The sequence below is a fragment of the Streptomyces sp. NPDC005761 genome (genome assembly GCF_040630635.1).
Taxonomy (GTDB): Bacteria; Actinomycetota; Actinomycetes; order Streptomycetales; family Streptomycetaceae; genus Streptomyces.
The window spans coordinates 1-57,671 of record NZ_JBEXXX010000049.1; the positions used below are offsets into that span (position 1 = coordinate 1).

The 57,671-nt window shown below is 71.8% G+C and carries 42 protein-coding genes and 1 riboswitch; of the genes, 17 read left to right on the plus strand and 25 right to left on the minus strand.

Going from position 1 to position 57,671, the window contains the following annotated elements:
• Positions 1-227 precede the first annotated feature (227 nt).
• Complete coding sequence (locus ABZ434_RS31075; RefSeq protein ID WP_359143715.1) at positions 228-2,819, minus strand: SpoIIE family protein phosphatase; 2,592 nt, start codon at positions 2,817-2,819, stop codon at positions 228-230.
• Between the two features lie 612 nt (positions 2,820-3,431).
• Here ABZ434_RS31075 and ABZ434_RS31080 point away from each other — a divergent pair.
• Positions 3,432-4,757 (plus strand): geranylgeranyl reductase family protein, encoded by a 1,326-nt coding sequence (locus ABZ434_RS31080; protein WP_359143604.1) that lies wholly within the window; start codon positions 3,432-3,434, stop codon positions 4,755-4,757.
• Positions 4,758-4,787: 30 nt separating this feature from the next.
• Here ABZ434_RS31080 and ABZ434_RS31085 read toward each other — a convergent pair whose 3' ends face one another.
• Positions 4,788-7,238: a SpoIIE family protein phosphatase gene (locus ABZ434_RS31085; RefSeq protein WP_359143718.1), complete on the minus strand. Its 2,451-nt coding sequence runs from the start codon at positions 7,236-7,238 to the stop codon at positions 4,788-4,790.
• A gap of 200 nt (positions 7,239-7,438) precedes the next feature.
• On the opposite strand from ABZ434_RS31085, the gene ABZ434_RS31090 reads away from it, so the two are divergent.
• Entirely contained in the window at positions 7,439-7,609 is a 171-nt protein-coding gene (locus ABZ434_RS31090) for a hypothetical protein (RefSeq protein WP_359143607.1), read from the plus strand.
• Between the two features lie 253 nt (positions 7,610-7,862).
• On the opposite strand, the gene ABZ434_RS31095 is transcribed toward ABZ434_RS31090, so the two are convergent.
• Positions 7,863-8,051 carry an antitoxin gene (locus ABZ434_RS31095; RefSeq protein WP_359143610.1) on the minus strand — a complete coding sequence of 63 codons (189 nt, stop codon included), beginning with the start codon at positions 8,049-8,051 and terminating at the stop codon, positions 7,863-7,865.
• Between the two features lie 194 nt (positions 8,052-8,245).
• On the opposite strand from ABZ434_RS31095, the gene ABZ434_RS31100 reads away from it, so the two are divergent.
• On the plus strand, positions 8,246-9,889 hold the full coding sequence (locus tag ABZ434_RS31100; protein WP_359143612.1) for a GMC oxidoreductase: 1,644 nt from the start codon (positions 8,246-8,248) through the stop codon (positions 9,887-9,889).
• A 100-nt stretch (positions 9,890-9,989) separates the two neighbouring features.
• Here ABZ434_RS31100 and ABZ434_RS31105 read toward each other — a convergent pair whose 3' ends face one another.
• The 7 genes from ABZ434_RS31105 to ABZ434_RS31135 form a co-directional block, all read right to left on the minus strand.
• On the minus strand, positions 9,990-10,469 hold the full coding sequence (locus tag ABZ434_RS31105; RefSeq protein WP_359143615.1) for a carboxymuconolactone decarboxylase family protein: 480 nt from the start codon (positions 10,467-10,469) through the stop codon (positions 9,990-9,992).
• The gene (locus tag ABZ434_RS31110) at positions 10,466-11,545 is read right to left on the minus strand and encodes a dihydrodipicolinate reductase (protein ID WP_359143618.1); all 1,080 of its coding nucleotides are present in this window, start codon (positions 11,543-11,545) and stop codon (positions 10,466-10,468) included. The genes ABZ434_RS31105 and ABZ434_RS31110 overlap by 4 nt, the downstream gene beginning before the upstream one ends.
• A gap of 113 nt (positions 11,546-11,658) precedes the next feature.
• A complete protein-coding gene (locus ABZ434_RS31115) occupies positions 11,659-13,137 on the minus strand; it encodes an esterase (RefSeq protein ID WP_359143620.1) in 1,479 nt (492 codons plus the stop codon).
• A gap of 193 nt (positions 13,138-13,330) precedes the next feature.
• Positions 13,331-14,209, minus strand: a complete 879-nt coding sequence (locus ABZ434_RS31120) for a transglycosylase SLT domain-containing protein (protein WP_359143622.1) — start codon at positions 14,207-14,209, stop codon at positions 13,331-13,333.
• Between the two features lie 5 nt (positions 14,210-14,214).
• Positions 14,215-14,399, minus strand: a riboswitch (cyclic di-AMP (ydaO/yuaA leader).
• A 297-nt stretch (positions 14,400-14,696) separates the two neighbouring features.
• Positions 14,697-15,530, minus strand: coding sequence for an ABC transporter ATP-binding protein (locus tag ABZ434_RS31125; RefSeq protein WP_359143625.1), 834 nt, complete (start codon positions 15,528-15,530; stop codon positions 14,697-14,699).
• A 7-nt stretch (positions 15,531-15,537) separates the two neighbouring features.
• Positions 15,538-16,587, minus strand: coding sequence for an iron ABC transporter permease (locus tag ABZ434_RS31130; RefSeq protein WP_359143721.1), 1,050 nt, complete (start codon positions 16,585-16,587; stop codon positions 15,538-15,540).
• Between the two features lie 140 nt (positions 16,588-16,727).
• Positions 16,728-17,732 (minus strand): iron ABC transporter permease, encoded by a 1,005-nt coding sequence (locus tag ABZ434_RS31135; RefSeq protein ID WP_359143724.1) that lies wholly within the window; start codon positions 17,730-17,732, stop codon positions 16,728-16,730.
• Between the two features lie 239 nt (positions 17,733-17,971).
• Here ABZ434_RS31135 and ABZ434_RS31140 point away from each other — a divergent pair, with 239 nt between their 5' ends.
• Genes ABZ434_RS31140 through ABZ434_RS31170 form a run of 7 tightly spaced genes read left to right on the plus strand, consistent with a single transcriptional unit; the run spans position 17,972 to position 27,498 of the window.
• Positions 17,972-18,967, plus strand: coding sequence for an iron-siderophore ABC transporter substrate-binding protein (locus ABZ434_RS31140; protein WP_359143628.1), 996 nt, complete (start codon positions 17,972-17,974; stop codon positions 18,965-18,967).
• Positions 18,964-19,752, plus strand: coding sequence for a 2,3-dihydro-2,3-dihydroxybenzoate dehydrogenase (locus ABZ434_RS31145; RefSeq protein ID WP_359143631.1), 789 nt, complete (start codon positions 18,964-18,966; stop codon positions 19,750-19,752). Before ABZ434_RS31140 ends, ABZ434_RS31145 begins: the two co-directional genes overlap by 4 nt.
• A 57-nt stretch (positions 19,753-19,809) precedes the next feature.
• The gene (locus ABZ434_RS31150; protein WP_359143634.1) at positions 19,810-21,033 is read left to right on the plus strand and encodes an isochorismate synthase; all 1,224 of its coding nucleotides are present in this window, start codon (positions 19,810-19,812) and stop codon (positions 21,031-21,033) included.
• Positions 21,030-22,700, plus strand: coding sequence for a (2,3-dihydroxybenzoyl)adenylate synthase (locus ABZ434_RS31155; protein WP_359143637.1), 1,671 nt, complete (start codon positions 21,030-21,032; stop codon positions 22,698-22,700). The genes ABZ434_RS31150 and ABZ434_RS31155 overlap by 4 nt, the downstream gene beginning before the upstream one ends.
• Before the next feature lie 12 nt (positions 22,701-22,712).
• Positions 22,713-23,345 carry an isochorismatase family protein gene (locus tag ABZ434_RS31160; RefSeq protein ID WP_359143640.1) on the plus strand — a complete coding sequence of 211 codons (633 nt, stop codon included), beginning with the start codon at positions 22,713-22,715 and terminating at the stop codon, positions 23,343-23,345.
• A 5-nt stretch (positions 23,346-23,350) separates the two neighbouring features.
• Positions 23,351-23,578 (plus strand): phosphopantetheine-binding protein, encoded by a 228-nt coding sequence (locus ABZ434_RS31165; protein ID WP_359143643.1) that lies wholly within the window; start codon positions 23,351-23,353, stop codon positions 23,576-23,578.
• Complete coding sequence (locus tag ABZ434_RS31170; protein ID WP_359143646.1) at positions 23,575-27,498, plus strand: amino acid adenylation domain-containing protein; 3,924 nt, start codon at positions 23,575-23,577, stop codon at positions 27,496-27,498. The genes ABZ434_RS31165 and ABZ434_RS31170 overlap by 4 nt, the downstream gene beginning before the upstream one ends.
• A 39-nt stretch (positions 27,499-27,537) precedes the next feature.
• Here ABZ434_RS31170 and fes read toward each other — a convergent pair whose 3' ends face one another.
• The gene (fes, locus tag ABZ434_RS31175; protein WP_359143649.1) at positions 27,538-28,806 is read right to left on the minus strand and encodes an enterochelin esterase; all 1,269 of its coding nucleotides are present in this window, start codon (positions 28,804-28,806) and stop codon (positions 27,538-27,540) included.
• A gap of 243 nt (positions 28,807-29,049) precedes the next feature.
• Between fes and ABZ434_RS31180 the strand changes: the two genes are divergently transcribed.
• Together ABZ434_RS31180 and ABZ434_RS31185 are read left to right on the plus strand one after the other, a co-directional pair.
• The gene (locus tag ABZ434_RS31180) at positions 29,050-30,843 is read left to right on the plus strand and encodes a hypothetical protein (RefSeq protein WP_359143652.1); all 1,794 of its coding nucleotides are present in this window, start codon (positions 29,050-29,052) and stop codon (positions 30,841-30,843) included.
• Between the two features lie 136 nt (positions 30,844-30,979).
• Positions 30,980-32,041 carry a YncE family protein gene (locus ABZ434_RS31185; RefSeq protein WP_359143655.1) on the plus strand — a complete coding sequence of 354 codons (1,062 nt, stop codon included), beginning with the start codon at positions 30,980-30,982 and terminating at the stop codon, positions 32,039-32,041.
• A gap of 87 nt (positions 32,042-32,128) precedes the next feature.
• On the opposite strand, the gene ABZ434_RS31190 is transcribed toward ABZ434_RS31185, so the two are convergent.
• From ABZ434_RS31190 to ABZ434_RS31225, 8 genes are all read right to left on the minus strand, one after another.
• Positions 32,129-34,927, minus strand: a complete 2,799-nt coding sequence (locus ABZ434_RS31190; protein WP_359143658.1) for a hypothetical protein — start codon at positions 34,925-34,927, stop codon at positions 32,129-32,131.
• A complete protein-coding gene (locus ABZ434_RS31195) occupies positions 34,924-36,036 on the minus strand; it encodes an AAA family ATPase (RefSeq protein ID WP_359143661.1) in 1,113 nt (370 codons plus the stop codon). The genes ABZ434_RS31190 and ABZ434_RS31195 overlap by 4 nt, the downstream gene beginning before the upstream one ends.
• A gap of 12 nt (positions 36,037-36,048) precedes the next feature.
• Positions 36,049-37,479: a VWA domain-containing protein gene (locus tag ABZ434_RS31200; protein WP_359143664.1), complete on the minus strand. Its 1,431-nt coding sequence runs from the start codon at positions 37,477-37,479 to the stop codon at positions 36,049-36,051.
• Complete coding sequence (locus ABZ434_RS31205; RefSeq protein ID WP_359143667.1) at positions 37,476-38,894, minus strand: hypothetical protein; 1,419 nt, start codon at positions 38,892-38,894, stop codon at positions 37,476-37,478. Before ABZ434_RS31205 ends, ABZ434_RS31200 begins: the two co-directional genes overlap by 4 nt.
• On the minus strand, positions 38,864-39,367 hold the full coding sequence (locus ABZ434_RS31210; RefSeq protein ID WP_359143670.1) for a hypothetical protein: 504 nt from the start codon (positions 39,365-39,367) through the stop codon (positions 38,864-38,866). Before ABZ434_RS31210 ends, ABZ434_RS31205 begins: the two co-directional genes overlap by 31 nt.
• 216 nt (positions 39,368-39,583) lie before the next feature.
• Entirely contained in the window at positions 39,584-40,366 is a 783-nt protein-coding gene (locus ABZ434_RS31215; RefSeq protein WP_359143673.1) for an SGNH/GDSL hydrolase family protein, read from the minus strand.
• Positions 40,353-40,922 (minus strand): PadR family transcriptional regulator, encoded by a 570-nt coding sequence (locus tag ABZ434_RS31220; RefSeq protein ID WP_359143676.1) that lies wholly within the window; start codon positions 40,920-40,922, stop codon positions 40,353-40,355. The genes ABZ434_RS31215 and ABZ434_RS31220 overlap by 14 nt, the downstream gene beginning before the upstream one ends.
• A gap of 164 nt (positions 40,923-41,086) precedes the next feature.
• The gene (locus ABZ434_RS31225) at positions 41,087-41,491 is read right to left on the minus strand and encodes a VOC family protein (protein ID WP_359143679.1); all 405 of its coding nucleotides are present in this window, start codon (positions 41,489-41,491) and stop codon (positions 41,087-41,089) included.
• A 580-nt stretch (positions 41,492-42,071) separates the two neighbouring features.
• Here ABZ434_RS31225 and ABZ434_RS31230 point away from each other — a divergent pair.
• Positions 42,072-44,282: an AAA family ATPase gene (locus ABZ434_RS31230; protein WP_359143727.1), complete on the plus strand. Its 2,211-nt coding sequence runs from the start codon at positions 42,072-42,074 to the stop codon at positions 44,280-44,282.
• A 52-nt stretch (positions 44,283-44,334) separates the two neighbouring features.
• Here ABZ434_RS31230 and ABZ434_RS31235 read toward each other — a convergent pair whose 3' ends face one another.
• A complete protein-coding gene (locus ABZ434_RS31235; protein WP_359143682.1) occupies positions 44,335-44,889 on the minus strand; it encodes an FABP family protein in 555 nt (184 codons plus the stop codon).
• A gap of 203 nt (positions 44,890-45,092) precedes the next feature.
• Positions 45,093-47,324: a catalase/peroxidase HPI gene (gene katG / locus ABZ434_RS31240; protein ID WP_359143685.1), complete on the minus strand. Its 2,232-nt coding sequence runs from the start codon at positions 47,322-47,324 to the stop codon at positions 45,093-45,095.
• Positions 47,325-47,562: 238 nt separating this feature from the next.
• On the opposite strand from katG, the gene ABZ434_RS31245 reads away from it, so the two are divergent.
• The 3 genes from ABZ434_RS31245 to ABZ434_RS31255 all read left to right on the plus strand — a co-directional run bounded on the left by ABZ434_RS31245 (position 47,563) and on the right by ABZ434_RS31255 (position 51,684).
• Complete coding sequence (locus tag ABZ434_RS31245; protein WP_359143688.1) at positions 47,563-47,979, plus strand: Fur family transcriptional regulator; 417 nt, start codon at positions 47,563-47,565, stop codon at positions 47,977-47,979.
• A gap of 67 nt (positions 47,980-48,046) precedes the next feature.
• A complete protein-coding gene (locus ABZ434_RS31250) occupies positions 48,047-50,113 on the plus strand; it encodes a DUF4139 domain-containing protein (RefSeq protein WP_359143691.1) in 2,067 nt (688 codons plus the stop codon).
• Between the two features lie 8 nt (positions 50,114-50,121).
• Positions 50,122-51,684, plus strand: coding sequence for a mucoidy inhibitor MuiA family protein (locus ABZ434_RS31255; RefSeq protein WP_359143694.1), 1,563 nt, complete (start codon positions 50,122-50,124; stop codon positions 51,682-51,684).
• 166 nt (positions 51,685-51,850) lie between these two features.
• Here the strand turns inward: ABZ434_RS31255 and ABZ434_RS31260 are convergent, their stop codons facing one another.
• Entirely contained in the window at positions 51,851-52,204 is a 354-nt protein-coding gene (locus ABZ434_RS31260) for a VOC family protein (RefSeq protein WP_359143697.1), read from the minus strand.
• Positions 52,205-52,460: 256 nt separating this feature from the next.
• On the opposite strand from ABZ434_RS31260, the gene ABZ434_RS31265 reads away from it, so the two are divergent.
• Entirely contained in the window at positions 52,461-52,748 is a 288-nt protein-coding gene (locus ABZ434_RS31265) for a hypothetical protein (protein ID WP_359143700.1), read from the plus strand.
• A 142-nt stretch (positions 52,749-52,890) separates the two neighbouring features.
• Here ABZ434_RS31265 and ABZ434_RS31270 read toward each other — a convergent pair whose 3' ends face one another.
• The 3 genes from ABZ434_RS31270 to ABZ434_RS31280 all read right to left on the minus strand — a co-directional run bounded on the left by ABZ434_RS31270 (position 52,891) and on the right by ABZ434_RS31280 (position 57,429).
• Positions 52,891-55,122, minus strand: a complete 2,232-nt coding sequence (locus ABZ434_RS31270) for a serine/threonine-protein kinase (protein ID WP_359143703.1) — start codon at positions 55,120-55,122, stop codon at positions 52,891-52,893.
• Between the two features lie 169 nt (positions 55,123-55,291).
• On the minus strand, positions 55,292-56,866 hold the full coding sequence (locus ABZ434_RS31275) for a hypothetical protein (protein ID WP_359143706.1): 1,575 nt from the start codon (positions 56,864-56,866) through the stop codon (positions 55,292-55,294).
• Positions 56,863-57,429: a LemA family protein gene (locus ABZ434_RS31280; protein ID WP_359143709.1), complete on the minus strand. Its 567-nt coding sequence runs from the start codon at positions 57,427-57,429 to the stop codon at positions 56,863-56,865. Before ABZ434_RS31280 ends, ABZ434_RS31275 begins: the two co-directional genes overlap by 4 nt.
• Between the last annotated feature and the right edge of the window lie 242 nt (positions 57,430-57,671).

The following is a 57,671-nucleotide window of genomic DNA, read 5'->3' on the forward strand; positions in this document are numbered from 1 at the left end:
ACGGATTCCAGGCACCGGTGAAGCCCGGCGTGAAGTTCCACGACCTGCTCGTCGTCTCCCTCGGCGGCCAGGGCCAGTACGAACACGTCATCAACAACACCGGATCACCCACCTCCGGCACCTCCACCGTTCCGTCGAACGTGGTGTCCTTCCCCTGACGCCGCATGTGAGGTGAAAGAGCTACGCGCGGGGCCCGGCAGTCGCTGCCGGGCCCCGTCGGCGTACGCCTACGCGCGCGGGGGCCCGTCGAGCGTCTGCTCGGACCAGATGACCTTCCCGCGCTCGGTGTAGCGGGTGCCCCAGCGCTCGGCGAACTGGGCGACCAGGAACAGCCCACGCCCGCCCTCGTCCGTCGTCGCGGCATAGCGCAGGTGCGGGGAAGTGCTGCTGCAGTCCGACACCTCGCAGATCAGTGCCCGGTCGTACAGCAGCCGCACGCTGATCGGCTCGGAGCCGTACCGGATCGCGTTGGTGACGAGTTCGCTCAGGATCAGTTCGGTGACGAAGCCCTCCTCGTCGAGGCCACGGTCGGCGAGCCAGCGGATGGCCTCCTTGCGGACGCCGGCGACGGCAGCGGGGTCGGGTGCCACGTCCCACTGGGCGCGGCGGGCCGGGTCCAGAGTCCGGGTGCGGGCCACCAGCAGGGCGACGTCGTCGCCCGGTCGACTGGGCAGCAGGGCCTCCAGCACGACGTCGCAGGTCTCCTCCGGTGTGCGCTCGTGGCCGGCCAGGGCGCTCCGCAGCTGTTCCATGCCGTCGTCGATGTCCTGGCCGCGGCGCTCGACCAGCCCGTCCGTGTACAGCACCAGCCGGCTCCCCTCGGGCACCTCCAGCTCGGTCGCCTCGAAGGGCATGCCACCGATGCCCAGCGGCAGGCCGGCGGGGATCTCGGGGAACTCCACGGTGCCGTCGGGCAGGACGAGGGCGGGTCCGGGGTGGCCGGCCCGGGCCACCGAGCAGCGGCCGGAGACCGCGTCGTAGATCGCGTACAGGCAGGTGGCGCCGGTGATCCCCCCGCCGCCTGCCTCCTCACCCTGGTCCATCCTGACGACGAGTTCGTCGAGGTGGCCGAGAAGTTCGTCCGGCGGCAGGTCCAGCGTGGAGAAGTTGTGCACCGTGGTGCGCAGCCGGCCCATCGTGGCCGCGGCGTGCAGGCCGTGCCCGACGACGTCGCCCACGACGAGCGCGACGCGGGCGCCGGACAGCGGGATCACGTCGAACCAGTCCCCGCCGACTCCCGCCTGCGCGGGGAGATAGCGGTAGGCGACGTCCAGGGCGTTCTGTTCGGGAAGACCGCTCGGCAGCAGGCTGCGCTGCAGGGTCACCGCCATCTCGTGCTCGCGGGTGTAGCGCCGGGCGTTGTCGACGCTGACCGCCGCCCGGGCCACCAGTTCCTCGGCGAAGGACAGGTCCTCGGCGTCGAAGGGGGCCTCGGTCTGCGCGCGCCAGAAGTTGGCCATGCCGAGGATGACCCCGCGCGCGTGCAGGGGCACGGAGAGCAGTGAGTGGAAGCCGTACTCCATGATCCGCACGGCCTGCTCGGGGTCGGGCAGGCGCCACTGCTCGGAGGCGGCCAGATCGGGCACCACCCAGGTGTGACCGCTGCTGCTGCCGATGCCTCCGGCACTGGTCGGCACGAAGCCGATCACACGGCCGAGCGGGTAGAGGGGGTGGTCGGGGCCGACGCCGCTCGCGGCGGTGCGGCGCATGTCCATCACATTCCCGGCGGGCGGCTCCGGTTCCTCCCCGCGCAGTACGGAATCGGCGAGATCGACCGTCGCGCAGTCGGCGAAGCCGGGCGCGGCGACCTCGGCCAGTTCCTGCGCGGTCGTGGTGACGTCGAGGGTCGTTCCGATGCGGGCACCCGCCCTGTACAGGAGCAGCAGCCGCTCGCGCACGGTCTGCGCCCGGCCGGTGACGGCCTGCAGTTCCGTGGTGTCACGCAGCGTGGCGACCGTGCCGGGCGGCCCGCCGCGTTCGCCCGTGGGGCGGAGGTTGACTGCCAGCAGCCTGTTCCCGGCGGGCCGCACCTCGTCCGTGGCGAGTCGTCCGGAGGCGAGCAGCCCCGCGGTCGCGGGGTCCAGCCCCAGGGCCGTCACGGCGCGGCCCTCGGCGTCGGACGGCAGTCCCAGGAGCCGACGGGCCTCGTCGTTGGCCAGGGCCAGCCGCCCGTCGGCGTCGATGATGAGGACGCCCTCGCGGACCGCGTGCAGCACCGCGTCGTGGTGTTCGTACATCCGGGTCATCTCGGCCGGGCCGAGGCCGTGCGTCTGACGGCCGAGGCGGCGGCTCACCAGGCCGGCGCCGCCCGCCGTGAGGGCGAGTGCGACCACGGCGGCACCGAGGGCGAACGGGAGGCTGGGGTAGGCGAGCTTGTTCACGGTCTCGACCCTGATGCCGACGGACACCAGTCCGGCGACCGTGCCGTCGCGGCGTTCCACGGGCACCACCGAGTTGACCGCGAGGCCGCGGCTGGCGTTGATGGTCCGGGTGAAGGCCTCGCCCTCCAGTGCCTCCTTGTACGGACCCAGGATGCGCTCGCCGATCAACGCGATGTCGGGGTGGGTGTAGCGGATGCCGTCGGGCCCGGCCACGACGACGTACTCGACACCGGTACTGCGCCGGACCTCCTCCGCGCGGGGCTGCAGGACAGCTGTCGGATCCCTGCTGTCCAGGGCGGCCGCCACTCCGGGCGCGTGGGCGAAGGTCTCCGCGACACTCAGCGACCGGGTCCGCGCCTCGTTCATGCTGTCCCGCCTGCCCTGCACCACCAGGGCGACGACGGCCGCCACGACGAGGAGCGTCACGATTCCCAGCATCAGGACAAAGACCTGGCCGGCCACGGTGTGGACGCTGAAGAGGGCGCGCAGCCGCCGGCCGGACGAGGACTGCCCGGGGGCCGGGCCGGAAGGCGCAGGCCCGTCACCGCCCGGGCGTCCGTCATCGTGATCGTGCCGATGCGGCTGCCGGGCGGAGTGGCGAAACCGCGTCCGGAACCGACCTGTACCACCCACATCTTCAGGTTTAACACGATTCGCCGTGGCCGCCCTTTCGGGCCGCGCGCCGTTGATGACCGCCGGACGTGTGAACGGTGCACCGCCAGGGCATATGACGGACTACCGACAGGAGGTGGGGTCAGTGGGCCGCATCAAGATCGTTCGACGTCCTCAGCTTCCGTCACGGCCGCCACCGCTCGATCTGCGCACGCCGTCCGGGCGCCCGTTGCCGTACTGACTCCCGCGCCTCTCATCCGTTGCCTCGGGGCCGCACACCGTGCGGCCCCGAGGCACGTTCCGCAGCAGGCCGGGGCAGAGCCGCCCGCGCGCGGGGCGGGTCGATCCCCCTGCCGCGCAGCGGTGCGAACCGGCAGGATGTCGGTGTACAGGGTCGCCGTCCGCCGGCGGCTCCGGCCGTCCCAGGAAAGGGTTCTCATGCGGGAAGCGCACGCAGACCGGTCCACCCCGGACGAACGCTCCGCCCCCGGCCCGTCCGAGGAGGCCCAGGTGATCGTGGTGGGTGCGGGACCGGCCGGTTCGTCCGCCGCCTTCCACCTCGCCCGGGCGGGCATCGATGTGCTGCTGCTGGAGAAGTCCGTGTTCCCCCGGGAGAAGGTGTGCGGGGACGGCCTCACCCCGCGCGCGGTGCACCAGCTCATCCGGATGGGCGTCGACATCAAGGCGCCCGGCTGGACCCGGTCCCGGGGGATGCGCTGGGTGACCGGCGAGCGGCAGGTGCAGATCGACTGGCCCGCGCTGGGCGGAAACCCGGACTTCGGCCTCACGCGCAGCCGGCACGACTTCGACGACATCCTGGCCCGCCACGCGGTGACCGCGGGGGCCCGGCTGCGTACCGGCATGAAGGTGACGGAGCCCGTGACCGACCGGGCCGGGCGGGTCACCGGAGTCATCGCTTTGACCGCTGCGGGGGATCGGGTGGAGCACAGGGCCCCGGTCGTCATCGCCGCGGACGGCGCCTCGGCGCGGCTCGCGCTCGCGATGGGGCTGCAGCGGGACACGAAACGGCAGATCGCCACGGCGGCCCGCCGCTACTACCGCAGTCCCGAGCGTTCCGGGGAGGAGTTCCTGGAGCTCTGGGCCGACCTCCGGTTCCCGCGGAGCGACCGCTATCTGCCGGGGTACGGCTGGATCTTCCCGATGGGCGACGGCCGCGTCAACGTCGGCCTCGGCGCGATCCCCCACCGGCGGCACGGCAAAGCCGACCTGCGAGCCACCATGGACACGTGGCTGGCCCGGACGCCCGAGGCGTGGGGGCTGCGCGAGGAGAACGCGGAGGGGCCCGTACGCAGCGCCGCGCTGCCGCTCGGCTTCAACCGCCATCCGCTGTACGCCAGAGGGCTTCTCCTGGTCGGTGACTCGGGAGGCATGATCAGCCCCTGGAACGGTGAGGGGATCGGCCAGGCGCTGGAAGCCGGGGAGGTCGCGGCGGAGACGGCCGCGCTCGCGCTGGCGCTGCCGGCCGGCCCGAGGCGGGAGAGGGCGCTCCACCACTACCCGGTCGAGATGAACCGCCGCTGGGGCAGTTATTACCGGCTCGGCAACGCGGCCGCCGACCTCGTCTTCAGCCGGTCGGGGTTCCAGCCCGTGCTCAACCGCTATGTGATGGGCTCGCCGTTCCTCCTCAACACCCTGGCCCGGCTGCTCACCAACCTCACGGACAAGCCTTCTCGCGATGTGATCGACCATGTTCTGAACACCGCGGTGCGTCTCGTCCCCGCTCCGGGCGCGCGTAGGCGCTGAAACCCCGTGCCGTGCCGGGGCGAGGGCGCCTCAGGCCCCGGCGCCGTCGGCCCATCGGGCGGCCAGGAGCAGGGCGATGTCGTCGGGGCGGTCGGCGGCCTGACGGGCGCGGCCGATCACATGGTCCGCCGTGTCGGCCAGGGAACCCGGTCCGCATCCGGCGACGATGCCGCGCAGCCGCTCGATGCCCACGTCGATGTCCGTGCCCGACTCCTCGACCATGCCGTCGGTGTACAGGGCGAGCATCGCGCCGGGGGCGAGGTGCAGCTCGGTGACGGGGTAGGACGCTTCGGCGTCGATGCCGAGCACGATGCCGCCCGCCAGGTCCATGACCTCGGCCGTGCCGTCGGCGCGGCGCAGCACGGGCTGCGGATGACCGGCACGCACGGCCTGGGTGATGCCGGTGGCCGGATCCATGGCGATGTAGCAACAGCTGGCGAACTGGCCGGGGTCGAGATCGATGAGCAGCCGGTTGGTGCCGCTCATGACCTCCTGCGGATCGTGTCCACTGAGCGCGAAGGCCCGCACCGCGCTGCGCAGCTGGCCCATGGTCGCCGCGGCCGCGACACCGTGGCCCTGCACGTCCCCGATGACCAGGGCGAGCTTCCCACCGGTCTCGATGACGTCGTACCAGTCGCCGCCGACGTCCATGCCCTGGGTACCGGGGAGGTAGCGGCCGGCGGTGTCGACGCCTTCCACGACGACGGGCAGTCCGTGGGGCAGCAGGACTTCCTGCAGGCCGCGGGCCAGGGCCGCCTCGGTGTCGTAGCGCTGGGCCCGTTCCAGAGCCTGGGCGATGAGGCCGGCGAGAGCCGTCAGGACGGTGCGCTCCTCCGGACTGAATCCTCGCGGCTGGTCGAAGCCGAGGATGCAGGAGCCGACGTGCCGTCCGGAGGCGATCAGGGGCAGGAAGGCGCGCGCGCCGACGTCCGTCTCCATGGGGATGCCGGGGTACGCGGCGGCCAGTCGCTGCATGGATTCGAAGAACATGGGGCGCCCGGAGGTCAGCGTCTCGACGCCGGGGATGCGGGCGTCCAGGCCGACGCCGTCGAACCGGTCGAGGAAGCCGTGGGGGAAGCCGGTCTCCCACTCCAGGTAGAGGTGTCGCTCCTTCTGCAGGTAGATCGCGAGCTGGCGGCCACCGAAGGCGGGGAGGAGTTCCTCGGTGACCACGGCGGACACCTGCCGGGCGGTGACCGCCTCGGTGAGGGCGATGGCCAGGGCGACCGGTCGGTAGAGCGCCGCTGACCGGTCGGCCGGGGAGCCGAGTCCCAGCCCGGGCGAAGCGACCGAACCCGGAGCGTAGACAGGCTGTTCGGTGGGGGTGAGTACGGCGGTGACGCCGTCGTGGCCGGGGTACAGGGAGACGGAGAGCCAGGGGGGAGGGGTGCGACGGGCGAGGAAGTGGACCGGGGCGTCGGAGATCATCGCGGCACGGTAGTGGTCCTCGTAGGCCGGGTTCGCGAACCACGGCAGGGCCTCCCACAGCACACGTCCGACCAGCTCCGACCGGGGGTGGCCGAGGATCTCCTCGGCCAGGTGGTTGATGTAGGTGATGCGGGCGAAGCGATCGAGGGAGAAGATTCCGCGCGGCAGCCGGTCGGCCGCCTCGGCGACGACCGGGCCGATGCCGAGGTCCACCAGGAAGCCGGTCAGATGGGTCGTGGCACCGGGCTCCGCACCCTTGTCACGGCGGCCCGAGACCTCGAGCAGGTGCGAGCGTCCGTCGGGGCCGCGCAGCCGCATCCTGCGGACCACGGGGCCGCCCGAGTCGGACGCCTGGCGGGCCAGGGCCCACAACCCGTATACGTCCTCCGGGGCCAGCCGCGCCGCAAGTGCGTCGATGGTGCCGGGAAATCGGTGCCGGCCGGTGCCGAGGATGGCGCACAGCTCGTCGTCCGCGCCGACGGCCCCGCTCTCCAGCTCCCAGTCGAAGCGGCCGATCCGCACCGGTGGGGAACTGCCGGCCGGCAGTTGGACGGGAAGCGGTTCCTCGTCCCAATTCACCGCCGTTCCCGCGGACTCGATGGCGGACAGCGCGGTGCCGAGCTCTTCGGCGACACCCCGCAGCCTGCGCCGGTCGGTGCTCCCCACAGGCTTCCCCGGGGTGGCTGGGCGCAGCACGACCAGGACGCCGACCGGCTTCCCCCCGCTGAACACCGGCGCATAGAGGGAGCCGAAGGGGAACGGCAGGCCTGCCATCAGCTGCGGGAACCGGCGCATCGCCTCCTCCGCGTCGGCGAGGTGGACGGCCTGACCTGAACGGAACGCCTCGGCGACCGGGAACGGGCGGTTCACATGCATACGCCACCAGGGGCGGAACAGGGGACCTGGCAGTCCCGCCAGTACCGCGAGCCGCAGAAGCCCAGGAGTGAGGGAGCGCAGATAGATGCCGCCCGCCTGACCGCCGGCGGATTCGATCGCGTTCACGGCAGCCTGCGCCAGCACCAGGGACAGGTGGTCCGGCGCCCGGCCGTTCATGAGCCGCCCGGACACACCGCTGCCCTCGCTCAGCGGCTTGCGCCGGACCGCGCCGTACCAGGTCACACAGTCAGCATGCTCCTCCGGCCCCGTGCCGCGCACTTCGGAGAGTCCGGCGCGGGCTACCGAAATGCACCCTCCGGACTTGTATGCAACTCTGAAGGCGGCCCATCGTCCGACATCCGCGAGGAGGCACGATCATGGGCAAGAAGCAGAGCCGGCAGAACCGCGGAGCCCGCAGCGGAGGCCATGAGCACTCCACGGCCCCGGAGGCCAAGGAGCAGACGAGCACGGCGTCCGCGCCCGATGCGGTGAAGGCGATCTCCGAGCAGGTCTCCCACAAGCGCGAGCGGAAGTTCGGCCACAACTGACTCTCCGGCGCCCAGGCGTCTCCACCGTATGACGAGCGTCATGAAGGAGCGGCCGCCACCGTCTTCACGGTGACGGCCGCTCCATCGGTACCCCTCTGCGCCCCAGCGCCGGGCTGACCCGGTCCGATGCGCTCGCCGGGCATGATCCGTCCGAGGCGTCCTTCCGCCTCCGACGTGCTGGACAGGACTTCTCGGACGCGCAGAGCAGGGCCCCGCCCCAAAGGGGTGGAGCCCTGCGGAGGGTGCGGCGCCCCTACTGTTCGCCGGTGGGCGGACGGCGTTCGCCGAACTGGTCATTGAGCTTCTGCTGGGCTGAGTCGACCTGACCGCCGTACTTGTTGTCCGTCTTCTTGTCGACGAAGTCGCCGCCCTTCTCGACTCCCTTGCGGGCCTGGTCGGGGTGCCCCTTGATCAGGTCCTTGATCTTGTCGAGCATGCTCATGACTCCTCCTCATGGAACGCTGACCCTCCCAGCATCCATGCGATACCCCGGCGCCGCACCCCGGGGCCGCCCCGCCCCGCCACCCGGCGCGGGGCGCTCACGAACCCGAGGAAATTACCCATAGGTATGTAGTGACTTCTCACGCGAGCGACAGTAGAACTCGTTCCCATTCGGTCGAGAGTGAGGAACGTCACATGACGGATTCGAGCTTACCCCACAAGAGATCGAGCGATGTCACCCGTCGCCGTTTCATGGCTAGAACAGGTTTCATTCTGGGGGCGGCAGCCCTCTCCGGTCACGCGACCGCCGCCCACGCACGCACCGCCGGCCCAGCCGCCGTGATCGGCAGCGGGGACCACGTCCCGGTCCTGGTGATCGGCACCGGGTACGGAGGCTCGGTCGCCGCCCTGCGGCTCGCCCGCGCAGGGGTCCACGTCCACCTGGTCGAGATGGGAATGGCCTGGGACACCCCCGGGGCGGACGGCAAGATCTTCGCCAACACGACGACACCCGACGGCCGTTCGTACTGGCTCCGCACGAAGAGCAAGCAGCCTCTCAGCAACTTCCTCGGTTTTCCCATCGACAAGGCGATCCCCCGCTACACCGGCATCCTGGATGCCGAGGAGTTCAGCGGCATCACGGTGTACCAGGGACGCGGCGTCGGGGGCGGGTCACTGGTCAACGGCGGCATGGCGGTGACGCCCCGGCGCGAGAACTTCGGTGCGGTGCTCCCGTCCGTGAACGCCGACGAGATGTACAGCACCTACTACCCGCGAGCCAACGCCGGGCTCGGGGTCGGCACCGTCGACCCTGCGTGGTTCGACAGCGCGGACTGCTACCAGTACGCCCGCGTCGGCCGCAAGCACGCCCAGCGCTCCGGCTTCCCGTTCGTATTCGTCCCCGACGTGTACGACTGGGACTACATGGAGCAGGAGGCGGCCGGCACGGTACCCAAGTCGGCACTGGCCGGAGAGATCCTCTACGGCAACAACTACGGCAAGAAGTCACTGCAGAAGACCTACCTCGCCCAGGCCGCGGCGACGGGAAACATCACCGTCTCGCCGCTGCACCAGGTGACTTCGGTCGCCCCCGCACCGGGCGGCGGATACAAGGTCGTCATCGACGAGCTCCGCACCGAGGGGAGCATCGCGACCACCAAGACGGTCACCGCGGACAAGGTGTTCTTCGCCGCGGGCAGCGTCGGCACCAGCAAGCTGCTGACCCGGCTGAAGGCGACGGGCGCACTGCCCGGTCTGAACGACGAGATCGGCAAGGGCTGGGGCGACAACGGCAACGTCATGTGCGGCCGGGCGAACCACCTGTGGGACCCGACCGGCGCGGTCCAGTCGAGCATCCCGTGCGGCGGCATCGACAACTGGGCCGCCGGAGGAGCGTTCGCGGAGGTCGCGCCCCTGCCGACCGGGATCGAGACCTTCGCCTCGTTCTACCTGTCGATCACGAAGAACCCGCACCGCGCCCAGTTCTCCTGGAACGCCGCCACGGGGAGGGTCGACCTGAACTGGCAGACCGCCTGGAAGCAGCCCTCCATCGACATGGCGAAAACGATCTTCGACAAGATCAACTCCAAGGAGGGGACGATCTACCGGACGGACCTCTTCGGCGTCTACAAGATCTGGGGCGACCACCTCACGTACCACCCGCTCGGCGGCGCCGTCCTGGACAGGGCCACCGACAACTACGGCCGCCTGCACGGCTACAGGGGCCTGTACGTCATCGACGGCTCCCTGATCCCCGGCAACACCAGCGTCAATCCGTTCGTCACCATCACGGCACTCGCCGAGCGGAACATCGAGAAGATCATCGCCACCGACCTGTGACAGCGGGTCCGACGAGGCGTACGTTCCGGCAGGAGGCGACGGGCAGACCTCCTGCCGGAGACCGCGGCGCGAACGGGCCGCCCGAGCCGCGCAGACCCGTTCAGTGCCCCGGCAGCACGCACACGGCGTCGAGACCCAGCACATGGTTGAGCCGGCCGAACGCCAGCCAGGAGCCGATGCTCATGCTCAGCTCCACGATCTCGTGCTGGCTGTAGTGCGCGGTCATGCGGGCCCAGAACGCGTCGTCCAGGCCGTGGTGGTCCAGGGCGTACCGTTCGGCGTACTCGGCCGCCAGCCGGGTCCGGTCGTCGAAGGCACCGGTGGTGCGCCAGTCGCTCACCGCGGCGGCGAACTCCTCCTCGACCTTCCGGCCCTCGCGTTCGGTTCGCCAGTCCAGGCAGAAGAGACAGCCGTTGATCTGCGCGATGCGCAGCCTGGCGGCCTCGAACTCACGGAGTCCGAGCGTCGTGTGCTCGTACACCGACAGCGAGAAGTTCGCGGCGGCCATGCCGATACCGGGGACCATGTCGCCCCACACGTAGCCGATCGGCTCCTGGCCCTCGGGGATGTCGATGATCATGGCTGCTTCCTTCCGAGTCGGCCGGCTGCGGGGCGCAGGGGGACGTCGAGCGCGTCGTAGAGTCCGGGTTCCGCCTCCACCAGCCAGTCGATGGCGTTCACCAGCCGGCCGACGGCGGTGGCGTTGCCGCCCGCCGAGCGGTTCTCGCCCTCGTCGGTGGCCTCGACGGTGACCTCGATACGCGGGCGTCCCTCGATGATCACCCGGTGGGCTCCGGCGCCATCGGGTGGTGACGGCCAGTCGGGAGCGCACGAGGGATGGATGCGCGTGATGTGCTCGATGACGATGCGGGGTTCGCCCTCGACGATGCCCTGGACCTCGAAGCGGACCGCCCCCTGGGTGCCGGCCTCGAAGGCGCCCATCGTCCTGGTCGTGACGGTCGATTCGAGCGGCCGCCGGGCCATGGTCTCGCGGATGTCGTCGAGTTCCACGCCCAGGGCCCGGGCCATCAGCCGTATCTGGCCGCCCCACACCATGGTCGGGACGGAGGCGGCGAGCATGAGGGGTTCGTACTCCATGGGGTGACCCATGCCGATCAGGTGGCGGACCGAGTCGGGCTGGTCGTACGTGGAGTAGTCGAAGATCTCCTGGCAGCGGATCGCGTCGACCGTGGTGCCGAGCCCGCTGATGAGCAGGGGCAGCACATCGTTGCCCCACCCGGGGTCCACCCCGGACACGAAGAGCGAGCCGCCACCGCCGGCGACGGCGGCGAGCACCGGCTCGCGCAGCTCGGGCGGCGCGCCCCGCTGGTCGTACAGCGCGTACAGCGCGGGGGTGACGACGACGGCGCCGCCGGCCACCGCCCTGGTGATGTCGGCCAGGGCGTCGTCGGGGCGGATGTCGCCGGAGGCCGCGTACACGACGGCCCGGGGAGCAGTGGCGAGCACCGCGTCGATGTCGTCGGTCGCCGCGACGCCCAGATCGCGGTCCAGGCCGGCGAGAGCGCCCGCGTCGCGGCCCACCTTGCCCGGGTCGTGGACGAGGACGTGCGCGAGTTTCAGGGCCGGATGGGCCTCGACGGCGCGGATGGCCGCGCGGCCGACATTGCCGGTACCCCAGACCACCGTGGAAATCATGCGGCGGAGGGTAGCGCGCGGGATGAAAGGTTCATAGTGGCATCGCACCCCCGGGTTGGGGAGCGGACCGGGGCAGGTCCCCGGAGCCCACCCCGGCCCGCTCCCCCGGGCTGCTACTCGTCGATCGCCGCCCCGTATCCGGCGCCCTTCTCCGGACCTCCGAACGTACCGGCGTCGAAGGTCCACGACCCGGCGGCCGTCACCCCGTCGGTGCCGGCCGGGAACGCCCAGACGATGCCGTCGCCGGCGTTCTCGCCGGGCGCGGCGGTCAGCAGACCGGAGCGCCCGTCCCTGTCGGGGTCGGTCAGCCGCGCCTGGCCGCCCCAGCGGTCACCCTTCTCGGCTGCGCCCGGAACGTCGACCGAATTCTGGTCCCACGAAGCGGCGCCGGTGGCGGTGAGCCCTTCGGCAGCGCCACGCAGCACCCATACCGCCCCCGCGTCGGCGACCGTGCCGATGTCCTCGCCGGGAGCGCCGACGGCCACGTCCGCGTACCCGTCGCCATCGGTGTCCGCCACGGAGAGGTCGGCGCCCCAGCCGTCGCCGGTCTCCGAGCCGCCCGGGACGCCGGGGGTGTCCTGCGTCCACCACACGGGCGGGGTGCCCGGGCCCTCGGCGCCGACCGGTCCGTCGCCCGCGCTGCCGTAGTAGACGCCGACCACACCGCCGGTCATCGACTCGCCGCCGTCGTCGGGGCTGTGCGGCTCCCCGGTGACGAGGTCGTCGTAGCCGTCGTCGTCGATGTCGCCCGAGGCGACGGCCGGACCGCCGCGCAGGTCGTGGTCGTAGCGCAGTCCCTGGACCTCGCCGAAGAAGAGCGCGGACCAGCCGTGGCCCGGCTCCTCGCCGGCGGTGACACCGGAGATGACCAGGTCGGCGAGGCCGCTGCCGTCGTAGTCGCCGGTCGTCATCGCGCGGGGCACGATCTCGCGCCCCGGGGTGCCGGGTACGAGGCTGCTGCGCGAGGCGGGATCCTGCCGGGTCCCGTCGTCGTACTGGAACAGGGTGAGGTCGGTGCGGCCGGTCACGGCCAGTTGGTCGCCCGGGATGTCGGGGCTGAAGTGCGCGGCGGCGAGAGCGGTGCCGAACGCGGCGCCGGCGACGGGCTCCTGGGCCTGCAGCCAGTCGCTGCCGGCGCCGGAGAGCCCCTCGGCGGAGCCCCACAGGACGACGGCGCCGCCCGCGTCGGCCACCGGCTCGATGTCCTCGCCCGGGAGGCCCACGACCGCGTCGTCGTACCCGTCCCCGTCCAGGTCGCCGGTGGTCAGGGCCCGGCCGAAGCCGTCGCCTGCCTCGGCGGCACCCGGCACCCCGGTGGTGTTCTGGCTGAGGACCGTGCCCCGGGTGGTACCGATGCCGCCCGGGCCGCCGTACTGCACGCTCACGTAGCCCGCGCCCTTGCTGCCGCCGATGGTCCCGCCGGGCGCGCCGATGAGCACGTCCTCGTAACCGTCGCCGTTGAAATCGGTGTTGCGGTCGGCCGCGCGCGTTCCACCGGGGGTGCCCGCGTAGGCGGCAGGCGCGGCGATGGCCGCCCCTGCGATCAGAAGGAATGAGGCCGCGACAACGGCGGCCGGACGGTAGGTGCGCACGAGCGGCTCCTCGGTTCAAGGACGACCGGGCGAGTCCGGGGGACGCCAGGAGGAGCCCGTTGGCCTCCTGGCGCCCTGTTTGACCGGCACCGCGGCGCAAGGGTTGTACGGCATGGCAAAAGGGGTGGAAGGGAGCAGCTCAGCTCCCCTCCACCCCTGTTCACGACTCCGCCCGGGGCGGAACCGCGGTAGGTCAGTAGGCCCCGAAGACGTTGTCGATCGAGCCGTACGTCGCCGCGGCGTAGTTGCACGCGGCGGTGATGTTGGCGACGGGGTCCAGGATGTCCAGCGAGGTGCCGGGCACGTGGTACGCGTCGAACGTGGGCTGGATCACCTGGAGCAGGCCCTTGGACGGGGTGCCGGCGACCGCGTTCGAGTCCCAGTTGTTGACGATCTGCGGGTTGCCCGAGGACTCGCGCATGATGTTGCGGTGGATGCTGTCGTAGCTGCCGGGGATGCCGTGCTCGGCCATGACTGCGAGGGACTCCTTGATCCAGCCGTCGAGGTCGTCGGTGTACGCCGTCGCGGTCTGCGCGGGGGTGGTCTCGGCGGTCTCCTCGGCGACGGGCGTCGCCGTCCGCACGGAACGGTCGGCGCGGTCGGTGCTCTCGGCACGGTCGGCCGACGGCTGCGAGGCGCTGCCGGACGCGTTCTCCGCCTTGAATTCGCTCTTGGTCGCAGCCTTGGGGGCGGCGGCCGTGGACTTGGCGCCGATGGTCAGCTTCAGGCCCGGGTGAATCAGGTCGGGGTTACCGCCGACAACGCTCCGGTTGTCCTTGTACAGCTGCTCCCAGCCGCCGTCGAGGGAATGCCCGCGGGCGATCTTGGAAAGCGAATCCCCGGACACCACGGAATAGGTGGTGGTCGCGTCCTTCTTGACGGCAATTGCCTTGCCGGCCACGGAAGTCGAGGCTGCGGCCTTTTCGGCGACGACCGACTGGACCGGCGCTGCGGAAGCCGATCCGGCAGCGATCAGGGGGAGCGCGAGAACCGCTCCGCCCGCGCTCACGGCGATGAGGCCGCGGGTCAGGGGGGTGGACTTGGAACGACGGTGCTGACCCTTGATGGGCATGGCGCTTTTCCTCTCCGCCGCCTGCGAGGTGAGCTGTCGGGTTCGGACTGGAGATGTCCGGCCGCACATGGCGACTTAACCCCTAGCCGCTCCGGTATTCCGGAACGGCGGCAAACCTGGGTCCCCCGCTCCTGCCGTACGTGAAGTGGTCGGGTTACCGGACGGCGGCAGGATTCGGCGTTCCATCCGGATTGACGGTGACCGTAAGCGAGAAAGGCCGGGCGGAACAAGCCCGGAATTCCTGATCACAATTGATTCGCAAGATCAAAGAAAGGAAATGTGCGACGCCGGTCACATGCGCGCGGGTCAACTTTCTTGGGGCGACAGGGAACCGACGCCTCCGGTTCCGCGTCAGGCACGGCAAACGTGACGCTGACCACTGCGCCCGAAACGGGTGATTTGCCGGATTCCCAGGAGGTGCGGCACGAATGAATACCGCACGGACCAGCATTCGTTACATGCCCGAATAATCGCCCAAGTTAGGACATTACGGAGCGAGCGTCGGCCGTGCCGCCGCATCGGCACGCGTGCGCGGCACGACGACCGGTGAGCCGTCGCCCGGCGCGGCGAGGATGTCCGCGTCGAGCGCGTACAGCTCCTTCACCAGGGCTTCGTCGACCGTCTCCCGGGGAGCGCCCGTGGTGACCACGCGGCCGCCCTTCATGGCGACGAGCAGATCGGCGTACCGAGCGGCGGCCGCGAGGTCGTGCTGAACCATGACGACGGTGCGGCCGGTGGCCGCGACCTCGCGGACGAGTTCCAGGACCTCGATGGCATGCCCGAGGTCGAGGGCGCTGGTCGGTTCGTCGAGCAGCACGACGGGGGTCTGCTGGGCGAGGACCATCGCGAGCCAGCAGCGCTGGCGCTGGCCGCCGGACAGCCGGTCGATGCGCTCCCCCGCCAGTGCGGTGGTACCGGTGGCGTCGAGTGCGTCGCGCACCACCTGCTCGTCCTCGCGCGACCACTGACGCAGCAGCCCCTGGTGCGGGCTGCGGCCGTAGCGCACCAGGCCGGCCACGGTGACCGCCTCGGGGGCGCGCGGCGACTGCGGCAGCAGCGCGACATGGTGGGCGGCGCGGCGGCGGCCGGTCTCCCAGATGTCCGTACCGCCGACCAGGACCGTGCCGGACTCCGGGCGGTGGAGCCGGGCGACGGTCCGCAGCAGGGTCGACTTCCCGCAGCCGTTGGGGCCGACGATTGCGACGACCTGTCCGGCGGGGACGGTGAGGTTGACGTTCTCGACGACGGGCCGGCCGGGGTATCCGGCGTGCAGGCCACGGATTTCGAGACCGGCCTTCGTACCGGTCGGATTCTCGGTCATGTGCGGCTCACGCCTTTCCGGCGGCCGGGTCGGGCCGCAGCAGTACCCACAGGAGGAAGGGGCCGCCGAGGACGCTGGTGACGACCCCGACGGGCAGTTCGACCGGCGCGGCGACGCGTCCGATCGCATCGGCCGCGGCGATCAGCGCGGCTCCGGTCAGCGCCGAGCCCGTGACCGGGACGCGGGTGGGGCCCGCCAGCCGCTGGGCGAGGATCGGTGCGGCGAGCGCCACGAAGGCGATGGGGCCGCCGACCCCGACGGCCGTGCCCGCCAGCAGCACGGCCAGGACCAGCGCCACGGTACGTACCCGCCGCAGGTCGACTCCGAGGGAGCTCGCCACCTCGTCGCCGAAGCGCAGCAGTTGGAGGCGGTGTCCCGCGGCCAGCGAGAGCGGGACGAGGAACAGCAGGGCGACGGCCAGCGGCAGGCAGGCGTCCCAGTCGCGTCCGTTGAGGCTGCCGACGGCCCAGAGGAACACGCCGCCGGCCGCGTTGTCGTTCTCGCGCGACATGATCAGATCGCTCACCGCACCGATGAAGGTGGAGATGCCGATCCCGGCCACCAGCAACCGGTATCCGGCAGTCCCCGCCCCTCCGGCGCACACGACGACCAGGACCGCGGCGGCCACGGCACCGACCGGCCCGAGCCACCAGTTGCCGACCATGCCGGTGGCGGACCCCGCGGCGGCGGCGACCACGGCAGCGGTGGCGCCCTCGTTGACCCCGACCAGGTCCGGGGTGGCCAGCCGGTTGCCGGCCAGGGTCTGCGTGAGACAGCCCGCGATTCCGAGGGCGGCGCCGACCAGCAGGCCGGTGAAGATGCGGGGCAGCCGGAACTCGCGCACGATCATGACGGTGCCGGCATCGCCGGTTCCGAGCAGTCCCGAGAGGGTCTCGGACAGGCTCATTCCCGTCGAACTCGCCATCACCGCCAGGGCGATGAGGAGGACCAGCAGCGGAAGGAGCAGCGCGGCGGCGAGCGCGCTGCGCCTCGGGAGCAACCAGGACAGCGTCCCGGTGCGCAGTACGACGCTGTCCGGCGGGGTCACGTCCTTCAGTTCGCCGGTGCGAGACGCGACACCGTCGGGCGGGGTCACGTCTGTCAGCCTTCCGGTGCGCAGTACGACGCTGTCGGGCGGGGTCACGTCCGTCAACTCCCTCGCGCGGAGTACGACACCGTCGGGCGGGGGCACGTCCGTCATGCCGCGGCCCCTGCCGTGGAGAGCCGGGAGGAACGGGCGATCCACACGAGCAGGGGGCCGCCGACGAAGGCGAGCAGCACACTGACCGGGGTCTCCCAGGGACGGATGACGATCCGCGCGAGGACGTCCGCGATGATCATGACATCGGCCGCGACCAGGGCGGACAGGACGAGTTGGGCGGCCATCCGCGCTCCGGCCAGCGCCCGGGCGGCATAGGGCGCGAACAGCCCGAGGAAGGCGATGGGCCCGGCCACGGCGACGGCGCATCCGGCAAGCAGCGAGACGGCTCCTGCGACGACGAGCCGGATCCGGCCGGGATGGTGCCCCAGGGAGCGGGCGCCGTCGTCACCGAGCCCGAGTGCCGCGAGCGGCCGGGCACAGCCGAGTGCGGTGAGCAGGCCCACCGCGATCAGGGGCAGGAGGGGAAGCAGGTCGGAGATCTCGATGCCGGCGAGCGAGCCGATCGTCCAGTAGCGGTAGGTGTCGAAGGTCGACCGAGTGCCCAGCAGCACGTACGAGGTGAGGCCGTGGAACGTGGCGCCGAGCGCCGATCCTGCCAGGACCAGTCGCAGCGGGGATCCGCCTCCGCGCCCGGACGCGGCGAACAGCAGGACGGCCGCGCTCGCGACCATGCCTCCGCCCAGGGCCCATACCAGCAACGATGCGGGAGAGTCCGCGCCGAAGAAGGTGAGCCCCAGCACCACGGCGAAGGCGGCTCCCGAGTTGACGCCGAGCAGCCCCGTCTCGGCGAGGGGGTTGCGGGTGGCGGCCTGCAGAAGGCACCCGGCCGTCCCGAGGCACACGCCGACAAGGACCGCGCCGAGCGTGCGCGGCAGGCGTACGTCCACCAAGGCCAGGCGGAGTTGGGCGTCCGCGCGGGCGGCCGGGTCACCGACGAGGTAGTCCCAGGCGCCGCCTGCCGAGCTGGATCCGGTGCCGATGAGCAGGGACAGCAGGACGAGGGCCGGCAGAAGGACCACGAGAGCGGTGACCGCCCCCATGGCCGCACGACCTTCGCGTGGCGGGACTCCGGTGGGGCGGGACCCGGTTGCGGGCTGCCCCTCTTGCACGATCAACATATGGTTAGCCTAACCTAACTAGAGCGAGCGGTCGGCGGCGGCCCCCAGGGCTCCCCCTGCCCTGAATCGGCGTCAATCGCCCTGCCCGGGCTCCTTTCCGGGCAGCCGAAACGCCCGCCCGGACCGACCCCATCACTCGAACACAACGGAGATTCCAGGCCATGGCCCCGCATTCGACCTTCTCTGCCCGCGGCCTCGTCCGCCCCTCGGTGGCGGCCTCGCTGATCGGTATCTGTGCGCTGGCGCTGACCGCCTGCGGAGCCTCCGAGGCCTCGGACGGGTCCGACAAGTCGGACACCTCCACGTCCTCGAAGACCACTCAGCTGACGGACGCGACCGGCACGTCGGTGAAGGTCCCTTCGACGCCCGAACGCGTGGTGGCGCTCAGCGAGATGGACCTGGACGCGGCTCTCGCCCTGGGCGTGAAGCCGGTGGGCCTGACCGCCGGCCGCGGCCAGAAGGGCGCCCCCGGCTACCTCGCCGACCAGGCGAAGGGCATCCCCGTGGTGGGCGCGGTCACCGGCCCCGACATCGAGAGGGTCGTCCAGGCGAAGCCGGATGTGATCCTCGCCGGTCAGCTCGCCGACGAACAGGTCCTCCAGCAGCTGCGCAGGATCGCACCCACGATCGTGACGATCGACGGCACCAAGGACTGGAAGAAGGCGCTCACCCTCACCGGCAAGGCACTCGGCCGCGGTAACGATGCCGAGGCGTTCCTCGCCGACTACGACACCCGGGTCGCCGCACTGAAGAAGGACCTGGGCACCGAAGCAGGCAAGAGCGTGTCCGTCGCCCGCTACTCCGCCAAGGGCTCCGCCGTCATGCAGCAGGGCGTGTTCATCAGCGACGTCCTGAAGGACCTGGGCTTCACGCGCCCCGGTATCCAGAACGAGAAGGGCGAGGGCCACTCGACGCCCATCAGCGACGAGAACCTCAAGGAGATCGACGGGGACTGGCTCTTCATCGGCACCCTCACCTCCACCGGAGCGGACCAGGACCTCGTGGGCGAGCTGGCCAGGAAGCCCGCCTACAAGCAGCTCAAGGCCGTGAGCAGCGGCCGGTCGACCGTGATCGACGGCACCAAGTGGACCAGCCTGGGCGGCGCGCAGGCGGCCGTCTCGGTGCTCGACGACATCCGCAAGGCCATCGTCAAGTGAGCCCCGACCAGGAGCTCACCGGCCGGCTCGCCCTCGTGACGGGGGCGGGCCGCGGGATCGGCGAGGCGGTGGTGCATGCCCTGGCCGGCCGCGGCGCCCGCGTCCTGGCCACCGATCTCGCACCCGACGGCATCACCGCGCTCGCCGGGAGGTACGCCGGGCAGGTCACGGCCCGGACGCTCGACGTCACCGACGCCGCAGCGGTCGAGGCCCTCGTCACGGAGTCCGAGGAGACGCTCGGCCCCCTGGACATCGCGGTCAACGTCGCGGGAATACTCCGGTGTTCGGCGGTCGCCGAGCTGACGGACGAGGACTGGGCGGCCACCTTCGCCGTCAACACCGACGGGGTCTTTCACGTCTCGCGGTCCGTCTCGCGCCGGATGGCCGGGCGCGGAACGGGCAGCATCGTCACCGTCGCGTCCAACGCCGCAGGCATCCCCCGCACCAACATGGCCGCCTACGCGGCGTCGAAGGCCGCGGCCGTCATGTTCACCAAATGTCTCGGCCTCGAACTGGCCCCCCTGGGCATCCGGTGCAACACCGTGTCACCGGGCTCGACCCTCACCGACATGCAGCGCGGCATGTGGCCGGCAGGAGACGAACAGGCCGCCGCGCGGCAGGTCATCGACGGGGACGGAGCGAGCTACCGCACCGGCATTCCACTCGGCCGCATCGCGGAGCCTTCCGACATCGCCGACGCCGTGGCCTTCCTCGTGTCCGACCGCGCCCGCCACATCACGCTGCACGACCTCTACGTCGACGGCGGCGCCACGCTGCGGGCCTGACCCGCCCGTCCCCTCCGACAGCGGATCGCAGCCCTCCCCCACTGGAGACAAGAAGACATGTCCGCCTCACTGCGCGTACCCACCGCCCCGCACGGGGCCGCCACCCGCACCTCCCCCCTCCCCTCCACCTCACCCGGCGCCGCGACCGCGCTGCTCGACGCCTACCGGCCCGGCACCGACCGGTTCCTCGCCTCGTCACGCCACACCCTCCTCGCCATCGGCACCTCCGCCGAGGTCCCGCACGACGCCAGGCCGTTGAGCCTCCGCGTACGCGAGGTGCTGGACGCCCGGCGACGAGCCGGGGACCCGGCACCGATCGTCGTGGGTGCGCTGCCCTTCACACCGGACGCCCCGCCCTCCCTGGCGGTTCCGCAGTCCGTACGCCGGGCCCCGGCCCTGTGCGAGGACCCGCTCATCGCGCTCCCCGGCCCGGCCGCCGAGCCCGGCACCTGGCAGACCCGCGAGGTCCCCGCCGCCGCCGACTACGCCGCCTCGGTGGCAGCGGCGGTGCGGCGGATGCGTGCCGGGGAGTTCGACAAGGTCGTCCTCGCCCGCACCCTGGAGCTGATCTCCTCGCACGACCTCGATCTCCCCGCCATGCTGCGCCGGCTCGCTCAGCACGACCCGAAGGGCTACACCTTCGCCCTCCCCAGCGGGCCGGGCCGCACCCTCATCGGCGCCAGTCCCGAACTCCTCGTCGCCCGCGCGGGAAACGTGCTCACGGCCAACCCGCTGGCCGGCTCCGCGCCGCGCAGCGACGATCTGGCTGAGGACGTGCGCCGCGCGGCCACTCTGCTGGAGTCCCCCAAGGACCTGCACGAACACGCGGTGGTCGTCGACGCGGTGCGGGAGGCCCTCGCCCCGTTCTGCGTGAGCCTCGACGTGCCCGAACGCCCCACGCTCGTACGGACGGCAGCCATGTGGCACCTGTCGACGACCGTCACCGGCACGCTCGCCGACCCCGGGACGTCCTCCCTCGACCTTGCCTCGGCACTGCATCCCACACCTGCGGTGTGCGGCACCCCGACCGATGTGGCCCGTGCCGTCATCGCGGAGTCGGAGCCCTTCGAGCGCGGCGCCTACACCGGTATGGTCGGCTGGCAGGACGCGGACGGGGACGGCGAATGGGTCGTGACGATCCGCTGTGCCGAGGCCGAGGGCCGCTCGCTGCGGCTGTTCGCCGGCGCCGGTGTGGTGGCCGCCTCCTCGCCCGAGGCGGAGACCGCGGAGACGGGTGCCAAGTTCCGCACCTTCCTCAGCGCCGTAGGGGCCGCGCTGTGAGCGCCGCCCCTCAGGACGACGCCCCCACCTGGCCCGCAGGGTTCGCCGCGCGCTACCGCGCGGCCGGGTACTGGCGCGGCGAGACGTTTTCGGGCGTGCTCCGGGCGCGCGCCGCGTCCCACGGCGAGCGGGTGGCGGTCATAGACCCCGCGGACGGGCGCCGTGCCTGGACGTACGGCGAACTGGACGCGCGGGCGGACCGGCTGGCGGCGGGGTTCGCAGCGCGGGGCATCGTCAAGGGCGACCGGGTCGTCGTCCAGCTGCCGAACGTCGCCGAGTTCATCGAGGTGGTCTTCGCCCTCTTCCGGATCGGTGCGCTGCCCGTCTTTGCCCTGCCCGCTCACCGGGAGACGGAGATCGGATACTTCTGTTCGTTCACCGAGGCCGTCGCCTACGTGATCCCCGAGCGGCACGCCGGCTTCGACCACCGCGAGCTGGCGACCGCGGTGCGGGCGCGGACCCCCGGTCTGAGGCACGTGTTCGTCGTCGGCGACGCCGGCGAGCACACCGCGCTGTCCGACGTGCCGTGCGAGGCGCCGGGTCCGCTCGGCGGGCCCGAACCGCACGACCTGGCCTTCCTCCAGTTGTCGGGCGGAACGACGGGAGTACCCAAACTCATCCCGCGCACGCACGACGACTACATGTACTCGTTGCGCGGATCCAACGAGATCTGCGGAGTCGACGAGGGCACCCGCTTCCTCGTGGTGCTGCCGGCCGCGCACAACTTCCCGATGAGTTCGCCGGGCTGGCTCGGTGCGCTGTACGCGGGTGGCACGGTCGTGCTGTGTCCGCGGCCCGACCCGGCGACGGCCTTCCCGCTCATCGAGCGGGAGCGGGTCACCATGACGGGAATGGTGCCCCCGCTCGCCCTGGTGTGGACCGAGGCCGCCGCGGACACCGAGCATGACCTGTCGAGCCTGGAGCTGGTCCTCGTCGGGGGCGCCAAGTACAGCGAGGCGGCAGCACGCCGCCTGGAGCCCGCTCTGGGGTGCCGGCTCATGCAGGTCTTCGGAATGGCCGAAGGCCTCGTCAACTACACCCGGCTGGACGACGACCAGGAGACCGTGGTCACCACGCAGGGCCGGCCGATCTCCCCGGACGACGAGATACGGATCGTGGACGACGCCGGACAGAGCGTCGCCGAGGGGGACTTCGGGCACCTGCTGACCCGTGGCCCGTACACGATCCGCGGATACTGGCGCGCACCCGAACACAACAGGACAGCCTTCACCGAGGACGGCTTCTACCGCACGGGTGACATCGTGCGTCGCACCGCGAACGGCAGTCTCGTCGTCGAGGGACGGGCCAAGGACCAGATCAACCGGGGTGGCGAGAAGGTCGCGCCGGAGGAGATCGAGAACATCATCCTCGCCCACCCCTCCGTGCACGACGTAGCGGTGGTCGGCGTCGCGGACGCTTTCCTGGGTGAGCGCACCCTCGCCTACGTGATCCTTCGCGAGGGTGCCGAGCCGCTGAAGCCGGTCGCAGTGAAGCGGCATGTACGCGAGCGCGGAGTCGCCGCGTACAAGGTTCCCGACCTGGTCCGGTTCGTCGACGCCTTTCCGCAGACCGGGATCGGCAAAGTCAGCAAGAAGGGGCTGCGCTCCGGCCCCGGCGCGGGTCACACACCCGCCGAACCGCACCGAGTCCGCTCCGCGCGGCACTGAAAGGCCCTCCCCATGGCACTTCCCGCCATCACCCCCTATCCCCTGCCCGGCCCGGACGAACTCCCCGCGAACCGGGTCGCGTGGACCGTGGACCCGGCGCGCGCCGTGCTCCTCGTCCACGACCTCCAGAACCACTTCCTCGGCGCGTACCGCCCCGGCGAGCAGCCGCTGACCGGCATGCTCGGCAACACGGCCCGCATCATCCGCGAATGCCGCGCGGCGGGCGTCCCGGTCGTCTACTCGGCGCAGCGCGGCGGCCAGAGCGCTGAGGAACGCGGGCTCCAGCTCGACTTCTGGGGACCCGGCGCGGCAGACGACGCCGAGGCCCTCGCCATGCCGGAGGCCGTCGCACCGGCAGCCGGTGACACGGTGCTCACCAAGTGGAAGTACAGCGCGTTCGTCCGCACCGAGCTCGAGTCCCTGATCCGGGAGCCGGGCCGCGACCAGTTGGTGATCACCGGTGTGTACGCACACATAGGTGTGCTCATGAGCGCCGCCGACGCGTGGATGCGGGACATCCAGGCGTTCGTCGTAGCCGATGCCGTGGCCGACTTCTCCCGCGAGGACCACGACATGGCCCTGCGCTGGGCCGCGGGCCGCTGCGCGGTCGTGACCACCACCGACGCCCTCCTGAAGGAGATCTGAGCACCATGGCCCTCACCCTGGAACAGATCCGCAACGACGTCGCCGAGTCCCTGGGCGAGGACCCTGCGGACGTCCCCCTCGACGAGAACCTCCTCGACCACGGACTCGACTCGGTCCGCATCATGGCGCTGCTCGGAGGGTGGCGCCGCGATCACGACGTGCGGGCCGACTTCGCCGATCTCGCCGAACAGCCGACCATCGACGCCTGGGCACCGCTGCTGGGGGTCTCATGACGGCCCTGCTGACCGACGGCACCGGGACGGCGACGGACGGGCCGGACACCGTACTGCCCTTGACGGCCGCCCAGTCGGGCATGTGGTACGCGCAGTCGCTCGACCCACTCAGTCCGGCGCAGAACACCGCCGAGTGCCTGGAGATCGACGGACCGCTCGACCCGGAGGTGTTCGCCGCCGCTCTGCGCCGGGTCACCGCTGAGGCGGACGCGCTGCGCGTCCGGATCGAGGACGGACCGCAGGGGCCGAGGCAGATCGTCGCCGGCTCGGTCGGACTGCCGCTCACCGTGCACGATCTGGCGGACGTGGCCGACGCGGAACGGCAGGCGCAGGCGTGGATGCGCGCCGACCTCGAAGAGCCGTGCGATCTCGCGGCCGGCCCGCTGTTCCGGCACGCGCTCTTCCGTGTCGGACCGGAGCGCTGGCTCTGGTACCAGCGGATCCATCACCTCGTCATGGACGGCTTCGGCTACGCGCTGCTCGTGCGGCGCACGGCCGAGGTGTACTCGGCACTCGTCCGGGGCCAGGATCCCGGGCCCCGGACGTTCGGGACGCTCGGCGACCTCGTCACGCAGGACGCCGGCTACCGGTCGTCGGAGGCGTTCGCGGCAGACCGCGCCCACTGGTCCGAGGCCTTCGCCGACCGGCCCGAGGCCCCCCGGCTCGCGGGGCGCGGCGCGCTGCCCTCGCGTGGCTTCCTGCGGCGCACCGCCCACCTCGGTCCGCAGGCCACGGACGGGGTACGGGAGCTTGCGACGCGGCTGCGCGCGACCTGGCCGGAGCTGCTGATCGCCGCGCAGGCCCTCTACACCGCCCGGGCGACCGCCCGCTCCGAGGTGGTGCTCGGGCTGCCGATGATGGGCCGGGTGGGATCCGTCGCCCTGCGGGTGCCCGGCATGGTGATGAACGTCCTGCCACTGCGGCTGACCGTCGCGCCCGGTGCGAGCTTCGCGGAACTGGTGCGCCAGGTCGTGCTGGGCGTCCGCGCCGTCCGCCGCCATCAGCGCTACCGCTACGAGGACATCCGCCGCGATCTGCGGCTGCTGGGCGAGAACCGGGGCCTGGTGGGTCCGCTCGTCAACGTGATGCCCTTCGACTACGACGTGGACTTCGCGGGTGCGCCGGCCCGGGCGCGCAACCTGTCCGCCGGTCCGGTCGACGACCTGACCGTCAACATCTACGACCGCGCGGACGGCCGGGGGCTGCGCATCGACCACGACGGCAATCCGGCCCTGTACGACGGGGACGCCCTCGCCGCCCATCAGGAGCGGTTCCTGCACCTCGTGGAACTGCTGACCTCAGCGGATCCCCACGCGCCGCTCGCCGGAGTCGGCATCGCGACGTCCGCCGAACACGAGCTGGTGGTGGAGCAGTTCAACCGTACGAGCCGCCGACTGCCGCCGACGACGCTGATCGGTCCGATCGAGGCACAGGCCGCCCGCACACCGGACGCCACCGCGCTGGTGTTCCGGGACGTCTCCCTCACGTACGCGGAGCTCAACACCCGCGCCAACCGCCTGGCCCGCCACCTGCGGACGCTCGGCGCCGGCCCCGGGGCCGTGGTGGCAGTTGCGGTGCCGCGCTCGGTGGAGCTGATCGTCTCGCTGCTCGCCGTACTGAAGGCGGGCGCCGCCTATCTGCCGCTCGACCCGGAGTACCCGGCGGAGCGGCTCACGTACATGCTGCGGGACGCGGCACCCGTCTGTGTGGTCACCGACCGTGCGGGCCGTCTCCCCGATGACGCGGCGACGGCCCAGGTCGTCCTGGACGGGCTCGACGTGTCCGGGTACCCGTGGTGCGATCCGTCGCGCCCGCTGACGCCCGCACATCCGGCGTACGTCATCTACACCTCGGGGTCCACCGGGCGTCCCAAGGGTGTCGTCGTGTCGCACGGCGCGATCGACAACCGGTTGCGCTGGATGCAGGACACCTACCGGCTGAGCGCGGACGACCGGGTGCTGCAGAAGACGCCCTCCTCGTTCGACGTGTCCGTGTGGGAGTTCTTCTGGCCGCTGCGCGAGGGTGCGGCGCTGGTCGTCGCCGAGCCGGGCGGCCACAGGGACCCCGCCCATCTGGCCCGGCTGATCGACGAACGGGCCGTCACCACCTGTCACTTCGTGCCGTCGATGCTCCAGGTCTTCCTCGCGGAGGCGGACCTCGGCACATGCTCCGGTCTGCGCCGGGTGTTCTGCAGCGGGGAGGCACTGCCCCGGGAGACCGCCCAAGCCTTCGGGCGCGCCCTCCCGCACGTCGGGCTGCACAATCTCTACGGGCCGACGGAAGCGGCCGTCGACGTCACGTTCCACGCGTGCGCGCCGCGCGGCACCGGCCCCGTGCCGATCGGGCAGCCCGTGTGGAACACCCGGCTGTACGTGCTCGACGCCGCGCTGCGGCCGTGCCCGCCGGGGGTGCCCGGCGAGCTGTACCTGGCCGGCCGTCAACTCGCCGATGGCTACCTGAACCGCCCGGGCCTGACCGCTGCCCGGTTCGTCGCCGACCCCTTCGCGGGGCCGGCGCAGCGGATGTACCGCACCGGGGACCTGGCACGGTGGACGGAGGAGGGCGACGTCGAATACCTGGGGCGCACCGACCACCAGGTCAAGTTGCGCGGGCAGCGCATCGAGCTCGGTGAGATCGAGGCCGCACTGGCGGCCCGGCCCCAGGTGGACGGGGCCTGCGCCGTGGTGCGCGAGGACCGGCCCGGCGAGCAGCGGCTCGTGGGTTACGTGACGGGAACCGCCGATCCCACCGCGGTGCGGGCCGCACTGGCCCGCGAGCTTCCGGAGCACATGGTGCCGTCGGCCGTGGTCGCGCTCGATGCCTTCCCGCTGAGCCCCAACGGAAAGCTGGACCGCCGCGCACTGCCCGCACCCGTCTTCGCCGGCAGAGGCGGTGACCGGCCGGCGAGCGCCCGCGAGGAGGCGCTGGCTTCGCTGTTCGCCGAGGTGCTGGGGGCTGCTGCCGTGGGGCCCGATGACGCGTTCTTCGATCTGGGCGGGACCTCGCTGCTCGCGGTCCGGCTCGTGGCACGGGTGCGGGAGGAGTTCGGCACCGAGCTGACGATCGGTTCGCTGTTCGAGGCGTCCACCCCGGCCGCGCTCGCCACCCGGATCGACGGTGCGGGGCCACCGGCCGGGGACGCCCTGGATGTCGTTCTGCGGCTGCGCGGCGGCACTGCGCGGGCCCCGCTGTTCGCCATCCATCCGGCGGGCGGCATCGCCTGGTGCTACGCCGGGCTGGCCGCCCGGCTGGGCCGCGAGCAGCCGGTGTACGGCATCCAGGCACGCGGCCTGGTCCACGACGAACCGCTGCCGCGGACACTGGAGGACGAGGCGGCCGACTACGTCCAGCGCATCCGGGAGGTGCAGGGGCGGGGTCCGTACCGTTTGCTGGGCTGGTCGGTGGGCGGGGTACTCGCGCACACGGTGGCGGTGCTGCTCCAGGAGTGCGGGGAGGAAGTCGAACTCCTGGCACTGCTGGACGCGTTCCCCGCCGAGCAGTGGCGGGAGCGGCCGGCACCCGAGGAGGGCGACGCCCTCACCGCCGTGCTGCGCATGGCGGGATTCGAGCGCACCGGCGAACTGACCCGAGAGGACGTGCTGGCCACGCTGCGGCGGGCGGGCAGTCCACTCGCCGGGCTCGCGGACGGGACGCTGTCGAAGATCGTCGACATCGTGCCCAACCACGCCCGCATGATGCGTGAGCACGTCCACCGGGGCTTCACGGGCGACCTGCTGTTCTTCACCGCGGCCGCGCCGCGCGCGGAGGACTGGCTCACCCGGGAGGCGTGGCGCAAGCATGTGTCGGGTGAGGTCGTGAACCACGATCTGGACGCCACACACCCGCAGTTGATGCAGGGCCGCTTCCTCGACACCATCGGGGAGGTACTGGCGGCCCGGCTGAAGGAGCTGGACGCCTGACCGGCTCCTTCGGCGGGACCCGTCTCCTCCTGACGCCGGTCAGGGGGAGACGGGTCCCGGGGGCAGCAGGTCCACCAGGCCGTCCACGAGTTCCGTACGCCAGCAGAGGTAGTCGTGGCCGCCGTTGAACTCCCGGTAGGAGGCGTCCTCGTAGCCGGCGCCCGTCAGGGTGTCGCGCAGTCGGCGCGCGGCAGGCAGGGCCACCCACTCCTGCTCACCGAAGGAGAGCCAGAATCGGACGGGCAGGCGCGGGGACTCGGCGATCCTCGCAGTGAGCCACTCGGAGTCCGGCCCGTCCGGCCACCAGAACGAGCCGGACTGCGCGAGTACGTTGCCGAACCGGCCCGGGGCCATGAGCGCGGCATAGGCGGCGGTGAGCCCGCCCAGGCTCTGGCCCGCGAGGACGGTGCGCGCGGGGTCGTCCGTGACGGGGAGACGCACCGCCGCCCAGGGAAGCAGTTCCTCGTCCAGGAACGCGACGAAGTCCCGGCTGCAGGCGAGGTCCGACCAGCGGGTGGCCACATCGACGGATTCCGGAAGCAGGGCCACCAGTGGGGGGATCCGCCCGTCGGCGATGAGGTTGTCCAGGAGGTGGGCGAGGCCGAGGTGCGGCTGCCAGTGCTCTCCGTCCAGAAGGACGAGGACGGGCAGGGCCGTTGCCCCATGGGCGCCGGCCGGCCGGTACGTCCACACACGCCGGTTCCCGCCGAGGTGCGCGGAAGGCACCTCGTGGGCCGAGACCTCGCCCCTGACGACGCCCGGTCGTGGCAGCCAGTCGCGGGCGCTCGGGGCGGCCGGGAGTTCCGCGTAGGAAACCGGGTCGCCGGCCCACCGACGCGGCAGCGAGCGGTGGTTCAGCGGATCGTGCCGGCGTCGGGTGCGCAACAGGCGCCAGTAGTCGGCCGCCTCCGGACCCGGGCCGTCGCCCTCGTCCACGTAGAAGTCGTAGGTGCCCCGCCAGTCGTTCCGCAGTCTCAGCGTCCAGTGCCACACATCCGTCCCGGGGACGTGGTCCATCAGGTTGCCCTCGGGGTCCCGTGGGTCACCGAGCTTGTTGGGCAGCACCTGGACGGCCCGGGTGCCGGGAGCTCCGCGCCAGAGGAACGTCACGGCCGCGTGGTCGCCGCTGCCCAGCGGGTCCGGCCCGACGAGCGGCGTGCCGGACCCGGCCACCCGGGCCCAGAAGTCTTCGGCGTCGTCCGGGCCCGGGAGGGCGCAGACGGGTTCCACGAGTCGGGTCAGCGGATCCGGCCGTGCCGTCCTGGGCGGTCGCTGCGGGGCGTCCTGGGGCGGCACAGACATGATCATGAAACGTGGCTCCGAATGACGAGGCGTGCAACTTAGGGTCACCTTACCTTTCGGGGCGCACGAGGTCCGCCGCGGTTACCCGGCGCCGCACCTCCACCTGCACCCCTCGAAATCCCCCCACTTACTTAGGTTAGGCTGCCCTAAGCATTTCACGATTACTTCACTCAACGCGGGCTCCCTCTGGCCTCGTTGACCCACAAATCCCCTCGCGCCTCGATGCCCGCCTGCCAGGAGCAACCCACGATGAACCCCGACAGACCCTCCCGCATCCCCGCCCCACGCGCCGGATTCGGCCGCGTGGCCGCACTGGCCGCCGGTGCCACACTCGGCCTGGGCGCCCTCGCCGCGCCCCTGGCCACCGCGAGCAGCGAAGGAGTGCCCGCCGGGAGTCCGCCCGCACTCGTCGCCGACGCCATCGCCCCCACGGTCGCGCTGGGCGCGACCACCGTGCGGCCCGGCGGCGACGTGCCGTTCTCGGCCTCCGGCTTCCCCGCGGGAGCCACGCTCAGCGTCAAGTTCGACGACAGGACACTGTTGAAGCAGTTTCCGGTCGGCGACGACGGCACCGTCGACGGAACGGTGACCGTACCGTCCGACGCGGCGGCGGGCGGCGAACACTGGCTGCGGTTCCTGGCGCCGCAGACCAGCGTCAGGAGCGAGAACCTGACAGTGACCGGTGGCGCGCCGTCACCGACGCCCACGCCCACGCCTACGCCCACGCCGACGTCCAAGCCGTCACCGACGCCCACCCCGACCGCGACCTCGACCTCGACGACAAAGCCCACCCCGACGGCTACGGCCGCCCAGCCCGCCGTCCGGCTGCACAGTTCCGGGGCCACGGCGGGAGGCAAGGTCTCCTTCACCCTTTCAGGGTTCACCAAGGGCCAGGACGTCACGGTCAAACTCGACGACGGCGAGATCATCGGCCGGTGGACGTCAGCGGTGAACGCCGCGGGTACGTTCACCGGCACCGTCACCCTGCCGAAATCGACGTCATCCGGGTCCCATTGGCTGCGATTCCTCGCCCCGAACCCCTCCACGAGCCTGCGCGCCGACCTCTCGGTGACGGCCGTCGGCACAGGTGGCACCGGCGGTTCCGCAACAGGCGGCGGGTCCGGCGGGGGCGGGACCGGAACGGCCGGGGGCTCCGGCGGCGGATCCGGCACAACGGGCGGCTCCGGCAGCAGCACGGGCGCGTCCGCCTCGATCACCGCGGGCTCCCGGGTCGCCGGCGGCGGCAAGGTCTCCTTCCGGGTGACCGGCTTCCCACCCGGTCAACAGCTCACCGTCAAGCTCGACGACTCCGAGATCATCGGGCAGTGGCCGAACGGCATCTCCGCCGAAGGGAGCCTCTCCGGCACCGTGACGATCCCGGAGTCCGCGACGAAGGGCGCGCACTGGCTGCGCTTCCTCGCACCGAGTCCGTCGACAAGCCTCAGGGCGGACTTCACCGTCACCACGGGCGCGAGCGCCGACGGCGTCACCGCCACGGACCCTTCCGGCGACGCGGCCACCCCGGCGCCGGCCGCTTCCGGCGCACCCGCGGCCGCATCCGACTCCCGCGGCGCCAAGGCCGAGATCACCGCCAGTCAGGTCCAGGCGGGCGGCAAGCTCCACTTCGTGGTGACGAAGTTCCCGGCCGGCAGGACGGTCACCGTCAAGCTCGACGACGACGGGATCCTGGGCCAGTGGAAGGCGGACGCGAAGGGCTCGTACGAGGGTGAGGTGACCGTCCCGGACGACACCCCGGCAGGAGCCCACTGGCTGCGCTTCCTCGCGCCGGATCCCGCCACGACACTCAAGGTCGACTTTCAGGTGACCGGAGCGGACGGCGCCGCGGGCAGCGCCCCGGGGGCGGCCACCGCCGCGCCGGACACCGCCTCCCTCGCCACCACGGCCTCGTCCGTGGAGAGTTCCGTCTCGTACGCGACCATCGCCTGGTCGGCAGCGGCGGCCGCGGTGGGCGGAGCCGCCGGCGCCGCGGGCACCACCCTGTTCGTGGTCCGTAGGCGGCGACCGGTCGCCGAACAGGGCTGACACGGTACGAAAACCCCTCACAGCCAACCGAGTTGTTAGCCAGATCACACATCTGACAGAGCATTACTTAGGTAAGCCTAAGCTAAGTTCAGAAGTGAAGATCCCCATGAAACACCTCCAGGGAGTTGACCTCAGCATGACCTCACCCACCCGCAGCCTGCGTCGCACCGGCACCTGCGCGGCCGTCGCCGTCGCACTCGCCGCAGGCAGCACCGCGGCGCTGACGGGCGCCGCGTCCGCTCACCCCCGGCCTGCCGCATCGGCCACCACCGCCGCACCGATCACGAACGGGCTCTACCAGTCGTCCTACTCGGAGCGGAACCACGTCCTGTGGACCACCTCCGCGGTGGGCCGGCCGCCGGTGACGAACTCCGCCCTGACGAAGGTGGACCCGCGGACGCTCAAGGTGAAGGCGACCTACACGCCGCCCGTCACCGACGCGGCGACCGGCGCCGTCGAGGCGGTCTACGGTGTGGCGGTCGACGACGAGCACAACACCGTCTGGACGACCAACACCCGCAACAACTCGGTCGCCGTCTACAGCCAGCGCACCGGCGAGCACCTCGCCACGCTCCCGAACGTGGCCCATGCACGGGAGATCGTCGTCGACGAGCGCCACGACACGGTGTGGGCGAGCGCGTTCGGTGACGGCACGCTCGTCGCCTTCGACAGCCGTACTCTCAAGGAGAAGAAGCGGGTCACTGTCACGGGCTCCGGCCCCACCGGCCTGGCCGTCGACGAGCGCTCCGGCGCCGTGTACGCCGCCGACCTCACCAACGACCAGATCATCCAGGTCACCCCGCGCTCCACCGCCCCGCGGCTCATCCCGGCCGGTGACGGTCCGATCTCCGTCTCCCTGTCCAAGGACGGCCGCACCGCCTACACCGCCAACCAGACCGGCGGGGACGTCTCGGTCGTCGACCTGCGCAAGGGCCTCGTCACCAAGTCCGTCGTCACCGGCCAGGGCCCGCTGTCCGTCGCGACGGACGACCGTTCGGGCAACGTCCTGGTGGTCAACCGCACGGACGCCGCTGTCACTGTCGTCAGCCCGCGCAAGGGCTCCGTGGTGGAGACCCTGGCCACCGGCGCCAACCCCAACCACATCGAGATCGCCGACGGCATCGCGTACGTCGTCGACAAGTCCGGTGCGGGCACGGACGGCAAGGACCAGCTGCACCGCATCCGCCTTGCCCGCTGACACCTCGTCACCTCCGAAGGGGTCCGGCACTGCGCATGACGCGGGTTGCCCGGACCCCTTCGGCGCTGTCGGTACGCGCCCCGGGCCTCAGCCTGCCAGCAGCGCCTCCACTGCCAGCGCGGTGTCCGGGTGCCGCCCGAGCAGGGCCGCGCCCGACCGGCCCGGTTCGGCGTCCTCCCATGTTCCTTCGCTCCCCAGCAGGACCGCCACCGCGTCGAAGGTCTCGGGATACGCGGCCGGCAGCATGCAACCGCCGCCCGACGGCAGGTGGTCCGCCCCCGGCACTCCCGGCTGCGCCCGCCACGGCGGTATCCAGGTGTCGAGCGCGGCGAGGCCGCCTGGGAAGGTGCGTCCGGCCTCGCGGATGAGCAGCGGGGCCAGGTCGGCGCCGCCCGCCCGCAAGGTGGTGACCAGGGTCGGCAGCCAAGGCAGGAGCACCGGGTCGGGCAGCCGTCCGAACGCCTGCGACACCGCCTCCACGACGAAGTCCGTGAGACCCGGAACGGGTTCCAGGGCGTGGACCAGGCCGCTGAGGTAGCGCGGGTATGCGGGCACCACCAGGGGATTCCCCAGCAGTTCGTCGCACCTCGACCGCAACTGAGCGCGCGTGAGGTCTCCGAGCTGCACCTGCGCGGCCCACAGCAGCGCCGTCCTGGACGGCTCCTGCGGATGCGACTGGGCCAGCGCCAGCTGGAGCTGGGCGCGGTCGCAGCCGAGCGACAGGGCCAGGCTCTCCATGCCGAACAGGAAGCCGAGCATCGCCGCCACTTGGCGGACGGTGGCGTCGTCGTCGGTGAACGACATCGGCAGCAGCGTGCAGTAGTGGGCGTACCCGGCCTTGACGAAGGACTCGATCCAGGGCGGCAGGACGGGCTCACTGGTGCGGTAGTACGCCAGCAGCCGCCGCACCCGGCGCAGTACCTCCGGCGCCCCGTCGACGCTGCGTTCGGCCGCCAGCACCTCCAGCGCACGCGTGCCGAGCTCGTCGGCCAGGCGGCTGCCGCGCAGGTACAGCGTCGCGTCCTCGACCGCTCCCAGCACACTCGCAGCGGTCGCCTGCGGCGCGTACGCCGTGCGGCGCAGCCGCTGCTCCAGGACCTGCTCGATGCTGACACCCTCGTAGCCCAGCTCGATGAGAGCCCGCTGGTGGGTGCCCAGTGCCAGGTCCCACGACTCCTGGACCGACCGCTCCCCCAGGCTCCGCTCGCCCATGATCGGCCGGGCTGCGCCCGGTGGCATCAGCCGGCGCAGCATCCACAGGACGTCGGAGCACCGCTCCAGTTCCGGCCGGGAGGAGATGTCGAGGAGCGCTCGTTGCACACCGCGCTGCTCCAGCCGCAGATCCAGAGCCGTGAGCCGGTCGTGCACGTCCCGGGCCAGCGGCGGGAGGGACTCGTAGCCGACCTGGCCGACCCGGTCGCCGCCCATCATGATCTCCACCAGGCGACGCACGTCGCGCCGGCCGGGCACGGAGTCCTTCTCGATGCAGGTGACGGCCGCGTCCTGGAAGTCGTACGGCGTGGGCCTCGCCCGGTCGCGCAGACCGGCCAGCAGGATCGACGTCTCGAACACCGCGATGGCGTCGGCGGTGGAGGCGAGATAGCCGTTGCGGCGGGCCGCGCGCACGATCTCCACGGACCAGCCGAGAAGTTCGGCCTCGTCGAGCCGGTCCAGGAGAGGCGGCCGCCGAAGGAATCCGGACAGCTTGTCGGAGGGTTCGGCCGACGGCGCGGTCACCGGCGCGGCCACGGCCTTCCTGGCCCTCGGCTTCTTCGCCCCCGTCTGCCCGGCCAGCCGGAACGGCTCCACGCGTGTGCGCCGGACGTTCTTCGCCCAGAGCGCCGCGGCGATCGACACCGAACCAGCGGCCAGGCCGAACTGAGCCTCGATCGCCGCATGACTGGAGGGGATCAGCCCGTGCTGCCACTTCGTGGCAGTGCGCGGGGTGATCTCGAAGGTGTCGCTGCCGTGGACGCCGAACTCGGCGACACGGCTGGCCGCGTGGAAGGCGCCGCAGACGTAGAGGCCGTCGGCGGGGTCGGTCCCGGTCGCGGCCAGGTGTTCACGCATCCGTGTCCACATATGGCGTTCGCGGTCCTCGTCCACGCGTACCCGGCGCGGGTCGCCCGGTGCGAGGTGGCGGAAGAGACTGCCGATCAGGAGCATGACCTGGCGGTAGGTGTCGTGGTCGCCCTCGCCGAGGGGCAGCTCCACATACTGGTGCCACCACTCCGACCAGTGCCGCACCTTGCCGTGCCGCAGCAGGTGCTCCTCCAGTTCGGCGAAGCGGGGCCGCAGGTCTCCGATCCCGACACCGACCGCGTCGCCGTGCAGGGCGGCCTCCTCGGCGGGCGGTGCGTCGGAGCCGGATGACGCCGCTTCGTCGTCGGGGTGTGCCGTACCTCGTGGGTCCCACTGGTAGACGTGGTCCGAGGAGCGGTCGACGAGGACCAGTTCCACGCCCGGTGTGTCGAGTGCGTAGGCGATCGCCTGGTACTCGGCCGAGGCCTCGGTGATCGGGGCGACCACCGACAGCGGGGCCCAGCCGGCCGGGAAGCCGTCGGTCTCGGTCGCGAACGCCTGGACGGCCACAGGCAGCTTGCAGTTGCGCAGCTCGGCGAGCAGCGGCGCCATGTCCTCGCACAGCTCCAGGTAGACCACCTTCGGCCGCTTCTCCCGCAGGCGGCGCGCCATCGCGAGCGCCGAGGCGGGCGAGTGGTGACAGACGGGGAAGATCTCCAGGGGTTCACGCACGGCTCGGTCTACGTCGTCGACGATGCCGAGGAGGATGCTCTCGAGGGCGTCGGGCCCGTCGGCGAAGGCTGCGGCGGCCTCCTGCAACTGCGTGCGCAGCTCTGCGAAGCTCCGTTCGTGCGCGGCGGTCATGACAGGGTGGCGATCGTCTCGCGGCCGCCCTCCAGGAACTCGGGCCAGGCACCGCCCTCTTCCTTGCTGCGGGGCTCGACGACGCCGTGCAGGTACTTGTTGAGGATGGCCAGGTCCTCGGGATCGCGCCGGGCCAGCGAACCCACGAGCGAGGAGGCCAGGCTCCGGGCGGTCAGGTCGCGTTCGCCGAAGAAGTTGCCGTGCAGGATCGCGTCCTCCAGCACGCCGATCTGTTCGGCGGTGGACAGGGCGGACTCCAGCTTCTCGTCGTCGCTGCCGGCCGCGGACGCCGAGGCGCGCAGGTCGGCGAAGCTCTGCAACAGCACGTCGAGGAGTGTCGGAGGCACGTCCAGCTCGATGCTGTGCCGGCGCAGCAGTTCCTCCGTGCGAAAGCGGACGATCTCCGCCTCGTTCTTCTTGTTCGTCACCACGGGGATGCGGACGAAGTTGAAGCGGCGCTTGAGCGCGGAGGACAGGTCATTGACGCCCCGGTCACGGCTGTTGGCCGTGGCGATGACGGAGAAGCCGGGCTTGGCGAAGACGATGTTGTCGCTGTCCAGCTCGGGTACGGAGATGTACTTCTCGGACAGGATGGAGATCAGCGCGTCCTGGACGTCACTGGTGGAGCGGGTCAGCTCCTCGAAGCGGCCGATCGCGCCGGTCTCCATCGCCGTCATGATCGGTGACGGGATCATGGACTCCCGGGACTGTCCCTTGGCGATGACCATGGAGACGTTCCAGGAGTACTTGATGTGGTCCTCGGTCGTGCCCGCCGTGCCCTGCACCACCAGCGTGGAGTTGCGGCAGATCGCGGCCGACAGCAGCTCGGCCAGCCAGCTCTTGCCGGTACCGGGGTCCCCGATGAGCAAGAGGCCGCGGTCGGAGGCCAGGGTGACGATGGACCGCTCGACGAAACTGCGATCGCCGTACCACTTCTGAGTGATCTCCCGGTCGAGGCCGTCGGAACGCTCCGAGCCCAGGATGAACAGGCGGACCATCTTCGGGGAGAGCCGCCAGGAGAAGGGCTTGGGATTGTCGTCGACGGATTCGAGCCAGGCCAGTTCCTCGGCGTACTTGAGCTCGGCGGGAGCGCGCAACAGGTCGGACATGAGAGGCCCTTTCTAGGCGAGGAACGTCTTGAGCTCGTGGACGAGCTTGCTGATGTGGCCGGAGAGCACCGGCGTGCCGAGGGCCTTGAAGCGTTCACGGAACCAGGGGTTGACCTCCTGGCGGCCGGAGCTGGTGACCGAGCCGACGGGGATGAACTTCACTCCGGAGCGGTGGACGGCCTCGATGCCCTCGAAGAGCGGCTGGGAGCGGCCGAACTCGTAGAAGTCCGAGATCCACACCATCACCGTGTCCTGCGGATCGGTGATCTTCGGACGGGCCATCGCCATCGCGACCGGACCGTCGTTGCCCCCGCCGAGCTTGGTGCGCAGCAGGGTCTCGAAGGGGTCGTGCACCCAGGGGGTGAGATCGAGTGCCTGGGTGTCGTACGCGATCAGATGGACGTCCACTTTCGGAAGTCCGGCGAACACCGACGCCAGGATGGTGCAGTTCACCATGGAGTCGACCATCGAGCCCGACTGGTCCACGACGACGATGAGCCGCTGGGGGGTCGTCCTTCGCGCGGTGTGCCGGTAGTAGAGACGGTCGACGTACAACCGCTCCTCCTCCGGGCTCCAGTTGGTGAGGTTCTTCCAGATCGTGCGGTCGAGGTCGAGGTTGCGGAACACCCGCTTGGGCGGGACGGAGCGGTCCACGGTGCCCACCGTGGACTTGGCCACCTGGGTGCGCAGCACTTCGGCCACCTCGTCGACGAAGCGGCGGATCAGGGCCTTGGCGTTGGCCAGGGCGAGTCCGGAGAGGTTGTTCTTGTCCCGCAGCAGTTGCTCGATGAGCGACATGCTGGGGGTGAGCTGCGCCGCGAGGGCGGGGTCGGCCAGCACCTCGCGCAGGTGCATCCGCCGGACGAGATCGGCTTCGAGGGCGCCGAGCTCCGGCCCGATCGCCGGAATCAGCCGGGCGAGGCCGGGAGGGGCACCGGCCCCTGAGCCGCCTCCCCCGGTGCGGGCTCCCCGCAGTTCGCCGGGCGCGCAGCCGAGGGCGCGCTCCAGCCATCCCGCGTCGGACTGCCAGCGCGCCAGCTGTCCGGCGGTGACCGTCCCGGGGCCGGAGGCGAAGACGTTGAGGAGCACCTTCGAGACCAGCGCCGCCCTTCGCACCTCTGCGGCCCGGTCCCGTACGCCTTCGTCGTCGGGCCCGGGGGTCATCAGGCCGTCGAACTCGCCGGCCAGCTCCGGGTGGCGCTGCACTACCGAGTCGACGGAGGCCTGCGGGTCCAGCAGAGCGGGCGGCAGCCGGAGGTCCTCGACGACGGCGAGGCTCGCCGACTCCAGCGCGGGCTGCTCCTCGGGGTCGAAGAGCCGGGCGAGGAGGCGCCAGTACAGCACCTGGCGGCGGTTCTCGTGCGGGTCGGCCTCGGGGGTGCGCACAGAGGTGGCCGGGTCGGGTACGGACGGCTCCGGCAGGTCCGTCATGTGCTCCGTCATTTCCGCAGCAGCCTTCCCGCGCGCTCCCTCAGTACGGCCACGGCGTCGGTGGCGGCCTTCTCGGCCCTGACGCCGGCCTTGTCACTCGTGCCGCCTGCCCAGCCGCCCGCGTGCAGCGCGACGGCCTTCCTCCGTACGGTCGTCTCGACGGCCAGGGGCTGGAGGCGGTAGCTGCCCGCGTCCCAGCGGAGCAGCGCGATGCACGCACCGGACGCGGTGACGGCTTCGGGCGTGAGCGGTCCGGCGGCCGGGATGCGGTCGGTGTCGACCGGCAGCGGATGGCCGGCCACGGTGAAGGTGGGCGCGTTTTCGCCCTGGTGCACGGTGTATCCCTCCAGGAACACGGGCACGGCGATGCGTGCCGGGTGGCGGTCCAGTGGCGCCGTGACCGCGTCGGTGGCGGCGGGCAGGGCGACCCTGGCCGTGACGAACGCGTCGGCGCTTCCACCCGGACGCGCGTGTGCGTCGCTCCAGATCAGGTCGCCCTCACGGGTGACCGGCATGGCGGTCAGGTCCATCGAGCGGCCTTCGCCGACGGCCGCCAGGAGGGACATGTGCGGGCGGAGCAGCTGCCAGAGGCCGGCTCCGACCACCGTGTCGGGCTTCGGCACCGCTATTGCGGCCCGCACCAGGCGGGGTGCCGTGCCGTCGGCGGGCTCGAACACCGCGTGCACCTGCGCCTGCACGGCGGTGGCATGTTCGTGCAGGTCGACGCCGAGGGGCAGGAGCCGGCCGGTGACCGTGTCCGTCGCGGGCGTGCCGGCGGCGCCGGGCAGCGTCAGCAGCACCGCCCGTGTCCAGAGGTCGGCCCAGCGGCGCGCCGGGATCCGTTCCATGGCGGCGCCCGGGCAGGACGCGGCGAGTTCGGCCGCGAAACCGTCGAGCAGGGTCGCCAGGCGGCGCAGTGCGGGGTCCGGGAGCATCGCGGACACGACGGGCGTCGCACCCGCGACGACGTCGTGGTCCATTCCCCGCCAACCCGCGCGCGCCAGGTCGGAGAGCCAGGAGCGGGCGGCCGTGAGCAGGTTCGCCGCGGGCCGGTTCTCGGGTGCAGATGCCTCGGCCACGCCGCGCGGCCTTCCGGTCGCTTCCGCAACGCGGCTCATCAGCGCGTCGTGGACGGAGCCGAGCAGCGCGGTGCGGGCGGCGGCAAGGGCGACGAAGTCGTCCTCACCCGCGGATCCGTCGGCGGCCCTGCCGGCCGCCTCGGACACCCTCGCGGCCAGCGGCGTGCCCGCGACGGCGTGGGCGAACTCGGCCAGGCCCGCGGCCCGGTCGGGCCGGGGACGAAGGAGTCCGTCGACGAGTGCCTGGTCGAAGGCGTCGACGGCCAGCAGCGCCTCGTCCAGGCCGGGGATGGCTTCGAGGAGCAGATCGCTGCGCATCAGGCCACCGTCCTGGTCGGCGGGAACCATTGCATCTCGGGCAACGTGGCCGTGCTCGGCTCGAGTTCCAGATACGCCAGGTGGCGCAGGAACCGGCTGAAGACGGGGGCGGCGTCCTTCGTGTCCGCCTGCGAGGGGCGGCCGGCTCTCATGGCGGCTTCGATCGAGGGCGCGCTCGGCTCCCCGTCTGCGGTCTCCGCCTTCAGGTAGCGGGCGACACGCTCGGCGCCGTACTGCAGCACCGCCTCGTTGATCAGGGCCCCGATGTGCTTGCAGAAGGAACCCCGAGCGCCGCCGCACGGCCTGTTGTTGTTGGTGCTGCAGGCGAACGCGTACGAGCCTGCCGCGACCGACGAGACGTACACCCGCCCGATGTCCGAACCGCTCGACACCACACCCTGCAGGCGCCCGCCGGCCAGCTCGACGAACGGGACCTTGGCCAGTTTGCGTGGCCGCGCGGGTGCTGTCACCCGTGCCGTGCTCGACCTCTCCCAGTCCGACAAAGCACCATCTCCTATGCACCGAGGGGGCGTCCGCGCCACAACGGCGGAACACCACTGAACCTACGTGCGACCACTGACAACGCCGGTCGTCCACGTACTCGGTGCGGGGTGCACGGGCCACCGCAGCGGCATCCGGCCGCCCCTTCCGTGCGGTGCGGCATGCCGAGCGGCGGATGCGCCGCTTCCGTCCCGCCCGTGGCCACGGGCGCGGGGCCGTCACATTCCGGCGCCCAGGGGCAGCAGGTCCGGGCGCTTGGCGGTGCGTCCGTCTCCGGAGGACCGGCCGCGCAGGCGGCGACCGAGCCAGGGGCCGAGGAATGCGGCCGCCCAGCGCAGTTCGGCTCCGGCGGACTGCCAGCCGGTGGGGAGCACTTGGAGTGGCAGCGGATGCGTCCAGGTGTCGTCGCTCCGGGGCAGCCCGATGGCGTGGGCGACGGCTGCGGCGATCCGCGCGTGGCCGAGCGGGCTGGCGTGGAGCCGGTCGATGCTCCACAGGCGAGGGTCGGTGGCGACGGGGTGATGGGCGATCTCGGCCACCGCGACCCCGTGGCGGGCCGCTGCGGCGCGTATGAGCACGTTGAGCTCCGATACCCGGGCCCTGACAGGCCGGGCGAGGGGCGCGATCTTCCCCACATCCGGGATGGTCAGGGTGGCCACCTGAGCCCCTGCGGCAGTGAGCGCCGCGAACATCTCCTCCAGCTGCCCGGCCACCTCCGTGACGTCGACGCGCGGCCGCAGCAGATCGTTGACCCCGGCGACGACGGTGGCCAGGTCGGGGCGCAGAGCCAGCGCCGGCCCCAGTTGCTCGGCGCGGACCTGACCGGCGACCCGTCCCCGCACGGCCAGATTGGCGTACTGAAGACCGGGGTTCACGGCGGTGAGGTGCTCGGCGAGCCGGTCGGCCCAGCCTCGCAGACCGACGGTGTCGTCCCCGTCGCCGACCCCTTCGGTCTGGCTGTCACCCAGCGCGACGTAGCGCAGGTATTCACCGCTCTGCATGAGAGGCCTGCCTCTCCCGCAGCACTGCCGCGATCCGCAGGCACCAGTCCCGGTGGCCCTGTTCGAAGGCCACGCCACGCAGGCACGTCAGGTACGGCCCGATCCGTTCACCGTGGCGGAGGAACTCCTCCTCGTCCGCGTCTGCGCGCATCTGCCGCAACAGGTCGTTCAGCAGTGCGATCTTCGCCTCCGCTGCGGCCACCCGCTCATCGAGCTGTTCGATGACCTGTGCGGTGCCGATACGGTCGGCGGACTGCACCTTGACGAGCAGGTCGTCGCGGATGAACGACGGTTTGGAGGGGGTCGCGGCGAACTTCTCCAGTTCGTCGCGGCCGGCGTCGGTGACCTGGAAGACGCGTTTGTTGGGCCGGGTCTCCTGAACGACCTGACGGCCCTCGATCAGCCCTTCCTTCTCCAGCCTGGCCAGCTCGGTGTACAGCTGCTGGGGCAGGGCGTGCCAGAAGTTCGCGACGCCGACGTCGAACGCCTTCGCCAGTTGATAGCCGCTGTACTCGCCGTCCAGCAGCGCCGCAAGCACGGCATGTCGCAAGGCCATCGAGGCAGCCCCTTCCTCTCCTCACCGGTCCGTCCGGTGGCATGGTCCACGATGCATCGTACTCAAGGATATGACTACTCAACTCTTTGAGTACATAGTGCCATGGCCCGGCCGCTCGATGAGCGGCCGGGCCATGGCAGCGCGAGGACACAGGGTGGAGGAGGCTACTGCGCCGCAGGTGTCACTTCGTGGCTTCCGTACGGGCGCGTGATGATTTCCATGCCGTGCCCGGCGGGGTCCAGGAAGTACAGCCCGCGGCCACCGTGATGGTGATTGATCTCGCCCGGCTTCTCGAGGCGCGGATCGGCGTAGTAGGTGATTCCGGCTTCCCGGATGCGCTCCAGCGCGACGTCGAACTCGGTGTCGCCGACAAGGAAGGCGTAGTGCTGCGGGGTGATCGATGCGGCCGGAACGGTGGCGAAGTCCAGCGTCACGCCGTTGGTGAGCGGGACCGGGATGAAGGGGCCCCACTCCGCGCCTGTTTCGAGATCCAGAAGATGAGCCAGGAACTCGGCGGATTCCCGGTTGGACCGGGCGTGGATGATCGTGTGATTCAGCTCGACAGACAAGGTGGAATGCCTCCGAAGGCACCTCCCGGACGCCTCCATGCCTCACCCAGCCGGTGACCGGCACGCGATGTCCGCCCCGCGATCATACGAGCGCCGTCGCCCGGGTGTCGAGCAACGCCCTTCCGACGGCGGCACTTCGACCGACGTGCGGGCCCGTTCCCACCCGGCGGCCGTCGCCGTGCGCAGCACGTCGGCCTCACGGCCTCGAGCGGCACCACCCACTCGGGCGTGAGGTGCCTGCAGAGCACGGGCCGCACCGACGGGCCGGGAAGCCGCGCGTGCTTCCCGGCGGGCGCAGCAGGGACGCGACGCACCCCCGCGCGTACGTGGCACGGCTTTCGGACATGCTCGGGGCGTGGCCGCGCCGGCCGGCCGGGCCCGCACCCGCTCCGGTTCGCACCGCGGCCCGGCCCATGCGACCGCTGGTACAAGAAATCCCCGGTCCGCAATTGCGGACCGGGGATTTTCCCGAGTATATTGAGTGTTTCTGTGCGTTCACAGAAAAGGCCCCACACGGGGGGCCACTAAGAAACACCATATCCGCCAGGGAGCAATGTTGTCAACTCGGGAAAGCGCCGAATTGCAGAAGGAGCAGGAATTCATCGACCGGCTCTACGACCGTGTCGACACACTGCGCGGAGTCGCGGCTCAGCACGTCGAGGAGGCGCTGACGCCGGTCGGGACCGGGCTTCAGGCCCGTCTCGAGCGCGATGTCCTCGTCTCCGAACGCTCGGGGCTGCTGGCCGCCCTGAACGCGGTGGACGGCTCTCTGTGTTTCGGCCGGGTCGATCTCTCCGACGGGGCCGCGCACCATATCGGCCGCATCGGAATCCGCGAGGACGACACCGCGCACACCCCCTTGCTGATCGACTGGCGGGCCCCGGTCGCCCGCCCGTTCTATCTCGCCACCGGTCACACACCCATGGGGTTGCGCCGGCGCAGGCACATCACCACCGAGGGGCGCACCGTCACCGAGCTGCACGACGAGATCCTCGACGTCGGGGACCGGCAGCGCACCGGGTTCGAGGACCCGAGCGGCGACACCGTGCTGCTCGCCGCCGTGAACTCCGCGCGCACCGGGCGCATGGGCGACATCGTGCAGACCATCCAGGCGGAGCAGGACCGCATCATCCGTGCCCCGCACCGAGGCGTACTCGTCGTCGAGGGCGGCCCCGGCACCGGCAAGACGGCGGTGGCGCTGCACCGCGCTGCGTTCCTGCTGTACGAGCACCGTGAGCTGCTCGCCAAGCGTGCCGTCCTGATCGTGGGCCCCAACCCGGCCTTCCTGAGCTACATCGCCGAGGTGCTGCCCGCACTCGGCGAGACCGGAGTACTGCTCGCCACCCAGGCCGAGCTCTTCCCCGGTGTGCACGCCGACGGCACGGACACCCCCCGTGCCGCCACCGTCAAGGGCGGTGAGCCGATGGCTGAGGCACTCGCCATGGCCGTGCGTGACCGGCAGGTGCTGCCCGAGCCCGGTGCGGCCCTGGTCATCGCGCACGACGACGGGGACCTGATCCTGGACTGGGAGATCGCCTACGAGGCCCGGCAGGCGGCCCGCGACACCCTGCTGCCCCACAACCTCGCCCGCCCGCACTTCGCGTTCCGGATCATCGACGCCCTCACCGAGCAGCTCACGGAGCGCATCGGGGCCGACCCGTACGGCGGGCCCAACTTCCTGGGCCCCGACGACATCGCCCAGCTCGGCAAGGCGGTCGCCGTCAGCCCTGCGGTGCACAGCGCCATCGACGAACTGTGGCCACCGCTCACCCCTGAGGGGTTCCTCGCCGACTACCTGGCCGACCCCGTCCACCTGCCCTCCGATGCGGCCGAGGCGATCCGGCGCGCGCCCGGCCGTGCGCGGTGGACCCCTGCCGACGTTCCGCTGCTCGACGAGGCGGCGGAGATTCTCGGGGTGGACGACAGCGCCGCGCGGGCGGCCGAGGAAGCCGAGCGCCAGGAGCGGATCGCCTACGCACAGGGCGTGCTGGAACTGTCGCAGGGGTCGGAGTCCTTCGAGTTCGAGGACGAGGAGTCCGAGGTGCTGGCCGCCCACGACATCATCGATGCGGAGCGGATGGCGGAGCGGCAGGAGGAAGCAGATCACCGCAGTGCGGCCGAGCGCGCCGCCGCCGACCGCACCTGGGCGTTCGGGCACATCATCGTCGACGAGGCGCAGGAGCTGTCGCCGATGGCGTGGAGGCTGCTGATGCGCCGCTCGCCGACCCGCTCGATGACGCTGGTCGGCGACCCCGCGCAGACCTCGGAGGAGGCCGGCGTCGGCTCGTGGGAGAAGATCCTGGGACCCTACGTCGGTGACCGCTTCGAACACGTCGTGCTGAAGGTCAACTACCGTACGCCCGCCGAGATCATGGAGCTGGCGGCCAGGGTGCTGCGCGCCCATGACCCTTCGTTCGAGCCGCCCGCCTCGGTGCGGTCGACGGGTGAGGCGCCGTGGCTGCGGAAGTCCGGTGACGACCTGGCGGGTGCGGTGGCCCGGGCTGTCCTGGAGCTGACGCCCGGAGAGGGGCGCCTCGCGGTGATCGCTCCGCGGGCGCTCCACGAGGAGATCAGTGCTCCCCTGGCCGGAGTCACGGCCGGCGCCGAGCCGGACCTCACCCACCCGGTGGTGCTGCTCGACCCGCGGCAGGCGAAGGGGCTGGAGTTCGACCATGTGCTGGTCGTGGAGCCCGCCCTGTTCGGGACCAGTGATCTGTACGTGGCGCTCACCCGGGCCACGCAGCGTCTCGGCATCATCCACCGGGCGGAGCTCCCGGAGGCGTTGCGCTGAGCCCGTCCGCCGCACGGGCGGGCAGCCCTGGACCTGGTTCCGGGTCCCAGCCCTACGCCTGGCTCCGGGGCTCACGCCGGAGCTGCGCCGTGAGGTGGTGCCGCAGCCGGTGACCGACTGCCGCGAGGTCGTGCACGAAGTCGAGTGTGTCATCGTCCGCCAGCGTGTACCGACGGCGGCTGGCCTCGACGTCCTTGGCCGTGGGGGTGACCGCGACCTGGTGGGTGGTGAGGTCGAGCGCGCCGCCGTCCGCCCGGCCGGTAAGGATCTCCGCGATGCCGGTGGGCTGGGTGATCAGCGCCTCCACCCGGCCGTCCGGCTGCATCCGCCACCAGCCGCTCTCCCGCGCTGCCGGCCGCAGCGGTCCGCCGTCGGCGTCCAGCAGCCAGGCGCGCGCCTCGTAGTGGAGGAACGGCCTCCCGTCATGGCTGAAGGTGACCTCCTGCGCGTACACGAACTCTTCGGAGAGCGTCGGATATCCGCCACGGCCCCGGCCGGCCCAGTTGCCCAGGAATCCGAGCAGCGGCTCCAGCAGCGGGTGCGGCGCGGGCGCTCGGTCCGGCCGGAGGGCGTCCGGGTACGGGTGTGTGCGGGCAGGGTCGGACATGAGGCGCTCTCCTGGATCGGGGCCGGTACCGATGGGCAGCCTAAGGGCTGTCCCGCAGGTGCCCGGGCAGGGCGCGGCCCGCAGCACCCGGAGAGTGCCGTGCGATCCGGCGGACCACCGCCGGGGGGCGGGGCCGTCGGCCGTCGGCCGGACCGGTCCTTCAGCCCGGGCCGGCCCTCGGAGGGCCGGCCCGGACGTCCTGCTCAGACGAGGTCGAACCGGTCCAGGTTCATGACCTTGTCCCACGCGGCGACGAAGTCCTTCACGAACTTCTCCTTCGCGTCGTCGCTCGCGTAGACCTCGGCCACCGCGCGCAGTTCGGAGTTCGAGCCGAATACGAGGTCGGCGCGGCTTCCCGTCCACCGGACCTCGCCCGTGGCGGTGTCGCGGCCCTCGAACGTGCTCGCGTCGTCCGACGTGGCCTTCCACGTCGTGCCCATGTCGAGCAGGTTGACGAAGAAGTCGTTGGTCAGCGACCCGGGGGTATCGGTGAGAACACCGAGCGGCGACTGCCGGTAGTTGGCGCCCAGGACCCGCAGACCACCGACGAGGACCGTCAGTTCGGGGGCGCTGAGGGTCAGGAGGTTCGCCCGGTCGAGCAGCAGGTACTCGGCGGGCAGCCTGCTTCCCTTGCCGAGGTAGTTGCGGAAACCGTCGGCGGACGGCTCCAGCTCCACGAACGACTCCACGTCCGTCTGCTCCTGCGTCGCGTCCACGCGGCCCGGCGTGAAGGGGACCTCGACGGCGAAGCCGGCGTTCCCTGCGGCCCGCTCGACGGCTGCGGCGCCGGCGAGCACGATGAGGTCGGCGAGCGAGACCTGCTTCCCGCCGGACTGGGCGGAGTTGAAGGACTCCTGGATCTCCTGGAGGGCGCGCAGCACCGTCGCGAGGCGGTCCGGGTCGTTCACCTCCCAGCCGTTCTGCGGTTCGAGGCGGATGCGCGCGCCGTTGGCACCGCCGCGCTTGTCACTGCCGCGGAAGGACGAGGCGGACGCCCAGGCCGTGGAGACGAGTTCGGAGACGGACAGGTCCGAGGCGAGGATCCGCTCCTTGAGGGAGGCGATGTCTCCCGCGTCGACCAGCTCGTGCGTCCGGGCGGGCAGCGGGTCCTGCCACACCAGGGTCTCCGCCGGGACCTCAGGGCCGAGGTAGCGCACGACCGGGCCCATGTCGCGGTGGGTCAGCTTGAACCACGCGCGGGCGAACGCGTCGGCGAACTGGTCGGGGTTCTGGTGGAAGCGGCGCGAGATCTCCTCGTAGGCCGGGTCCAGCCGGAGCGAGAGGTCGGTCGTCAGCATCGTCGGCGCGTGGGTCTTGGACGGGTCGTGCGCGTCGGGGACCGTACCCGCGCCGGCGCCGTCCTTCGGCCGCCACTGGTGGGCGCCCGCGGGGCTCTTGAACAGCTCCCACTCGTAGCCGAACAGGATGTCGAAGAAGCTGTTGTCCCATGCGGTCGGGGTGTCGGTCCAGATGCCTTCCAGGCCGCTGGTGATCGTGTCGGCGCCCTTGCCCGTGCCGTACGTGCTGCGCCAGCCGAGGCCCTGCTGCTCGATCGACGCGGCCTCGGGGTCGTCGCCCACGCTGTCCGCCGGGCCCGCGCCGTGGGTCTTGCCGAAGGTGTGACCGCCCGCGATCAGGGCCACCGTCTCCTCGTCGTTCATGGCCATGCGGCGGAACGTCTCACGGATGTCGCGGGCCGCGGCGAGCGGGTCCGGAGTGCCGTTGGGTCCTTCGGGGTTGACGTAGATGAGGCCCATCTGCACCGCGCCGAGAGGGTTCTCGAGCTCCCGGTCCCCGGTGTAGCGCTCGTCGCCCAGCCAGGTGGTCTCGGGACCCCAGTAGACGTCCTCGTCGGGCTCCCACACGTCCGCGCGGCCGCCGCCGAAGCCGAAGGTCTCCAGACCCATCGTCTCCAGGGCGACGTTGCCGGTGAGGACGATGAGGTCGGCCCAGGAGAGGTTCTTGCCGTACTTCTTCTTGACCGGCCACAGCAGTCGGCGGGCCTTGTCGAGGCTCGCGTTGTCCGGCCAGCTGTTGAGCGGCGCGAAACGCTGCTGCCCGGCTCCCGCACCTCCGCGCCCGTCGCTGATCCGGTACGTGCCGGCACTGTGCCAGGCCATCCGGACCATGAACGGGCCGTAGTTGCCGAAGTCGGCGGGCCACCAGTCCTGCGACGTCGTCAGCACCTCGGCGATGTCGCGCTTCACCGCCGGGAGGTCGAGGCTCTTGAACGCCTCGGCGTAGTCGAAGTCCTCACCGAGAGGATTGGCCACGGCGGGGTTCTTGGCGAGGATCTTCAGGTTGAGCCGCTCCGGCCACCACTGGCGGTTTCCGCCGCCCTGGGTCGGGTGCGGCGCGCGACCGTGTGCGACCGGGCAGCCGCCGGCTTCCTCTGCCTTCGGGTCGGTGACGATCGCGTCGTGGTTCTCAGTCATGGAAATCCTTCCGGACGGGGCGGATCACGGTGCTGAGGAACTCGGACAGTGGGAAGGCCGGGTCCGGATGCAGGGGCGAGCGGCCCCTTCTCCTGAAGTCACGTACTTTTCCGCACTGCTGTCCTGTCCCTTGGCTGTCGACCGGAACTGATCCTACGATGGACATAGTCCAAGTCAATACGAACGACAGGCGTGTACGGATCCATTCGTCGGACAACGCACAGTTAGGCTGGTGGGCATGAGTGACCTGCTGCAACGGCTTCGCGCACGTGGCTGGCGGATGACAGCTCAACGCCGGGTGGTGGCCGAGGTACTCGCCGGCGATCACGTCCACTTCACCGCGGACGAGGTCCTCGCGCGCGCCACTTCCCGGCTGCCGGAGATATCCCGCGCCACCGTCTACAACACCCTCGGCGAACTCGTCTCGCTCGGCGAGGTGATCGAGGTGGCCACCGACGGCCGCGCCAAGCGGTACGACCCGAACGCCCACCACCCCCACCAGCACCTGGTCTGCTCCGGCTGCGGTGCCATCCGGGACGTCCACCCCTCCGGCGACCTGCTCGCCGAGCTGCCGGAGTCCGAACGCTTCGGCTTCACCGTCTCCGAGGCAGAGGTGACCTACCGCGGTCTGTGCCCGGACTGCGGACCCGCCTGATCGACGCGTACGGCCGACCGCTCCGGCGTAGGCTTCACCCACCATGAACGCGGCGGGGGCGGAGCACATGACGGCTGAGTCGGTACCGAGGTGGGGGTCGGCCCTCGACTCCGTGGTGGTGTACGCGCAGGGCGCGCTCTGCACTCGTCTGGCCCGGGGCTCGGTGCCCCCCGACGGCCGGGTGCGGGTGACGGGGCTGCCCCGCTCCCTGGACCCCGGCTCGCTGCGGGCCCGGGTCCTGGGAGCCTCCGGGGTACGGGTCACCGAGGCCCGGGTGGAGGTCGAGGCCGAGCTGCTCGCCCCGGACGCCCCGGAATCGCTGCGGCGCGAGTACGAGCGCCTGAGCGACGCATGCGCCGCGGCGCGGGGGCGCCGGGACCGGCAGCTGAGCGTGATCGAGGAGGTCAGGGCTCTCCACCCGGTTCCGCCCGCCCGCAAGCGCGACGACCCGCACCGGCGCACCCCCGCCGACGCGTGGCTGGAGCTCGCCGACTTCGTCGACGAGCGGCTGACGGGTCTGCACGACCGCCTGGTCGAGCTTGAGGAGGCGCTGCGCGGCGTCGAGCACGACCTCACGGTCGCCACGGACAGGCTGGAGCGCGAGTCCACCGACGCGCCGTCAGCGCACGTGGAGACCTCGGTCTGCGCGGTCCTGACCCTCGACGGCGCCACCGACGCGGGCGAGGCCGAGGTGGAATTGGAGTACGGGGTACCGGGCGCTGTCTGGGTGCCTGCGTACCGTCTCACCCACCGTCAGGGAGACGACAGCGGGAAGCTGATGCTGCGGGCCTCGGTCGCCCAGCGGACCGGCGAGGACTGGACCGGCGTACGCATCGCGCTGGCCACCGCCGACCTGCGGCGCCGTACCGATCTGCCGAGGCTCCGCTCGGTCCGGATCGGACGCAGCCAGCCCGCCCCCGCACCTTCCGGCTGGCGCGAACCCCCGGCCGGGCTCCTCGGCCTGTTCTCCGGATACGACGCGGCAGGCCCTGCGCCGGTCAGGACGACCGGGCCCGTCGCCGCCGGCCTGTGGCTGGGCTCCGTGGACGACTACGCGTCCGACGCCCTGCCGTCACCGCCCCCGCCGCCGGCGCCGCAGAGTTACGGTGGTCCGCCGGCGCCGGGCGGCGCTCCCCCGGAGACGTACGGCGCGGGGATGCCCGCACCCGCGCCCCCGGCCGGGGCCCAGCGCACCCGGGCACGTACCGGTGGCAGGTCCTTCACCGATGCCCCGGCAGCCATGGCGCCCCCGGCACCCGGCACGGCCGCGCCGCCGCCTCCGCTGCCGGCAGCGGGTCCGCCCCAGCCGAGCGGCGCCGAGCTGGACTACGCCGCCCTCACGCTGTGCGGTCCCGAGGAGCAGGCTGGTCGCCGGGGTCTGCTCTTCCCCGGCTCCCCCTTCGACCCGGTGGCCGCCGAGTACCGGCGCCGCGCCGAGGCGGTGGCAGCCCTGCCGCTGCCCGGACAGGCCGTGCGCCCCCGCGAGTCGGCGGGTTCGTTCGACCACCGTTTCGACGCCGCCGCACGTGCCGATGTCCCGTCGGACGGCACCTGGCACACCGTCACCGTCGGCGAGATCCCGGTCGGCCTGCGCACCGAGTACCTCTGCGTGCCGTCCGTGGAGCAGACCGTGTACGGCACGCTGGTGCTCTCCAACTCCACCGAGCAGGCACTGCTGGCCGGCCCGGTGGAGGTGTGCGTCGACGACGAGTTCCTGCTGACCGCCGCTCTGCCCACGCTGGCGCCCGGTGGTGTGAGCCGGGTGGGGCTCGGGCCGGCCGAGGGAATCCGGGTGACGCGCCGCACGAATCTGCACGAGTCGACCTCGGGCCTGCGCGGCAACACCACCGTGCTCGACCACCGCGTCCACGTGGAGCTGGCCAACCGGCTGTCACGTCCGGTCACCGTGGAGGTCCGCGAGCGGGTGCCGGTCACCTCCGAGCCGGATGTCAGGATCGAGGAGCGGGCCGACTGGACGGTACCCGAGGAGGGCGGGGCGCCCGACACACATGCGCCAGGTACCCGCGTCTGGCGACTGGACCTGCCCGCAGGCGCCACTGCCGTTCTCGACGGCGATTACGAGATCCGTATCCCGACCGTCAAGGCCCTGGCCGGCGGAAACCGCAGGAGCTGACACACCTCATGTCCACGGCCCCGAAGCCGATCGCCCTCCCCGTCACCGCCGTCACGTGTCTGGAGGACCGCGCCCACATCGAGCGCTCCGTCGTGCTCGACCTCGAGGCCGGGGTCCAGCGGCTGCGTCTCGGGCCGGTCAGTGCGCTGGCCGTCGACCGAACGCTCCATGCCGAGCTGACGTCCGATCACTCCGCGACCGTGCTCGACGTGCGGATCGTCCGCAGCTGGACGCCGCGCGAGCCTTCGCCGCCCACGGACGACGACTCCGCGCTGCGCCACCGCGTGCACACCCTCGAACAGGAGCAGCGGACCCTGGGGCAGCGGCGGGACCGGCTGAAGGCCCGCCTCGACCTGCTCGGGCGCCTCGCGACGGATCTGCTGCGGGACATCGGCGAAGGCGCGGGGTCCGGGGAGACGGAAGGGGCCCGCTGGACCCGGGAGCTGGACCGGGTGGATACCGAGCGCGACATACACGCCGAGCAACTCCGGACCGTGCAGGCCCGGCTGGCCGTCCTCGCTGCCGAACTCTCGGAGGTGCAGCGGGCGTTGCACCTGTCGGAGGACGAACCGGCCGAACTGGTCGGCCACATCGAGCTGACCGTGAGGAGCGCCGCCGCCGGGCCCGTCGGGCTGCGTCTGAGCCACCTCACCCCGTGCGCACTGTGGCGCCCCGCCTACCGGGCGGTGCTCGTCGGGGACGACCTGACTCTGGAGACCGACGCGATGGTCTGGCAGCGCACCGGTGAGGACTGGTCCGGTGTACGGCTGACCTTGTCGACGGCGCGTTCGGCACACGCCACCGATCCGCCTCGACTGGACGAGGACCGGCTGACGCTCAAGGACCGCTCCGCCGCGGAGCGCCGCACGGTCGAGGTCGAACTGCGCGAGGAGGAGATCAAAACCCTCGGACCGGCGACGGTGCTCGGCCTCCCCGGGGTGGACGACGGCGGTGAGGCACGGGTGCTGAGATCACCCGTGCCGGTCTCGGTCCCAGGTGACGGCGCGGCCCACCGGGTACGGCTGTCGGCCTTCACCGCGGCCGCACCGAGCGAGTACGCGTGTTCGCCGGAGTTGTCGCCCCTGGTCACCCGGGTCGTACGGTTCGACAACCGGTCCGGCCACGCGCTGCTCGCCGGGCCCGTGGACCTCATCCTCGGGAGCGGATTCAGCGGCCGCGGCACGCTGGACTTCACCGCCCCCGGCTCCCCCGTCGAGCTGGCCTTCGGCAGTTGCGACGACTACAGGGTGCTCAGGACCGCGGAGGAGTCCCGTGACACCGCGGGGATCACCCAGCGGACCGTGGTCACTCGCACGGTCCGGCTGCACCTGTCCCGGTTCTCCGCCCCCGGCGAGCACGGCGACCGGGTGGTCGCCGTCCGGGAACGCATCCCCGTCTCCGAGGTCTCGGCGGTGGACGTACGCCTGCACAACGATGCGTGCTCCCCTGCGCCGGACGTGGTCGATGCCGAGGGCATCGCCCGTTGGGACGTCAGCCTCCCGCCGGGCGGCCGTCGGACGGTCACGCTGGTGTACGAGCTGTCGGCGAGCGGCAAGGTCACCGGCCTCTGACATCCAGGGAGCCGGCGCGGACTCGGACGGAGCGCTGTCGGACCTCATCCGCCGGGGCCGCCTGTGTGCCCCCTGCGGCCCCTCCCCCGCGCGCCCGATGATTGCCGGAGGCCGACGATCGGACCGGAGTGCGGCCGGCCTCCACCGGACCGCGCGGCGGCAGGGGTCAGTAGTACTGAGCCATACAGAACTCGTGCCCTTCGGGATCGGCCATGACGACGACCACTCCCTCGTCGTATTCGTGCCGTTCACCGGTGAACCTGCCGCCGAGGCCTACCGCTTGGGCCATGCCCTGCTCGATGTCGTCGACCGCTACATCGAGGTGGAGGCGGACCTTTCCCTGCTGCGGCTCGGCCACCGGCTGGAAGACGAGGCGGGGCTGCGGGTCGTCGCGGTGGCCGAGGTAGATCCAGCCCGGCTCGGACGGCCCCTGCGGGCGGTCCAGCAGCGCGCTCCAGAAGCTCGCCACTCGTTCCACGTCGACGCAGTCGACCGTCACTCCGGCCCAGCGGTTCGTCATCTCGTCAGCACTCCAGAGTGGTCGGGTGAAGAGCCGCGGGCGGCACGGCCAGGTGCGACGAACGAAGGGGCGATCCGCGGCGCACGGCTCCAACTGGCCCTCGAAGCCTAAGGGCTGTCCGGCTCGTCACGTCTTCGGACGCGGAGAAGTGGGGGGGGAGGGGGCCCGGCCAGGCCGGGAAATTGCCCGGAGCGGCCGTGCGGGCCGAGGAACCGCCCTCGGCCGCGCGCGGAAATCCGCGTGCGATCATCCATCCATGAGCAGCGACCTGGAAGTAACCGCTCTGGCCGTCAACGTCGCGATCCCGCAGGCGCTCCGGTGGACGGACACTCGACGCGGTGAGGCGTTCACGCTGACCACACTCAACATCCGGCTCCTGCCGGACGGCCGCCTGGCCGCGAAGGCGTACGGCCGGCCGGTCGCCGGCGGACGGGGTGCATACGTGTCCTTCCCCGTGCCCGACGACCCCGAACTGGCGGCCCTGATCGCCGACGCTGCCGACCGCGCCGCGGCGTTGTGGGCCGCCCATCGCGGGCTCGGGTGAGATCGGTCCGGCTCCTCCTGCTCGCCGGCGCAGGCCATCCGGGGCCTGTACGACAGCGCGGGAGGCACGGAGGGACCCTGACGGGTCATCACCGTACCGAGGACCGCGCCGGATCGGTCGATGAAGGCCCGGCGCCGCCGGGTCAGCCCGCCTTCGGCGGCTTCTGCCCGTCGAAGGCGAAGAGGGTGTTCCTGGCCGCGGCCACGATCACGGCACGCCCCGCGACGGTGACGCGCGGGCTCGCGCCCTGCTCGCCCGTCAGACCCTCGGCCCGGGGGTCCGTGGTCCACAGAGGCGTTCCGTCGTTCGGCGACAGTGCGACCACCCGGCCGGTGGCCGAGCTGAAGTACACCGCGCCGGCTCCCGCCGCGGGGCCCGACGCACCTTCCACGCCGGTCTGCCGGGACCACTTCTTCCGGCCGGTCGCGGGGTCGAGCGCCGTGACGCGACCGGTCTGCCCGCTCACGTAGACGGTGCCGTCCGCCATGCCGGGCGTCCCCGCGTATGTCGCGGCCAGCCGGGAGTACGTGACTTTCCGCGAGGCCGGGTCGACCCGGACCACCCCGTCGTAGCCGGTCAGCGCCGTGGCCTCCCTGTGCTCCTGGAGCAGTACGAGCCTCCCGTCGGCGACGCCCATCGGCACGGCGGGGCCGTCGAGCGCGATGGGGCTGCCCAGCGCCCCCGATGCGCGGTCGACCGTGTACAGGGAGGGGTGGCGCACCTCGGAGGCATTGATCTCGGCGTCCGTCGCGCACATCGCGACGAGCTGCGGGCCCGCCGGCACGGGAGCACACCGCGTACCCGCGGGGAACGACGTCGTCCAGGTGGCCTCGCCGCCGTGGGCGTCCCGGGCCTCGAAGCGGGAGTTGGAAGCGTCGACCGTCACGACGGCGGAGCCGATCACGACGGCGTCCTGGGTCCGGCCCGTGACGGCCGTCGACTGGGCGCCCGACGGGACGGACCACAGCTCTCGGCCAGTGTCCGCGTCGACGGCCACCACCTCACTGGAGGGGTCCTGCGGGGCGTCCTGGGCGGCGAATCGGTAGCCGAGCACCGTGTCGTCCGTGGCGCCGACCAGGTGCATGCCCTGTACGGGGACCCCGGGGCTCTTCGCCGTCCACATCCGCGAGCCGTCCGCGGGCCTGATGCGAGTCGCGACAACACCGCCGCCCCCGCAGAACAGCGCTTCGCCGCGCGCGACGCAGCGCAACTCGTCGGGAATGTTCTCGCCACCGGGCTGCACGGTCGTGCGCCATGGTGAGAAGCCGTCCGGAAGCGCGGCGGCAGGTGCCGCCACGCTGTCACCCTTGTCGCCACCGCCGTTTCCCTCGGAGTCGCCCACCTTCAGCGCGGCGGCTCCGCCGCCGATCGCTGCCACGGCGACCGCCGCCGCGAGCGCGGGCCGCCATCGGTTGCGCAGACGTCGCCCGATCGGAGTGCCGGTGCTCCCCGCGCCGGAACCGGCCGGGGAGGTCGGCACCGGGGTGGGCCGCGTCGCGAAGTGGTGCTGGGTGTCCATGTCGCGGGTGCGATGGGCGCCGGCCCCGTCCGTCCCGGTCCCGCCGAGGTCGGCCGGCAGGTCCCGCAGCAGCACGAGGAGTTCGTCCGCCGAGGGACGCCCCTCGGGTTCCTTGTCCAGGCACGGCTCGACGACGGCGCGCAGCCCCACCGGGACGGCGTCCAGCGACGGTTCCTCGTGCACCACCTGATACGCGGTCATGTACGGGCTGTCCGCATCGAAGGGTCCGTGCCCCGTCGCCGCGTACACCAGCAGCGTCCCCAGCGAGAAGACGTCGGACCGCGGTCCCACCCCGCGCGGCGCCTGCAGCTGTTCCGGCGACATGAAGGGCGGCGTACCGATGACCCGCCCTGTCATCGTCAGCGTCTGCTGGTCGACGGCGCGCGAGATACCGAAGTCGATGACGCGTGGGCCCTCGGGCGAGAGCACGACGTTCGAGGGCTTCAGATCGCGGTGGACGACCCCCACCCGGTGGATGTCGCGCAGCGCCTCCGCAAGCCCGATGGCGAGCCTCCTCAGCTCCCCTCCGTTCAGCGGGCCGTCCGCCGCGATGCGCTGGGCGAGCGTGTGACCCTCGATGTAGGTCGTGGCCATCCACGGCTGCTCGGCCTCGGGGGCGGCGTCGACCACGGCGGCGGTGAACGCGCCGCTCACCCGCCTCGCCGCTGCCACCTCCTGCCGGAAGCGGATGCGGAACTCCTCGTCCCCCGCGAACTGCTGGTGGATCAGCTTGATCGCAACAGGCCGCCCCGAACTCGTACGGGCCAGAAAGACCGTGCCCATGCCGCCCGAACCGAGCCGGGCCTCGAGCGGATAGCCGCCGATCTCGGCTGGATCACCTCCGCGCAGCGACACTCTTGCCGTCCTCCTGTCCCCCGTGCTTTTCAGCCACCACGGGTTGGCGTACCTGTCCTGCACACAAACTAGTCGCAGGGCGGTGCGGCGGAGCAAAGCGGGTGACGAAGAAGGAGCCCGGCGCTGCCTCCGCTCCTCGCCGCGGAGGTGCGCCGAAGCTGCTTCTCCCTTACGGGGCCTCCTGCTTGGCGGCCTTCGCCCGGTCGCCCTCCGGCATCGCGGCCCTCACCAGCTCCGCGGAGCGGATGGTGCGCGTGGCTCGCGAGACCCTCAGCCGCACCTGGGCGCCGGTGGCGATGCCCTGGGAGGCCGCGGGCAGGGCCCAGGCGGTGGTCAGGTCCGTGTTTCCCTCGTCCAGGACCAGGAAACGGGCCGCCCCCTTGCCCTTGCGCGACTCCATCCGCAGCACTTCACCGGTGATCGTGTCGGGCTCCCGGCGCTCCAGACACGCGAGTACCAGGAAGTACGCCGCCAGCGCGCCGAAGATGACGATCGCGGCCGATTCGACGAGCAGGGGCCCGTCATGGGCCGCCGCATCGACGAACCAGCCGTCGCTGTCCCGCGCGAAGTTGCCGGGCATCATCGCAAGGAACGCCAGGAGCAGCGTCCAGCGGCTGAACTTGCCGGCGACCACGAGCCCGAGCAGCACGCTGCCCACCCAGCCGGCGCTCAGCACCAGTCCGGCCTGGCGGAACGAGCCGTCGCCGTGCGCGTCGGCCGCGACCGCCCAGTCCGGCTGCCGCAGCACCGCGAAGGCACAGAGGCCCACCGCGACCACGCCCGCGCCGGACGCGAAATGCAGGAGCCGCCTCGTCGAGTCGCCGAACCCGGGGCGCAGCCGCGGGTAGCGGATCCGTACCGGGCGCCAGGCCCCTCCGTACGCGGACCAGACGCGTCGTCGGTCGCCGGAGTCGAAGCCGAGGAGCCGGCTGGTCAGGCTGGTGACGCCGAGCGCGGTCCCGTACGCGAGATAGCGGTCCCACACCGTCACGGCTGCGGGCGGCAGGCGGGCGAAGTCCTCGTGCGCGGTCAGCCAGGCTCGCAGTCCGGCCCAGTGCCCGGCGCGTTCCAGGCCCTGCGGTGTGGCGCGCTCTCCCAGCGACTTGCCGAGCAGGAACATCAGCACGAGCGCCGGGGCCAGACCGGCGGCGAGCGCGCCGCGCACGTTGTGCCCTCCCACGACCGCGGCCACGGCGAACAGCGCGCCGGGCACGAAGGCACCGATGAGCAGGGCGCTGCCGAGCCAGCGCGCGAACCGGAAACGGGACAGTCCGCGCAGCCGGGCCTCGGCGATGATCTCCCGGCGCAGCTCCGCGTTCCAGGCGGCAGCGCGCTTGACGTCACGGAAGGCGATGGCCCCGATGGGCGCGCCGCCGTTGGTCGCGCGGGCGGCGACGCGGTCCAGCACCCGTTGCTCGTACGGCATCAGCGCCGGCACCGTCCGGCCGGCCTCGGTGACGTGAACGCTGCTGCGGGCCGGGTCGTCGCCCGGCTGCCGCAGCTCGACGAGACCGCGGGCCGCGAGATCCAGCAGGGTCGCCGCGGCAGCATGCTCCACGCCGCGCCAGTTGTTGCCGAGGAGGCTGACGAGGGCCGGCGGCTCAGGATCGTCCCCGAGTTCCTGGGTCGCCGGCCCGGGCGTGACCACGCCGTTGCGGGTGGCGACCAGTGCGCACCCGAAGGCGACGAGCCAGAGCACGATCAGGCCGGCGCCGCCCCAGTAGAGCTGTTCGGTGAGTGTCACGCGAATCTCACCTGGACCGCGTCCTGCGCCGCACCGGCGGCCTCGAAGTACTCCCGCCGCCCGTGCGCTCCGCCCAGCCCTGCCACGAGGTTCCCGGGGAAGCTCTCCAGAGCGGTGTGGTAGCTCTGCACGGCGCTGTTGTAGAACTGCCGCGCGTACGCGATCTTGTCCTCCGCCGACCTCAACTCGGCCTGCACCGTACTGAAGTGCTGATCCGCTTTGAGGTCCGGATAGTTCTCACCGAGCGCGAACAGCCTCCCCAGCGTCGCGGTGAGCGCGTCCTCGGCGGCCGCCCGCTCCGTGATGCCGAGGCCGCCGCTCAGGGCCTCCCCTCGCGCGGCGGTGACCGCTTCGAATGTGCCGCGCTCGTGAGCTGCGTAGCCGCGCGCCCCCTCGACGAGGTTCGGTATCAGCTCATGCCGCCGCTTCAACTGCACGTCGATCTGTGCCCACGAAGCCTGCGTCTGATTCCTCAGCCGGACGAGGCGGTTGTAGGTCCTGACGACCCACCACACGACCACGACCACCGATACCGCAACGATCCCGCCCACGATGACACCCATGGCGTCGCCCCCAGAGGCCTAAAAGATCCGACCCCCCTGGCCGATCGACGTGATCATATTCCGGCCGTCAAGGCCCGCACGGCCGGGGGCGCCCGGCCGCGGAATTCCGGGTTCCTGCCGCGCCGATCCGGAGCGAATTCACCGCCGAGCGGTAGGGATGCCGTCTGCGACGGGGCGCGATTGCCATGTGACGGTCGTGGTCGAGCCGCTCGCGGAGGCGTCCCATGTCCCGGGCCGGGACC

Excerpts from the sequence above, each read along its gene's own strand:
- ABZ434_RS31075 (WP_359143715.1), bottom strand. The coding sequence starts at position 2,819 with ATGCTGGGAATCGTGACGCTCCTCGTCGTGGCGGCCGTCGTCGCCCTG.
- ABZ434_RS31080 (WP_359143604.1), top strand. The coding sequence starts at position 3,432 with ATGCGGGAAGCGCACGCAGACCGGTCCACCCCGGACGAACGCTCCGCC.
- ABZ434_RS31085 (WP_359143718.1), bottom strand. The coding sequence starts at position 7,238 with ATGAACGGCCGGGCGCCGGACCACCTGTCCCTGGTGCTGGCGCAGGCT.
- ABZ434_RS31090 (WP_359143607.1), top strand. The coding sequence starts at position 7,439 with ATGGGCAAGAAGCAGAGCCGGCAGAACCGCGGAGCCCGCAGCGGAGGC.
- ABZ434_RS31095 (WP_359143610.1), bottom strand. The coding sequence starts at position 8,051 with ATGAGCATGCTCGACAAGATCAAGGACCTGATCAAGGGGCACCCCGAC.
- ABZ434_RS31100 (WP_359143612.1), top strand. The coding sequence starts at position 8,246 with ATGACGGATTCGAGCTTACCCCACAAGAGATCGAGCGATGTCACCCGT.
- ABZ434_RS31105 (WP_359143615.1), bottom strand. The coding sequence starts at position 10,469 with ATGATCATCGACATCCCCGAGGGCCAGGAGCCGATCGGCTACGTGTGG.
- ABZ434_RS31110 (WP_359143618.1), bottom strand. The coding sequence starts at position 11,545 with ATGATTTCCACGGTGGTCTGGGGTACCGGCAATGTCGGCCGCGCGGCC.
- ABZ434_RS31120 (WP_359143622.1), bottom strand. The coding sequence starts at position 14,209 with ATGCCCATCAAGGGTCAGCACCGTCGTTCCAAGTCCACCCCCCTGACC.
- ABZ434_RS31125 (WP_359143625.1), bottom strand. The coding sequence starts at position 15,530 with ATGACCGAGAATCCGACCGGTACGAAGGCCGGTCTCGAAATCCGTGGC.
- ABZ434_RS31135 (WP_359143724.1), bottom strand. The coding sequence starts at position 17,732 with ATGGGGGCGGTCACCGCTCTCGTGGTCCTTCTGCCGGCCCTCGTCCTG.
- ABZ434_RS31140 (WP_359143628.1), top strand. The coding sequence starts at position 17,972 with ATGGCCCCGCATTCGACCTTCTCTGCCCGCGGCCTCGTCCGCCCCTCG.
- ABZ434_RS31150 (WP_359143634.1), top strand. The coding sequence starts at position 19,810 with ATGTCCGCCTCACTGCGCGTACCCACCGCCCCGCACGGGGCCGCCACC.
- ABZ434_RS31160 (WP_359143640.1), top strand. The coding sequence starts at position 22,713 with ATGGCACTTCCCGCCATCACCCCCTATCCCCTGCCCGGCCCGGACGAA.
- ABZ434_RS31165 (WP_359143643.1), top strand. The coding sequence starts at position 23,351 with ATGGCCCTCACCCTGGAACAGATCCGCAACGACGTCGCCGAGTCCCTG.
- ABZ434_RS31170 (WP_359143646.1), top strand. The coding sequence starts at position 23,575 with ATGACGGCCCTGCTGACCGACGGCACCGGGACGGCGACGGACGGGCCG.
- fes (WP_359143649.1), bottom strand. The coding sequence starts at position 28,806 with ATGATCATGTCTGTGCCGCCCCAGGACGCCCCGCAGCGACCGCCCAGG.
- ABZ434_RS31180 (WP_359143652.1), top strand. The coding sequence starts at position 29,050 with ATGAACCCCGACAGACCCTCCCGCATCCCCGCCCCACGCGCCGGATTC.
- ABZ434_RS31185 (WP_359143655.1), top strand. The coding sequence starts at position 30,980 with ATGACCTCACCCACCCGCAGCCTGCGTCGCACCGGCACCTGCGCGGCC.
- ABZ434_RS31190 (WP_359143658.1), bottom strand. The coding sequence starts at position 34,927 with ATGACCGCCGCGCACGAACGGAGCTTCGCAGAGCTGCGCACGCAGTTG.
- ABZ434_RS31195 (WP_359143661.1), bottom strand. The coding sequence starts at position 36,036 with ATGTCCGACCTGTTGCGCGCTCCCGCCGAGCTCAAGTACGCCGAGGAA.
- ABZ434_RS31200 (WP_359143664.1), bottom strand. The coding sequence starts at position 37,479 with ATGACGGAGCACATGACGGACCTGCCGGAGCCGTCCGTACCCGACCCG.
- ABZ434_RS31205 (WP_359143667.1), bottom strand. The coding sequence starts at position 38,894 with ATGGTTCCCGCCGACCAGGACGGTGGCCTGATGCGCAGCGATCTGCTC.
- ABZ434_RS31215 (WP_359143673.1), bottom strand. The coding sequence starts at position 40,366 with ATGCAGAGCGGTGAATACCTGCGCTACGTCGCGCTGGGTGACAGCCAG.
- ABZ434_RS31220 (WP_359143676.1), bottom strand. The coding sequence starts at position 40,922 with ATGGCCTTGCGACATGCCGTGCTTGCGGCGCTGCTGGACGGCGAGTAC.
- ABZ434_RS31235 (WP_359143682.1), bottom strand. The coding sequence starts at position 44,889 with ATGTCCGACCCTGCCCGCACACACCCGTACCCGGACGCCCTCCGGCCG.
- katG (WP_359143685.1), bottom strand. The coding sequence starts at position 47,324 with ATGACTGAGAACCACGACGCGATCGTCACCGACCCGAAGGCAGAGGAA.
- ABZ434_RS31245 (WP_359143688.1), top strand. The coding sequence starts at position 47,563 with ATGAGTGACCTGCTGCAACGGCTTCGCGCACGTGGCTGGCGGATGACA.
- ABZ434_RS31250 (WP_359143691.1), top strand. The coding sequence starts at position 48,047 with ATGACGGCTGAGTCGGTACCGAGGTGGGGGTCGGCCCTCGACTCCGTG.
- ABZ434_RS31255 (WP_359143694.1), top strand. The coding sequence starts at position 50,122 with ATGTCCACGGCCCCGAAGCCGATCGCCCTCCCCGTCACCGCCGTCACG.
- ABZ434_RS31260 (WP_359143697.1), bottom strand. The coding sequence starts at position 52,204 with ATGACGAACCGCTGGGCCGGAGTGACGGTCGACTGCGTCGACGTGGAA.
- ABZ434_RS31265 (WP_359143700.1), top strand. The coding sequence starts at position 52,461 with ATGAGCAGCGACCTGGAAGTAACCGCTCTGGCCGTCAACGTCGCGATC.
- ABZ434_RS31280 (WP_359143709.1), bottom strand. The coding sequence starts at position 57,429 with ATGGGTGTCATCGTGGGCGGGATCGTTGCGGTATCGGTGGTCGTGGTC.